Origin of the sequence: Pantoea septica, from assembly GCF_002095575.1 — a bacterium.
GTDB lineage: Bacteria > Pseudomonadota > Gammaproteobacteria > Enterobacterales > Enterobacteriaceae > Pantoea > Pantoea septica.
Map to the genome: position 1 here is coordinate 1 of NZ_MLJJ01000030.1, position 49028 is coordinate 49028.

Consider the following 49028-nt stretch of genomic DNA (forward strand, 5'->3'; position numbering starts at 1 on the left):
GTAATGGCCGCTTCGCGTCAACGCCTTTCCGGTAAAAAAGCGGGAAAACGTGACTGATTGCCTGATTTTCAGGCAAAAGCGGCAAAACCCTAGGCCAGCGCGCCGTTAGCGCGGCACAGCGCGATGCGCAACACATCTTCCGCCAGACGTTTGGCGGTCGCCACGTCCTGCACATTACGCTTCACCAGCAGCTTGCTGAGACAGCCTTCAAGAATCAACTCAAGCTGGTCCGCCACCATCGTCGGATTATCCAGCCCCAGCTCAACCAGAATGCTGTGCGTGAAGTGCCAGGAAGCCTGTTTTTGCTGTTCGGCAATCTGATGCACCGGCTGATCCGGCTGCGGATAAAAGCTGCAGGCGGCGATGAACAGGCAGCCGGGGAAGCGGCCTTTCTGCACCTGTTCGCTCAGCACATGATAGCGCGCCAGCAGCTTCTGCTCGCCGTCGAGCTGCTCGCTGAGCAACACCTGACGCCGCCAGCTGTCGATCTGCTGCCCGTGATAGCGCAGCGCATCGTAAAGCATGGCGTCGCTGTCGGGCCAGAGCGCCTCCAGCTGCGCCAGCGTCATGTCGCTGCTGGCAGCCAGCTGCGGTAGTAATGACGTCGTCGCCGCCAGTCCATTTTTTTCGAGCACATTCAACGCATGCTCGAGTACCTGTTCACGCTGCAAATGACGTCTCCTCTCTGTACGAGTCCGCCTGAGGCGGGGGATTCCAGTGTCGTTCAACGCGCCCGATTCTGCAAATGCGCGAGAAAATCCTCTGCATTAAGGAAACCCGTCACGCGCGAACCGGGGATCTCGCGGCCCTGCGCATCGAAAAACAGAATGGTGGGCAGGCCGAGCACCTGAAGATGCCGCAACAGGGCGTTATCCGAGGCGTTATTCGCGGTGACGTTAGCCTGCAATAGCTGGTAACGGCTTAGCGCCTCACGCACGCCCGGATCGCTAAAGGTATATTTTTCAAACTCTTTGCAGGCTACGCACCAGTCGGCATAAAGATCGACCATGGTGACGCGGTCGTTGGCCTGCCGCAGCGCCTCGTCCAGCTGCGGCGCGGAGGCGATACGCTGGAAGGGAAGCTGCGCCGCCGTCTGCGCCGTGGCGGGCGCGCCCCAGACCCATTCCTGCAAGGGACGTGCGCTAATAAGCGCCGCCGCCAGCATCGCTATCTGTATGAGTCGCCATTTGCCGCCCTGACCGCGCAGGCTGCTGCAAAAGGCCCAGGCGAAACAGGCGACGCCCAGCGCGCTCCAGAGCCGCATTCCCCACAGATCGCCCAGCACGCGCTCCAGCAAAAACACCGGCAGCGCAAGAATAACGAAGCCGAAACCCTGCTTGACCGTCTGCATCCACGGCCCGCTTTTCGGCAGCAGGCGGTTGCCGAACATCGTCACCACAATCAGCGGCAGGCCCATGCCCATGGCGTAGAGCCACAGCGTGCCCGCGCCAGCCCAGAGATTACCGCTCTGGGCGATGTAGAGCAGAATGGCGCTGAGCGGTGCGGTGGTGCAGGGCGAGCAGATTAACCCCGCCAGCGCGCCCATCAGGAAAACGCCGGGTAGCGATCCGCCCTGCTGGCGGTTGCTCCATAACGTCAGGCGCGTCTGGACGCTGGCGGGAAGCTGCAGCTGGAACAGGCCGAACATCGACAGCGCCAGCAGAGTGAAGATCAGCGACAGGCCGATCAGCACATAAGGATGCTGCAGCGCCGCCTGAAAGCGCAGGCCTGCCGCCGCGACCACGACGCCCAGCAGCGTATAGGTGAGCGCCATGCCCAGCACGTAGATCAAGGCGAGGCTAAACAGCCGCAGCAAAGCGCCGCTGCGCTGGCCGCCGAGGATAATCCCGGCAATCAGCGGATACATCGGCAGCACGCAGGGCGTAAAGGCGACGCCGATGCCGATCAGCAGCGCCCAGAGCGGCGAGAAGGGCAGCGGCGCGGCTGGCGCGGGCTGAACGCTGGCCGCTGGCGACGTCGCGCCAGCGGCCACCGGCGTTAGCGGAATGGTGCGCGTCTCGGGCGGATAGCAGAAGCCCGCCGCCGCGCAGCCCTGCCAGGTCACGATGAGGCTGGCGCCGCTGGCGGCCTGGCGCAGCTGCACCGGCACCTGAAGATCCTGCGAATAGATTTCGCTTTTGCCGTAGAACTCATCCTCATGCGGCTGCCCTGGCGGCAGCGCCACCGGCGCCATTTGCGCCTGCTGCGCGCTGACATGAATCTGCTGGCGGTAAAGGTAGTAGCCCTCTTTGACCTTCCAGCTGAGCGTCAGCTGCCGGCCCTGCTGGCTGAAATCGAAAGCAAACGCCTGGTCCACGGGGACAAAGCGGCTGGTGGCGTGAGGGGAGAAAATCGACGCCTGCGTCGGCAGCGTGATAAACAGCGCCAGCGCGAAGGCGATCAGGCAAGAGATGCGTGCAGCCATGACAAGTATTCACTGTCTCCATGTTGAACCGGTAGCGCCAGCAGTTCGGGCACCTCAAAAGGGTGTTCGCGCTTCAACAGATCCATTAGCGCCTGCTGGTGCGTCGTACTGCTTTTTAACAGCAGCTGAACTTCGCTGGCCTGCTCCAGCTTGCCCTGCCAGACGTAAAGCGACGTGGCGCCGGGCAGCAGCGTGACGCAGGCGGCGAGCTTCGCCTCCAGCGCCAGGGCGGCCAGCCTCTGCGCGCAGGCTTCATCCGGCGCGGTACAAAGAATCACAACGGCGTTCATCCTGTGGCTCCTGTTGCGGAAAGCGACGATGATAGCACGCTCGCCGCGCCTCAGGCTTTACCGGTTGTAACAGCCCTACAGCACCAGGCCGCCGATCAAAAAGCCGAACAGCACCGACAGCGCGATCGCCAGCACGCCCGGCACGATAAAGGCGTGGTTAAAGACATATTTGCCGATGCGCGTCGAGCCGGTGTCGTCCATTTCCACCGCCGCCAGCAGCGTCGGATAGGTCGGCAGCACGAACAGCGCGGAAACGGCGGCGAAGGAGGCGATGGCGGTATGCGGCGACACGCCCAGCAGCAGCGCGGCGGGCATTAGCGCCTTGGCGGTGGCCGCCTGCGAATAGAGCAGCATCGAGGCGAAAAAGAGCGCTACCGCCAGCAGCCAGGGCGCCTGCTGCAGCAAGTCGCCCGCCAGCTGCTGGATCTCGCCGATATGCGCTTTGACGAAGGTATCGCCGAGCCAGGCGACGCCCATCACGCAGACGCAGGCGCTCATGCCAGACTTGAAGGTGCTGGCGCTGAGGATGGCGCTGGTGTCGATTTTGCAGCTCAGCGAGATGAGCGTGGCGATGGTCAGCATAAACACCACAATCGCTTCGTTGCGCGGCAGCGGCGGGTCGGCAATCAGGCCTACGCCGTCGCTGATTGCGGTGGCGTAGAGCACCACGGCGGCGATGCCGATCAGAAACAGCAGCACCGACCGCCTGGCGCCGGGCTTCTCTTCATAGCGGCTTGCTCCGCGTAGCTTCACTTCGCCTTTGGCGAGGCGCGCCTGATAGACCTCGTCTTCATGCAGTTCCTTGCCGAGGAAGTTGGTGACCAGCGCGGCGAGAAACAGGCCGATCATCGTCGAAGGAATGGCGATCGCCAGCAGGGCGATATAGCCGACGCCGCGCGGCTCCAGCAGCGAAGCGAAGAAAACCACTGCGGCGGAGAGCGGCGAGGCGGTAATGGCAATTTGCGAGGCGACCACGGCGATAGAGAGCGGGCGCGACGGGCGCACGCCTTGCTCTTTCGCCACTTCGGCAATCACCGGTAGCGTCGAGAAGGCGGTATGGCCGGTGCCCGCCAGCAGCGTCATCATATAGGTTACCAGCGGCGCCAGCAGCGTGACGTAGCGCGGATGGCGGCGCAGTAGCCGTTCCGCCAGGCTGACCAGATAATCCATGCCGCCCGCGACCTGCATCGCAGCGATGGCGGCGATCACCGCCATAATAATTTCAATCACGTCAAAGGGGATGGCGCCGGGCTTCAGCCCGCAGATCAGCGTCAGCGCCAGCACGCCCAGCCCGCCCGCGAATCCGATACCGATACCGCCCAGACGCGCGCCCAACCAGATCGCCAGCAGGACGATCGCTAATTCAACGACGATCATTCGTCACCTCATGAGAGTGAGAAAAAGAGCCGGTTATGTACCAAATAAAAAGGCGCGCCGTGTTGATCGCGGCGCGCCTTTTTTATCATTGTGAAAATTGACCTACTGTTCGTTTTCGTCAGTGTAGCGACGCGCCTTGTAGACCGGGTACATCAGGTTCTGCACCGAGAAGATATCGTCCAGCTCGCTTTCGGTCAGCAGGCCGCGCTCCAGCACTACTTCACGCACGCTTTTACCGGTCTCCGCGCAAATTTTGCCGACGATATCGCCATTGTGATGGCCAATGTACGGGTTGAGGTAGGTCACGATGCCGATAGAGTTGAACACGTAGGCTTCGCACACCGCTTTGTTGGCGGTGATGCCGTTAACGCATTTTTCCAGCAGGTTGTAGCAGGCGTTGGTCAGGATGCTGATCGACTCGAACAGCGCCTGGCCGATCACCGGCTCCATCACGTTGAGCTGCAGCTGACCCGCCTCCGCCGCCATGGTTAAGGTGGTGTCGTTGCCGATCACCTTGAAGCAAACCTGGTTCACCACTTCCGGCACCACCGGGTTGACCTTGGCGGGCATAATCGAGGAGCCCGCCTGCAGTTCCGGCAGGTTGATCTCGTTTAGGCCCGCGCGCGGGCCGGAAGAGAGCAGGCGGAGGTCGTTGCAGATCTTCGACAGCTTCACTGCCAGTCGCTTCAGCGACGAGTGCACCATCACGTAGGCGCCGCAGTCAGAGGTCGCTTCGATCAGATCTTCCGCCGGCACCACCGGCAGATTGCTCACCTCGGCGAGACGCTGAACCGCCAGCTGCTGATAGCCGTCCGGCGTGTTGAGGCGCGTGCCGATCGCCGTGGCGCCCAGGTTCACCTCCAGCAGCAGCTCGGCGGTGCGCAGAATGCTGCGCGTCTCTTCGTTCAGCAGCACGTGGAAAGCGTGGAACTCCTGGCCGAGCGTCATCGGCACCGCGTCCTGCAGCTGGGTGCGCCCCATCTTGAGAATGGTCTCAAACTCCGCCGCCTTGCGCTCAAAGCCTTCGCCCAGCTCTTTGATCGCGTCCAGCAGCTTCAGAATCGAGCTGTAGACCGCGATGCGGAAGCCGGTGGGATAGGCGTCGTTGGTAGACTGGCATTTATTGACGTGATCGTTCGGGTTGAGGAACTGGTATTCGCCTTTCTGATGGCCCATCAGCTCCAGCCCGATATTGGCCAGCACTTCGTTGGTGTTCATGTTGACCGAGGTGCCTGCGCCGCCCTGATAGACGTCGACCGGAAACTGATCCATGCATTTGCCGTTGTTCAGCACCTCGTCGCAGGCCTGAATAATAGTGTTGGCGATATTGCGCGGAATGGTTTGCAGCTCTTTGTTGGCGAGCGCGGCGGCTTTTTTCACCATCACCATGCCGCGGACGAATTCGGGGATGTCGCTGATTTTACTGTTGCTGATACGGAAATTTTCAATCGCACGCAGAGTATGAACGCCGTAGTAGGCATCGGCGGGGACTTCACGCATGCCTAGCAGGTCTTCTTCGATACGAATGTTGTTCGCCATGATAACCTTCTTGTTATTGGCCGCTTGCGCTGGCGCCATCCATCACAGGTGATGTGTTGATTTGTCGTGGAAAGCCGGAGCCGACAGTGTATCCGCCTCGTCACCGGCGCGCACGATCATATGCTGCCGCCGGGCTAAAGCGCGAGCCTGGAGACGTATCCATGCATCAATTATCGCTGTAATAACCACGATATGTGAGATTGCGCACAAATTTAACCCTACTGTAAATATTTGAAAACAGCGGTTGAATTAGCGTTACGGCAGGCCCATCTCATAGCCAGGCCGTCTAAAACGGCGTTTACCGCTGCCTGCCTGACGCAGAGCAGCCCGACTAAAAGGAGAATACGGTGCGCTGGTTACCGTTAATCATTATTTTTGCGCTCGCCTGGATTGAGATCACCCTGTTTATTCAGGTGGCTCACGCGCTGGGCGTATTGCTGACCATGCTGCTGGTGATCTTCACCTCGGCGATCGGCGTGTCGCTGGTGAAAAACCAGGGCATGAAAAACTTTATGCTGATGCAGGAGAAGCTGGCGCGCAACGAGAGCCCGGCCGAAGAGATGATTAAAAGCGTATCGCTGATCATCGCGGGCTTTCTGCTGCTGCTGCCTGGCTTCTTTACCGACTTCCTCGGCCTGCTGCTGTTGCTGCCGCCGGTGCAAAAACATCTGACCCTGAAGCTGATGCCGCACCTGCGCGTCTGGCGCGGGCCAGGCGCCGGCCCGGACAGCGGATTTACCGTGGATGGGGAGTATGAACGCAAGGATAGCGATCGCATCGGCCATGACGACCGCCACGATCGCTAAGCGCGGGCAGAAGAGAAGCGTGACCTGAGCGTCGCGCTTTTTTATGGCCGAGGCAAAAGCGGCCTTTCGCGCAAAAAATGGGCAGTTGTCATAGGCAGGTAAAAAAATTGTCCTGCTGCCCCTTGAAAGCCATTTTGACCGACCCTATCTCTTGCACCACGAGGCCGGAAGCCCTGCAGCCCGGCGTTCAACCCAAAAACTGAATGATTGGACTTCTCAAAGGAGAGCTATCTAATGAAAATTCGTCCGTTGCACGATCGCGTTATCGTCAAGCGTAAAGAAGTTGAAGCTAAATCTGCTGGCGGCATCGTTCTGACCGGCTCTGCAGCAGGCAAATCAACCCGTGGCGAAGTTCTGGCCGTGGGCAATGGTCGCATCCTGGAAAATGGCGAAGTGAAGCCGCTGGACGTTAAAGTTGGCGATCTGGTGATCTTTAGCGAAGGCTACGGCGCGAAAACCGAAAAGATCGACAACGAAGAAGTGCTGATCATCTCTGAAAGCGACATTCTGGCGATTGTTGAAGCGTAATTACGCGGAACTCACTGAACGAAACGAATTTAAGGGACAATTGAAATGGCAGCTAAAGACGTAAAATTCGGTAATGACGCTCGCGTAAAAATGCTGCGCGGCGTGAACGTACTGGCAGATGCAGTAAAAGTTACCCTGGGCCCGAAAGGCCGTAACGTGGTTCTGGATAAATCTTTTGGTGCACCGACCATCACTAAAGATGGCGTGTCCGTAGCGCGTGAGATCGAACTGGAAGACAAGTTCGAAAACATGGGCGCGCAGATGGTGAAAGAAGTTGCCTCTAAAGCGAACGACGCAGCAGGCGACGGCACCACCACTGCAACCGTACTGGCTCAGTCAATCATCACCGAAGGCCTGAAAGCTGTGGCTGCGGGCATGAACCCGATGGATCTGAAGCGCGGTATCGACCAGGCCGTTATCGCGGCGGTTGAACAGCTGAAAGCGCTGTCCGTTCCTTGCTCAGACTCTAAAGCTATCGCGCAGGTCGGCACCATTTCCGCTAACTCCGATGAGAGCGTCGGCACCCTGATCGCCCAGGCGATGGAAAAAGTGGGTAAAGAAGGCGTGATCACCGTTGAAGAAGGCACCGGTCTGCAGGACGAGCTGGACGTGGTTGAAGGTATGCAGTTTGACCGCGGCTACCTCTCTCCGTACTTCATCAACAAGCCGGAAACCGGCGCGGTTGAGCTGGAATCGCCGTTCATCCTGCTGGCTGACAAGAAAATCTCCAACATCCGCGAAATGCTGCCGGTGCTGGAAGCCGTTGCTAAAGCGGGCAAACCGCTGCTGATCGTCGCTGAAGACGTTGAAGGCGAAGCGCTGGCAACGCTGGTGGTCAACACCATGCGCGGCATCGTGAAAGTCGCTGCGGTGAAAGCGCCGGGCTTCGGCGACCGTCGTAAAGCCATGCTGCAGGATATCGCTATCCTGACTGGCGGTACCGTTATCTCTGAAGAGATCGGTATGGAGCTGGAAAAAGCGGCGCTGGAAGATCTGGGCCAGGCAAAACGCGTTGTGATCAACAAAGACACCACCACCATCATCGACGGTGTGGGTGAAGAGGCGACGATTCAGGGCCGCGTAACCCAGATTCGTCAGCAGATCGAAGAAGCGACCTCTGACTACGACAAAGAAAAACTGCAGGAGCGCGTAGCGAAACTGGCAGGCGGCGTGGCCGTTCTGAAAGTGGGCGCAGCAACTGAAGTTGAAATGAAAGAGAAGAAAGCCCGCGTTGAAGATGCCCTGCACGCAACCCGTGCTGCGGTAGAAGAAGGCGTGGTAGCTGGCGGCGGCGTAGCGCTGGTTCGCGTTGCAGCACAGCTGGCTAATCTGCGTGGTCAGAACGAAGACCAGAACGTCGGTATCAAAGTTGCGCTGCGCGCAATGGAAGCGCCGCTGCGTCAGATCGTTTCTAACGCCGGCGAAGAGCCGTCTGTTGTCGCTAACAACGTGAAAGCGGGCGACGGCAACTACGGTTACAACGCGCAGACTGAAGAATACGGCAACATGATCGACTTCGGTATCCTGGACCCAACCAAAGTGACCCGTTCTGCGCTGCAGTACGCGGCCTCTGTTGCGGGTCTGATGATCACCACCGAGTGCATGGTGACCGACCTGCCGAAAGGCGACGCGCCTGATTTAGGTGCTGGCGCTGGCGGCATGGGCGGCATGGGCGGAATGGGCGGCATGATGTAATTGCCCTGACGCTTTTGCTATCTGAAAAACCCCCGATCGGAAACGGTCGGGGGTTTTTCTTTTGCAGATGAAAAGGGTATAAGTAAGGGCGCAATACTTCGGCTTTGCGGGTTCAGGGCAATGAATGTTCAGAAAAAAGAGATACTTTTCTGCTACGCTGCCGCCCGATACTGATGATAATAAATGGGGATTACAATGCGGATTAACCTCTTGCTCGGACTGGCGGTCGGTACCTTGTTGCTGGCGGGATGCAGCAGCTCTCATCAGCTGAGCGCTGGCGGCGAACGTGTCACCTTCACCGATCAACAACCGGGCAGCGACTGTCAGCTTCTGGGTAACGTCACGGGTTCACAGAGTAACTGGCTGAGCGGTTCGGGCGGCGAGGGCAGCTCGCTGCGCGGCGCGGCCAACGATCTGCGCAACCGCGCGGCGGAAATGGGCGGCAATGTGATTTACGGCGCGACCAGCCCGACGCAAAACCTGTGGTCCGCTTTCGCGCCTCTGGACAGCAAAATGAACGGGCAGGTCTATAAATGCCCGGCGAAAGCCTGATCGTCTTTGCCATTCTGTTGATAACGGCCGGTTTTTACCGGCCGTTAATTTTTGTGGGCGGGAGGTTGGCACGCTACTCCTGACGCAGCTGCAGGTCGAGCGGCGTTTTGCTCGGCTCGCCGCCAATCTCTCGCGCCAGCTTCGGCACCATATAGCCGGACACCTGCGTCAGCAGCGTGCGCACCAGCGCGCGGGCCTCTTCATCGGAGACGTAAAAGTGCGCTGCGCCCTGCACCTTATCCAGAACGTGCAGGTAGTAAGGAAGAATGCCCGCGTCGAACAGTGCGTTGCTGAGATCGGCGAGCGCCTGGGCGTCGTTATTGACGCCGCGCAGCAGCACGCTCTGGTTAAGCAAGGTAACCCCGGCGCGCTTCAGCTGCTGCATCGCGGCCGCCAGCGAGGCGTCGATCTCCTGCGCATGGTTGATATGGGTCACCATCAATACCTGCAGGCGCGTTTCCGCCAGCATCTGGCACAGTCCATCTGTAATGCGCGCCGGAATAACCACTGGCAGACGGCTGTGGATACGCAGTCGTTTCAGATGGGGAATCTGCGCCAGCGCGTCAATTAGCCACGTCAGTTCATGATCTTTCGCCATCAGCGGATCGCCGCCGGAGAAGATGATTTCGTCCAGTTCGGGATGGGCGGCGATATAGTCGATAGCCGTTTGCCAGCTGCGCTTGTTGCCGGGGTTATCCTGATAGGGAAAATGACGGCGGAAGCAGTAGCGGCAGTTGACCGCGCAGCCGCCTTTGACCAGCAGCAGCGCGCGGTTTCTGTACTTATGCAATAAGCCCGGCACCACGCTGCTCTGCTCGTCAAGCGGATCGGCGCTGTAGCCCGGCGCCTGGATAAACTCCTCGCGCTGGGTAAGCACCTGCAGCAGAAGGGGATCCTGCGCATCGCCCGGCTTCATGCGCGCGATAAAGGCGCGCGGCACGCGCAGCGCGAAAAGCTGACGGGCGTCACGGCCAGCGGCCAGTTCCGCATGGTTTTCAAGGCCTAAAAGTCGCAGTAATTCATCAGGTTCGGTGACAACATCAGCAAGTTGCTGCAACCAATCTTCTCTGGAAGGGGGTTTTAGGGTTACAATGTGTGCCATTTTTTTGGCTATTACCAGTTCAATATTTACAGAGGGCCTTTATGGCGACTTATCTTAGCAACGATTTTCGTTCCGGTCTTAAAATCATGTTCGAAGGCGAGCCTTACGCCATCGAATCCAGTGAATTCGTTAAGCCAGGTAAAGGCCAGGCATTCGCACGCGTAAAAATGCGTCGTCTGCTGACCGGTACGCGCGTTGAGAAAACCTTCAAGTCTACCGACTCAGCTGAAGGCGCAGACGTTATCGATATGACGCTGCAGTACTCCTATAACGACGGCGACTTCTTCTACTTTATGCACCCGGAAACCTTCGAGCAGTATCAGGTTGAGTCGAAAGTGCTGGAAGACGTGCAGAAATGGCTGCAGGACAGCGCAGAGTGTATCGTTACTCTGTGGAACAACAAAGCCATCGCCGTTCAGGCGCCGAACTTTATCGAAGCGGAAGTGATTGAAACCGATCCGGGCCTGAAAGGCGATACCGCTGGCACCGGCGGCAAGCCTGCTAAACTGGCGACCGGCGCCGTGGTTAAAGTGCCGCTGTTCGTTCAGATCGGCGAAGTGGTTAAAGTCGATACCCGCTCCGGCGAATACGTTTCACGCGTAAAATAAGTGCGAAGGCGCATCCAGGGATGCGCCTTTTTCATCTTCTCGCGCCTGCAATACTTTTCACGGCTGCGGCGAAGAGGCTTCCCACCCTGGCGGCGCCGTTCCACGCGCGGCAAAATAGTCCCGCTCGATAACCTTTTTTCTGTGCCTTTCAGTACGTTTGGCCATAAGCGGTCTATGCTTAAAGCGCTGTACTTGACTGCAACCACAAAAAGGATATTGCCATGTTAAAGAAAAGTATTGTTGCGATTTTCTCAGTGCTGGTGCTCTCTTCTCTGCTGTCCGCCTGTAACACCACGCGTGGTGTCGGCGAAGACGTAGAAGCGGGCGGCCAGGCTATTCAGCGTACTGCGCAGTAAACTCTTCAAGCCGGTACGATTCCGTCGTACCGGTTATTTCTGCTTAACCCAAATCAGATCCTCGACCGGGAAACCGGCCTGCCGCGCCTGTTCCACCAGCTTCTGCTTCACGCCTTCATCCAGCTGCGGCGTGCGCGATAATATCCACAGATAGTGACGATTCGGACCGCATACCAGCGCGTAGCGGTAATCCTTGTCCAGCGCGATAACGTTGTAGCCGCCGTAAAAGGGACCGAAGAAAGAGACTTTTAGCGCGGCGCGCTGCGGGTCGCCGGTGAAGTACGCCTTGCCTACGCTTTCCTGCCATTTCTGCTTCTGCGGCTTGTAGCCGCGGTTGATGACCTTGAGGCCGCCATCGTCGCGCGGGCTATAGGTCGCCGTGACCTGTTCCAGGCCGCGCTCGAAGCGGTGATCGAGGCGCGCGATTTCATACCAGGTGCCGAGATAGCGCTGGCTGTCGAACCCTTCGACGACGGTAACGTTTTTCGGCGGCGTGGTAGAGCAGGCTACTGAAAGCATTGAGCCCAGGCCTGCGATGAACGTTTTCCATGGGGACATAAGCGATTCCTTTTTGATTGAACAGATTCAGTATAGTTGCCGCTGCGATTTTTCTCTGGCTTAGGACGGCTGATTGTCTGCCGGAGGCAATGCAGGTAGACTTCCACCCCTTATTTGTATAAGGAGTCATCACCATGAGCGAAACGGCAAGCTGGCAGCCGAGCGCACCCATTGCCAATTTGTTGAAACGTGCCGCTATCCTCGCGGAAATTCGACGTTTCTTTGCCGATCGCGGCGTGCTTGAGGTCGATACGCCGGCGATGAGCCAGGCGACCGTCACCGATATCCATCTGGTGCCTTTTCAGACGCGCTTTGTCGGTCCCGGCGCAACGCAGGGACGCGATCTCTGGCTGATGACCAGCCCGGAATACCATATGAAGCGCCTGCTGGCGGCGGGCAGTGGACCTATCTATCAGATGAGCCGCTGTTTTCGCAACGAAGAGGCGGGGCGCCACCATAATCCTGAATTCACCATGCTGGAGTGGTATCGCCCGCACTACGATATGTATCGCCTGATGAACGAGGTAGACGATCTGCTGCAGCAGGTGCTGGAGTGCGACAGTGCGGAATCGCTATCCTACCAGCAGGCGTTTATTCGCCATCTCGATCTCGACCCGCTGTCAGCGGATAAAGCGCAGCTGCGCGAAGCGGCGGAGAAGCTAGGCGAGGGCGAACTGGCGAATCGCGAAGAGGATCGCGATACCCTGCTGATGCTGCTGTTTATGCTGGGCGTGGAACCGAAGATCGGCATCGATAAGCCGACCTTCGTTTACCATTTCCCTGCCAGCCAGGCGGCACTGGCCGAAATTAGCACGGAAGATCACCGCGTCGCGGAGCGCTTCGAGGTCTACTACAAAGGCGTAGAGCTGGCCAACGGCTTCCGCGAGCTGACCGACAGCCGCGAGCAGCGTCAGCGCTTCGAGCAGGATAACCGGCGGCGCGCGGCGCGCGGGTTGCCGCAGCATCCGGTCGATACCTATCTGCTGGATGCGCTGGCGCACGGCATGCCCGCCTGTTCCGGCGTGGCGCTGGGCGTGGATCGTTTGATTATGCTGGCGCTGAAGGCGGATTCGCTGAGCGAGGTTATCGCGTTTCCGGTGGATCGCAGCTAAACATCGGTTTTGCTCCAGGCAAACGGTCGCCAGAGCTAAAGAGCGGGTGGTATGGACCGAAGAGCAAAGCGTCCCGCGACAGGGAGGTCGCGGGCCGAGCTGGCAGGGATGCCGTCTTTTGCGTCTTTGCGATCGGGCCATGCCACCCGCGAGAGCACCGCTCGCCAACTCAGGACGGCTCCGCCGTCCTCAAAATCAGTTCCCGCTGTCGGGAAACTCCTGAATGGTCACCGGCAGCGTCAGCTTCTGATCGTTGCGCAGCACTTCCACTTTAATCACTGAGCCAGGGCGGATCTCCGCAACCTGATCCATCGTCTCCTGGGCGGAGATAGCCGGCTTGCCGTTCACGCTCAGCAGCACGTCGTTGACCTGCACGCCCGCTTTCTCTGCCGGACCGTCCGGCGTCACCACGCTGACGATAATGCCCTGCACGTGATCGATGCCGCTGCCCTGATTGTGCAGCGCCGGCAGCTCGCGTCCGGTGATGCCGATATAGCCGCGGATAACGCGGCCGTCGCGGATCAGCTTATCCATAATCTTGCTTGCCAGCGCGGTAGGGATAGCGAAGCCGATGCCCTCCGGCGTCTCGCCGTCGTTGCTTTTATCAAAGGTCAGGGTATTGATGCCCATCAGCTCGCCCAGCGAGTTAATCAGCGCGCCGCCGGAGTTGCCCTGGTTGATAGAGGCGTCGGTTTGCAGGAAGTTCTGGCGTCCGGATGAGCTCAGGCCGACGCGGCCCGTGGCGCTGATAATGCCCTGCGTCACGGTTTGCCCGAGGTTATAAGGGTTGCCGATCGCCATCACCACGTCGCCGATATGCGGTACGCGGTGCGGGTTAATCGGGATCACCGGCAGGCTGGAAGCGGTAATTTTCAACACCGCCAGATCGGTCATAGCGTCGGAGCCTACCAGATTGGCCTCAAAGAAGCGGCCGTCCTGCAGCGCGACGATAATCTGATCGGCGTTATTGATCACGTGCTTGTTGGTCAGGATGTAGCCTTTGGCGTTCATGATCACGCCGGAACCGAGCGTGGTGATGCCGCGATTGTTATTGCCGCCGTGGGCGCTGCGGTTGTAGACGTTGACCACCGCAGGCACGGCGCGACGGACGCCGGCGTTAAAGCTGAAAGGCGTCTGGTCTTCGCTGTCGTCACGGTTGAGAAGGGCGCTGGTGCCGCCCATACGCAGTGCGGGCAAGGCCGCAAGCAAAATGCCCGCGACAATCAGGCCCAACACCACTGAACGCAAAAGTTTAGGAAACATGGTGTTAACTTACGCCAGGGGGAGATCGCAGGGCAGAATAGCATGAGAAAGGCGAACAAACACGCGCTTGTGTTGTTCGCCCGTAGCCGGGATTAACGCAGCAGGAGGTAAATAGACTCGTCGCCGCGCACCACGTTCAGCGCCAGCACTGGCGGTTTGCCTTCCAGCACTTTGCGCATTTCGGCAAGGCTGGAGACGCGCGTGCGGTTAACGCCGACAATCACGTCATCTTTTTGCAGGCCGACCTGCTCAGCCGGGGTGCCTTTTTCAATGCTGTCGATCTTCACGCCCTTGTCGCCGGTTTTGGTCGCGCCGTCGCTCAGCATCGCGCCCTGCAGCGCCGGAGACATCAGCTGCGCGCTGGCCGTCGTCTGCGCGCTTTGCTCCAGCGTTACCTCTACCGAAAGCGGCTTGCCCTCGCGCAACAGGCCGAGCTTCACTTTTTCGCCCGGCGCGGTAGTGCCCACTTTCACGCGCAGTTCGGCAAAGCTGGTGATCGGCTTGTCGTTAATCGAGGTGATAATATCGCCTGACTTGATGCCCGCTTTCTGCGCCGCAGACTGCGGCAGCACTTCGGAGACGAACGCGCCGCGCTGCGCATCAACGTTAAACGCCTTGGCGATATCCGCCGTCATCTCGGTGCCTTTGATGCCGAGCTGACCGCGCTTCACTTCGCCATATTTAATCAGCTGCTGCGCCAGGTTCATCGCCATGTCGCTCGGGATCGCGAAGCCGATGCCGATATTGCCGCCGCTCGATGCCAGAATGGCGGTGTTGATGCCGATCAGTTCGCCGTTGAGATTGACCAGCGCGCCGCCGGAATTGCCGCGGTTAATCGCCGCGTCGGTCTGGATAAAGTTCTCCAGCCCTTCGAGGTTAAGTCCGCTGCGCCCCAGCGCCGAGATAATGCCGGAGGTAGCGGTCTGACCCAGCCCGAACGGATTGCCGATCGCTACGGCGAAGTCGCCCACTTTTAGCTGATCGGAGTCGGCGATTTTCACCTGCGTCAGGTTCTTCGCGCCTTCGACCTGAATCAGCGCGATGTCGGTCTGTTCGTCATGGCCGATCAGCTTCGCGTCATATTCGCTGCCGTCGCCAAGCTGCACGCTGATCTTGTCCGCGCCGTTGACCACGTGGTTATTGGTCAGGACGTAGCCCTTAGCGGCGTCGATAATCACGCCGGAGCCCAGGCCCTCGAACGGCTGCGCCTGATCGCCGCCAGGCCCCTGACCGAAGAAGCGTTTCAACGGCTCGGGAATATCCTGCGCCTGGCTGGCGGTTTCCGTGCCTTCAACATGGACGCTGACCACCGCCGGCAACACTTTTTCCAGCATCGGCGCCAGGCTGGGTAACGGCTGGCCCTGGATCTGCGCGGGCAAGGTCGCCATCGCCGCAGGCGTTGCGGCCAGGCTCATTCCGATACTCAAGGCTAATGCGCTTAACAGACGTGCTTGTTTTTTCATTGCTAGAACGCTCTCGCTGCGAAAAGTGGGGGAGTAAACGTATGTGACAGCTGATTCAGGGTCTGGGTTCGCAAAAATGCGGGGCGCAACCGGGTTACGCCCCAATAAGACTAGTCGCGCGCGGCGCGTTCGCCACGCAGCAGGCCGGAAGCGCCTTCGGAGTAGTCGCGCGGGATCTGGACCGGCGCCTGATCGTTATCCGCTTCCGCTTCAGTCAGCTGATAGGCAAAGGGGTTTTTCTCGCCCGGCAGGTTCGGCAGCAGATCGTTCGATCCTTTCGCCATGTGCTGATAGAGCTGGCGGTAGTCGCGCGCCATGTTGTCCAGCAGCTCAGCGCTCTGCGCGAAGTGGTTGGTCAGCTCTTCGCGGTAGTCCGCCAGCTCTGCTTTAGACTTCTCCAGCTCGTACTGCATGCTGCGCTGCTCGCGCAGTTTTTTGTTACCGAAACGCATGGCAACCGCGCCGACAATAATGCCAATTACTAAACCAATTAACCCGTATTCCCAGGTCATAATGACTCCCATGTAATTTCCGTTGTTTGTAGGGCATCCACCATTTCAATAGTAGTCACTATACCCGTTAATCTTATGGATGTGGAACTCTGAGGCGGCATGCCTTAGTGTAGAGCGGCCTTTTTTTCATCAACCGAACTGTGAATAAGACCTTTTCAGGGATTCAGAGAGAAACAATGCAAACCTCATCTCCGCTTGCGCGCTATGAGCAGGCGCTGTCGCAGGGCGACTTTAAACCCGATGATGTACAACGCGACGCCATCACCCGGCTGGACGCCGTTCAGCAGGCCTTGCTCGCGCGTCAGCCCGAACCGCCCGCCAGCGGCAAAGGATTATTCGGCCGCCTGTCCCGGCTGATGGGCAAAGAGAAAACCGACGCGCAGACGCCCGTGCGCGGCCTCTATATGTGGGGCGGCGTAGGACGCGGCAAAACCTGGGTCATGGATTTGTTTTTTCAGTCTATTCCTGGCAACCGCAAGCTGCGCCTGCACTTCCATCGCTTTATGCTGCGCGTGCATGAAGAGCTCACCCAGCTGCAGGGACAGAGCGATCCATTGCTGATCATCGCCGACCGCTTTAAAGCCGAAACGGACATTCTCTGCTTCGACGAGTTCTTCGTCTCCGACATTACCGACGCCATGCTGCTCGGCACCCTGATGGAGGCGCTGTTCGCGCGCGGCATTACGCTGGTGGCGACCTCGAACATTCCGCCAGACGATCTCTATCGCAACGGCCTGCAGCGCGCGCGTTTCCTGCCGGCGATTGAGCAAATTAAACAGCACTGCGACGTGATGAACGTCGATGCCGGCATCGACTACCGGCTGCGCACCCTGACCTCGGCGCATCTGTGGAACTCGCCGCTAAACGAGGCGACGCACGCCGAAATGGAGCGCATGTTCAAGGCGCTGGCGGGCAGCGCGCGCGACGACGCGCCGGTGCTGGAGATCAACCACCGGCAGATGGCGACGCTGGGCGTCAGCGAAGGGGTGCTGGCGATCGACTTCCTGACGCTGTGCGGAGAAGGGCGCAGCCAGCATGACTATATCGAGCTGTCGCGTCGTTTCCACAGCGTGCTGCTCTACGACGTGCCGGTAATGATTTATAAAACCGAAGATCAGGCGCGCCGCTTTCTCGCGCTGGTGGATGAGTTCTACGAGCGCCACGTCAAACTGGTGGTCGCGGCGGAAACGTCGCTGTTCGAAATCTACCAGGGCACGCGGCTGAAATTCGAGTATCAGCGCTGCCTGTCGCGCCTGCAGGAAATGCAGAGCGAGGAGTATCTGCGGCTGCCGCATCTGCCCTGAGCGCGCGCAATAAAAAGATCAAATAGAGTTCGATTTTTGCAATCGACTTCTCTATAATCTTGCGACCCCACGTTACAGCAACTGGATTTATTTCCCGAATCCGTTGTGCTCCGGTAACTCTATCCGAAGGGGTGGGCTTGCTGGTCAAAATGGTCGTGTGAGCCTCAACCGTTTACTTAAGCGTTTGGGTTTTCACCAACGTGTAACTTAATTTGGGTAAGCTTTTCGATGAAAACTTTTACAGCTAAACCAGAAACCGTACAGCGTGACTGGTATGTTGTTGACGCAACTGGCAAAACCTTGGGTCGCCTGGCGACTGAACTGGCGCGCCGTCTGCGTGGTAAGCATAAAGCGGAATACACTCCGCACGTTGATACTGGTGATTACATCATCGTTCTGAACGCTGACAAAGTCGCCGTTACCGGCAACAAGCGTACTGACAAGATTTACTATCACCACACTGGCCACATCGGTGGTATCAAACAGGCGACCTTTGAAGAGATGATTGCTCGCCGTCCTGAGCGTGTGATTGAAATCGCGGTTAAAGGCATGCTGCCGAAGGGCCCGCTGGGCCGTGCAATGTTCCGTAAGCTGAAAGTTTACGCGGGCAACGAGCACACCCATGCGGCACAGCAACCGCAAGTTCTTGACATTTAATCGGGATTACAGGCAATGGCTGAAACTCAAAACTACGGCACTGGTCGCCGCAAAAGCTCCACCGCTCGCGTATTTATTAAGCCGGGCAGTGGCAACATCGTTATCAACCAACGTTCTCTGGAACAGTATTTCGGTCGCGAAACTGCCCGCATGGTAGTTCGTCAGCCGCTGGAGCTGCTGGACCTGGTTGGTAAATTCGATCTGTACGTCACCGTTAAAGGTGGTGGTATTTCTGGTCAGGCAGGTGCGATCCGTCACGGCATCACCCGCGCTCTGATGGAGTACGACGAATCTCTGCGTGCTGAACTGCGTAAAGCGGGCTTCGTTACCCGTGACGCACGTCAGGTTGAACGTAAGAAAGTCGGTCTGCGTAAAGCACGCCGTCGTCCGCAGTTCTCCAAGCGTTAATTGTTTGCGGCTTCGGCTGCTGCGATTGGCACAAAAAACCCGCTTCGGCGGGTTTTTTATTTTCTACCCCGTCGCGTCAAAAAGCGCGTAAAACCCCCGCGCTGCTCGCAAATTCCCCGCAAATCTCGAATCCTCGCCCACAAGCTGCCCAAAATCTGGTAAACTCTGTGTCACTTTGCGCCCATAAGTCGGCGTGTGATGTCGGTCGACCCTCAGGATGTCGGAAAGACAGATCTAACGCGGGCTGTGAGCGAACGATTGAGCAGGTGAGTCGCCGTGTGGTTGGCTATTCGCAGTAACTTTTTGTGAACAAACTTGGAGGTTTTCATGGCTGTCGCTGCCAACAAACGTTCGGTAATGACGCTGTTTTCCGGTCCTACTGACATTTTCAGCCATCAGGTACGTATCGTCCTGGCTGAAAAAGGCGTTAGTGTAGAGATCGAGCAGGTCGAAATGGATAACCTGCCGCAGGATCTGATTGACCTCAACCCGTATCGCACTGTGCCGACGCTGGTAGATCGCGAACTGACGCTGTATGAATCCCGTATCATCATGGAATACCTGGACGAACGCTTCCCGCATCCGCCGCTGATGCCGGTCTATCCGGTTGCGCGCGGTGAAAGCCGCCTGATGATGCACCGCGTCGAGCAGGACTGGTATAGCCTGATGCACATCATTGAAAAAAGCAGCGGCCAGGAAGCGGAAGCCGCGCGCAAACAGCTGCGCGAAGAGCTGCTGGCGATTGCGCCGCTGTTCGCCCGCACGCCGTTCTTTATGAGCGAAGAGTTTAGCCTGGTGGACTGCTACCTGGCGCCGCTGCTGTGGCGTCTGCCGTCAATGGGCATCGATCTGGCCGGCGCCGGTTCGAAAGAGCTGAAAGGCTATATGAATCGCGTATTCGAGCGTGACTCTTTCCTCGCTTCACTGACGGAAGCGGAACGTGAAATGCGCCTGCAAGCCCGGGGCTAACCTATGGAAATGTCGCAACTCTCAGCCCGCCGTCCTTACCTGCTGCGCGCGTTCTATGACTGGCTGCTCGATAACCAGCTAACGCCGCATCTGGTGGTCGACATCAATCTGGAAGGGGTTCAGGTGCCGCTGGAATATGCGCGCGATGGACAGATTGTGCTGAACATTGCGCCGCGCGCGGTCGGCAATCTGGAACTCGGCAACGACGAAGTGCGCTTTAACGCGCGTTTCGGCGGCGTGCCGCGCCAGGTCTCCGTGCCGATGGCCGCTATTCTGGCGATCTACGCGCGTGAAAACGGCGCGGGCACGATGTTCGAGCCGGAACCCGCCTACGAGCTGGGCGCGCAGGATGTCGAAGAGACGCCGGTCGATCCTGTGATGTCAGTGATCGATGGCGACCGCCCGGACGACGCCGACCAAGACGATCCTTCGCCGGATGACGATCCGCCGCCGCGCGGCAATCGCCCGTCGCTGCGGGTAGTGAAATAGCACATAAAAAAGCCGGCTGCGATAGCCGGCTTTTTTGTCGCTGGGCGACTCTTACACTTCCAGATAGTCCATGATGCCTTCGGCGGCTTTACGGCCTTCAGCAATCGCCGTCACCACCAAATCCGAACCGCGCACCGCATCGCCGCCGGCGAAGATTTTCGGGTTGCTGGTCTGGAAGGCGCTTTCAGCCTGTTCCGGCGCGATAATGCGTCCCTGACCGTCCAGCTCTACGCTGAAGTCAGCCAGCCACTCCATTTTGTGCGGACGGAAGCCGAACGCCATGACTACCGCGTCTGCGGGCAGCACATGCTCGGAGCCGGGCACGATTTCCGCGCGGCGACGTCCTGCCGCATCCGGCTGGCCCATCTCGGTGCGCGCCACTTTGACGCCGCTGACGCGACCGCTGGCGTTGATTTCGACGCCCAGCGGCTGCACGTTGAACTGAAACTCCACGCCCTCTTCACGCGCGTTTTTCACCTCGCGTTTCGAGCCCGGCATGTTGGCTTCGTCGCGGCGGTAGGCGCAGGTAACGTGCGTCGCGCCCTGACGGATAGAGGTGCGTACGCAGTCCATCGCGGTATCGCCCCCGCCCAGCACCACGACGCGCTTGCCTTCCATGTTTATGTAGGGCTGATCGTCCTGCTGCGCAAAGCCCATGGTGTGTTTGGTATTGGCGATCAGGAACGGCAGCGCGTCATAGACGCCTGGCGCATCCTCGTTCTCCAGCCCGCCGCGCATCGACTGATAGGTGCCGACGCCCAGGAAGACCGCGTCATAGGCGTTCAGCAGGTCGCTCATCTGCACGTCGCGTCCCACTTCCGTATTCAGCTGGAACTCAATGCCCATACCGGTAAAGAGTTCGCGGCGCTTGATCATTACCTCTTTTTCCAGCTTGAACGACGGAATGCCGAAGGTCAGCAGGCCGCCGATTTCCGGATGGCGATCGTAAACCACCGCTTTGACGCCGTTGCGCGTCAGTACGTCCGCGCAGGCGAGGCCCGCCGGACCCGCGCCGATAATCGCCACGCGCTTGCCGGTCGGTTTAACGTGTGACATATCCGGCCGCCAGCCCATCTCCATCGCTTTATCGTTGATGTAGCGCTCGATATTGCCGATGGTGACTGCGCCGAACTCGTCGTTCAGAGTGCAGGAGCCTTCGCACAGACGATCCTGCGGGCAGACGCGTCCGCACACTTCCGGCAGGCTGTTGGTCTGATGCGACAGCTCCGCCGCTTCGATAATGCGGCCTTCGTTCGCCAGCTTCAGCCAGTTAGGAATGTAGTTGTGAACCGGACACTTCCACTCGCAGTAAGGGTTGCCGCACGAGAGACAGCGATCGGCCTGCGCCTTTACCTGGCTGTCAGAAAAGGGCTCATAAATTTCGACAAACTCAATTTTACGAATTTTCAGCGGCTTCTTTGGCGGGTCAACGCGCTGCAGGTCGATAAATTGATATACGTTTTGACTCATCGTAACCTCTTACGGCTATCCCGTCCGGCGCGCCGCGCTGGACGGGGCAAACTATTACTGTGCCTGCACGCGCAGCTCTGCTGCGGAACGACTGCGGTGACCCAGCAACGCTTTGACGTCGCTGGACTTGGGTTTAACCAGCGCGAAGCGCGACGACCAGAGCGGCCAGTTGGCGAGGATCTCTTCGCCGCGGCTAGAGCCGGTGTGCTGTACATGCTCGGTGATCAGACCGCGCAGGTGCTCTTCATGGATCGCCAGCTCGTCGACGTTGAGCACTTCCACCAGCTCCGGGTTGACGCGCTTGCGGAACTCGCCGTCTTCATCCAGCACGTAGGCGAAGCCGCCTGTCATGCCAGCGCCGAAGTTGACGCCGGTGCGGCCCAGCACGCAGACAATGCCGCCGGTCATATATTCGCATCCGTTGTCGCCGATCCCTTCTACCACCGTAATCGCGCCCGAGTTGCGCACGGCGAAACGCTCGCCTGCGCGGCCTGCGGCGAACAGCTTGCCGCCCGTCGCGCCGTAGAGGCAGGTGTTGCCCGCTATGGTCGCTTCGTGGCTGCGGAACGCGGAGCCGACCGGTGGACGGATTGCCAGCATGCCGCCCGCCATTCCCTTGCCGACGTAGTCGTTGGCGTCGCCGGTAAGCGTCAGCTCAACGCCGCCAGCGTTCCACACGCCGAAGCTCTGACCGGCGGTGCCGGAGAAGTGCGCGCGGATCGGATCCGCCGCCAGCCCCTGATCGCCGTGGATCGCCGCGATAGCGCCGGAGAGCGTCGCGCCGACGGAGCGGTCGGTGTTGCGAATATCGAAGAAGAAGGTCTTGCTCTGTCTCGCTTCTACAAACGGCATCGCCTGGTCGTGCAGCGCTTTATTCAGCTCGCCCTTGTCGAAAGGCGGGTTGCTGCCTTCGGTGCAGTGCAGCGCTTTACCCGGCATTGGCGTCGCGGTTTTCAGCAGCGACGAGAGATCCAGGTTCTGCTGCTTGGCGGTGAAGCCGTCCAGCTCTTTCAGCAGGTCGGTGCGGCCGATCAGGTCAGTCAGGCGCTTCACGCCCAGGCTGGCCATCAGCTCGCGGGTTTCACGCGCGATGAACTCAAAGTAGTTGGTTACCTTGAAGGGCAGGCCGTGATAGTGGTTCTTACGCAGCTTGTCGTCCTGGGTCGCCACGCCGGTCGCGCAGTTGTTCAGGTGACAGATACGCAGGTATTTACAGCCCAGCGCCACCATCGGACCGGTGCCGAAGCCGAAGCTTTCCGCGCCGAGGATCGCCGCTTTGATAATGTCGAGGCCGGTTTTCAGGCCGCCGTCGACCTGCAGACGGATCTTATGACGCAGACCGTTGGAGACCAGCGCCTGCTGGGTTTCCACCAGTCCGAGCTCCCATGGACAGCCCGCATATTTCACCGAGCTTAACGGGCTGGCGCCGGTGCCGCCGTCATAGCCGGCAATGGTGATCAGGTCGGCATAAGCTTTCGCCACGCCGGTCGCGATGGTGCCGACGCCTGGCTCGGAGACCAGTTTCACCGATATCATCGCTTTAGGATTCACCTGCTTCAGGTCGAAAATCAGCTGCGCCAGATCTTCGATCGAGTAAATGTCATGATGCGGTGGCGGGGAGATAAGCGTGACACCCGGCACGGAGTAGCGCAGCTTCGCGATATACGGCGTGACTTTGTCGCCCGGCAGCTGGCCGCCTTCGCCCGGCTTCGCGCCCTGCGCCACTTTAATCTGAATGACGTCGGCGTTGACCAGGTAGGCCGGCGTCACGCCGAAGCGGCCGGAAGCGACCTGCTTGATGCGCGAAACTTTGTTAGTGCCGTAGCGCGCCGGATCTTCGCCGCCTTCGCCGGAGTTGGAGCAGCCGCCGAGCGTGTTCATCGCTTCGGCCAGCGCCTCATGCGCCTCCGGACTGAGCGCGCCTATAGACATCGCCGCGGTGTCAAAACGCTTAAACAGCTCGCTGGCCGGCTCGACGTCGTCGATGTGGACCGATTCGGCGCCTGGCTGCAGCGCCAGCAGATCGCGCAGCGTCGCGACCGGGCGCTCGTTCACCAGCTTCGCATAGGCCTGATAGTCGCTGTATTCGCCGCTCTCGACGGCGCGTTGCAGCGTACCTACCACGTCCGGGTTATAGGCATGATACTCGCCGCCGTATACATACTTCAGCAGGCCGCCCTGGTCCAGCGGCTTGCGCTGCAGCCAGGCGCGTTTCGCCAGGTTGGTGAGATCCTGCTGGAAATCGGCGAAGCTGGCGCCGCTGATGCGGCTGACCACGCCCTGGAAGCAGAGACGCGATACATCGGCATGCAGGCCCACCGCTTCGAACAGTTTCGAGCAGCGATAGGAGGCGATGGTCGAGATGCCCATCTTGGACATGATCTTGTAAAGGCCTTTGTTGATGCCGTTACGGTAGTTCAGCATCACCGCGCGATAGTCTTTCTCGATCACGTTGCTGTCGACCATCTTCGCCAGCGATTCATAGGCCAGATAAGGATAGATAGCGGTCGCGCCGAAGCCGAGCAGTACGGCGAAGTGGTGCGGATCGCGCGCGCTGGCGGTTTCAACGATAATGTTGGCGTCGCAGCGCAGGTTTTTCTCAACCAGACGCGTCTGCACCGCGCCGACGATCATCGGCGCCGGAACCGGCAGGCGGTTTTCGCCGATGGCGCGATCGGAGAGCACCAGCAGCACGGTGCCGTCGCGCACCATACGCTCGGCCTCGTCGCACAGCGCGTGCATCGCCTGTTCCAGGGTTTGCGTCGCCGGATCGAAGGTGCAGTCGAGCGTGTCGGCGCGATAGTACTCGCCTTCCATGGTGGTCAGCTGATTAAAATCGGACCACAGCAGGATAGGGGACTTAAAGCTGACGCGATGCGCCTGGCCTTCCGCTTCGCAGAAGACGTTCATTTCACGGCCGATGCTGGTGGCCAGCGACATCACATGGTTTTCACGCAGCGGATCGATTGGCGGGTTGGTTACCTGCGCAAATTGCTGGCGGAAATAGTCATAAATAATGCGCGGGCGGCTGGAGAGTACGGCGAACGGCGTGTCGTCGCCCATTGAGCCGACCGCTTCCTGGCCGTTCTCGCCCAGCACGCGAATAATAGTGTCGAGCTCTTCGCTGCTGTAGCCGAACTGCTTCTGGTAGGTCGCCAGCAGCGGATCGTTCAGCTCGCGGCTGCCGACCTGGTCATCAGGCAGATCTTCGAACGGCACCAGACGCTTAACGTTTTTCTCCATCCACTCTTTATAGGGATGGCGGCTCTTCAGATCGTTATCGGTTTCCGCCGAATGGAGGATGCGCCCGATGCGGGTGTCGATCACCATCAGCTCGCCAGGACCGACGCGGCCTTTTTCCACCACTTCGTCCGGCTGGTAGTCCCAGATGCCGACTTCGGATGCGCAGGTAATCAGCTTGTCCTTGGTGATCACATAGCGCGCCGGGCGCAGGCCGTTACGGTCAAGGTTACAGGCGGCGTAGCGGCCGTCGGACATGACGATGCCTGCCGGGCCGTCCCACGGCTCCATATGCATGGAGTTGAAGTCGAAGAAGGCGCGCAGTTCCGGATCCATATCCGGGTTGTTCTGCCAGGCGGGCGGCACCAGCAGGCGCATCGCACGCACCAGGTCCATACCGCCGTTCAGGAACAGCTCCAGCATGTTGTCCATCGAACTGGAGTCGGAGCCGGTTTCATTGACGAACGGCCCGGCATTCTGCAGATCGGGGATCAGCGGCGTATTGAATTTGTAGGCGCGCGCGCGCGCCCACTGCCGGTTACCGGCGATGGTGTTGATTTCGCCGTTGTGCGCCATATAGCGGAACGGCTGCGCCAGCGGCCAGCGCGGCACGGTGTTGGTAGAGAAGCGCTGGTGGAACAGGCAGATAGCCGATTCCAGACGCAGGTCCGCCAGGTCGAGATAGAAGCGCGGCAGGTCGGCCGGCATACACAGGCCTTTATAGATATTGACCTGGTTTGAGAAGCTGCAGATATAAAATGCTTTATCGTCGGTCTGCTCGATGCGCTTTTCCGCGCGGCGGCGCGCCATATAAAGGCGACGCTCCATATCGCGCGGACGCCAGCCGGCCGGGGCGTTGATAAAGAGTTGCTGAATGCGCGGCATAGAGGAGAGGGCGATCTCTCCCAATACGTCCTGATTGACGGGCACGTCGCGCCAGCCGACCACAGAGAGGGTTTCACGGACCACTTCCTCTTCCACAATGCGGCGGCTCGCCTGAGCCTCTTCCTCATCATGGCTGAGGAACAGCATGCCTACGGCGTAATTTTTCGCCAGGCGCCAGCCTTTTTCTTCCGCAACGACGCGGAAGAAACGGTCAGGTTTTTGTAATAACAGACCACAGCCGTCGCCGGTCTTGCCGTCGGCAAGGATCGCGCCACGGTGTTGCATACGGGCCAGCGCGTGGATAGCGGTACGCACCACCTTGTGGCTAGGTTCGCCTTCTATATGGGCGATGAGGCCGAAACCACAGTTATCCTTTTCAAGGGATTTGTCATACAACATTTCAGTGAACCTCCCCAGGCTCTGTGGATTCCCTTTGGTCGGGCTACGGGCGCAGAAAGTGCTAAGCGACAGGCTGGCGCGCATCGTGCGCTGCACTCCTGTGTCGCCCCATCTGTCTGGCCTTTGGCGTCGTTGTCACAAGCGTCGTGGTCTTGTTACAGGGGGAATCTCTGTTACTGCATAAATATGACGAGTTGAGCACTCGTCCAGAAAGCTTCCAGCGGATTTCCAACTTATCGGGAAAGCGGAATAAGGTCAAATAGCGTTCCTGGTCGTCTTTTTAACGGGGATTTGTTAATTAAGTTACTGAATTTTATCCATTTAACTATAAAAAAAGAGGCGATCGGCCATTGCGCCTGCCCGGCCGAAATGTGAACTGTCTCACTGTCATGCAGCCGTCATATCCCTTCGCCGTGCTGGTTTGATACGCTTTAACAGCAGAATGTGCTGCATAGCAGATTACCCGCACATCATGTATCTGTTTTTCTTATAACAGCCTCTTTGCTGCAAATGAGCTGGCGTCATAAGTAAAATTAATCACGGCAAGCGCGATTATTCACGCAATTAAAATGAATTTATATGCAAATAGAAAAAGGGGTGCCGGGACAACGGAAAGCTGTCGACAAAGAAAAGAGAGGTTTGGATCACAGTCGCCGAGAAGCAGGCGGCCCTCCAGATTATTCGGTTGGCGCAATTAGTCAAGTGATTTAGCGCCAGCGCAGGCATCGTCGGCGATCGTGGCGTCAGATGCACCATAACGGGGCGTAACGCGCGCTTTCCGGCGCTTCGTCGCGCCATCGACGGCTTAATTACGCTATGATGAGCCTGTTCTTTTCCAGGGAGTTCGTATGAAACAGATTCGCCTGCTGGCGCAGTATTATGTTGATTTGATGGTTAAGCTGGGACTGGTGCGTTTTTCGCTGCTGCTGGCGTCGGCGCTGGTGGTGCTGGCGATGGTGGTGCAGATGGCGGTGACCATGGTGCTGCGCGGCCATGTCGAAAGCATCGACGTGGTACGTTCGGTGTTCTTCGGGCTGCTGATTACGCCCTGGGCGGTCTACTTTCTCTCGGTGGTGGTCGATCAGCTGGAGGAGTCGCGTCAGCGTCTGTCGCGACTGGTGGATAAGCTGGAAGAGATGCGCACCCGCGATTTAGAACTCAATCAGCAGATGAAAGAGACCATCACCCAGCTCAATCAGGAAATTAACGACCGTATCAAGGCGGAGCAGGCGCGCGAGCAGGTGATGGATAAGCTGCGCGAGGAGATGGCCCGCCGCGAACAGGCGCAGATCGAACTGGAACAGCAATCCTCGTTTCTGCGATCTTTCCTCGACGCTTCGCCCGATCTGGTGTTCTACCGCAATATCGACAAGCAGTTCTCCGGCTGTAACCGCGCCATGGAGTTGCTGACCGGCAAAAGCGAAAAGCAGCTGATCGGCCTGACGCCGCGCGATATCTATGACGATGACGCCGCGACCAAAGTGCTGGAGACGGATGAAAAGGTTTTCCGTCATAACGTATCGCTCACTTACGAACAGTGGCTGCAATATCCGGACGGGCGCAAAGCCTGTTTCGAAATCCGTAAAGTGCCTTACTACGACCGCGTTGGCAAACGCAGCGGGCTGATGGGCTTCGGCCGCGATATTACCGAACGTAAGCGCTACCAGGACGCGCTGGAGAACGCCAGCCGGGAGAAAACCACCTTTATCTCTACTATCAGCCACGAGCTGCGTACGCCGCTTAACGGCATTGTGGGCCTGAGCCGCATTTTGCTCGACACCGATCTCAATCAGGAACAGCTGAAATACCTGAAAACCATTCACGTTTCAGCGATTACGCTCGGCAATATCTTCAACGACGTTATTGAAGTCGACAAGATCGAGCGCCGCAAGGTGCAGCTGGATAACCAGCCGCTCGACTTCACCGGCTTCCTGGCGGATCTGGAGAACCTTTCCGGACTGCTGGCGCAGCCGAAAGGGCTCAGGTTCGTGATGGCGCCCGCTTTACCGCTGCCACACAAGATTTGCGCCGACGGCACGCGCCTGCGTCAGATCCTGTGGAACCTGATCGGCAACGCGGTGAAATTCACCCAGCAGGGCGAAATCGTGGTGCGCGTCGCCTATGAGCCGAATGAGACTCTGCGCTTCGAGGTAGAGGACTCCGGCCAGGGCATTCCGCAAGAAGAGCAGGACAAGATCTTCGCCATGTATTATCAGGTGAAAGATCAGCACGGCGGCAAGCCGGCGACCGGCACCGGCATCGGGCTGGCGGTGTCGCGTCGTCTGGCGCAGGCGATGGGCGGCGATATTACCGTACGCAGCGCGCCAGGCCAGGGCTCCTGCTTTACCGTGCTGATCAAGGCGCCGCGCGTGGCCGAAGAGGTGGAGGATGACAGCAGAGACAGCAGCATGCCGCTGCCGGCGCTACACGTTTTACTGGTGGAAGATATTGAGCTGAACGTCATCGTGGCGCGCTCGGTGCTGGAGAAGCTTGGCTGCAGCGTCGAGGTCGCCATGACCGGCCAGGCCGCGCTGGAAATGTTCGATCCGCTGGAGTTCGATCTCGCCCTGCTGGATATCCAGCTGCCGGATATGACCGGACTCGACGTCTCGCGCGCCATCCATCAGCGCTATCCAGACGCCAGCCTGCCGCCGCTGGTGGCGCTGACCGCCAACGTGCTCAAAGATAAAAAAGAGTATCTGGAAGCCGGTATGGACGACGTGCTGAGCAAACCGCTTTCCGTTCCGGCGCTTACCGCCATGATCAAGAAGTTCTGGGATCATCAAAATGAAGAGGCTGGCGCCGACCACCCGGAAAGCGATGACAAGACGCGCGCGCTGCTGGATGTGCCGATGCTGGAGCAATATATCGAACTGGTGGGCCCCAGCCTGATTACGCAGAGCCTGACGATGTTTGAACAGATGATGCCTGGCTATCTGGAGGTGCTTGATTCGAACCTTATGGCGCGCGACCAGAAAGGCATTGCGGAAGAGGGGCACAAAATCAAAGGCGCGGCGGGATCGGTTGGGCTACAGCATCTGCAGCAGGTAGCTAAACAGATTCAAAGCCCGGAGCTGCCTGCATGGTGGGATAACGTAGGCGAATGGGTTGAAGAGCTCAAGCGCGAGTGGCGTCATGACGTTCAGGTATTGCGCGACTGGGTAGCGGAAAGAGAAAACCAGGGGGCCTGAAAAAAAATGACCCCAGTCGAAGACCGGGGTGCGCGAATACTGCGCCAACACCAGGGAAAAAGTCGCTGTTGCTATACTTGGAGGAGTTTAAGCGCAGCAGCGTGGTATCGGTTAACGTCTGTCATCACCTTAGCAAATTCATCAATGACCAGGTAAAGATTCATTAAAATGTGTGATGTTGAGCAGCGTTTAAATACAGAAAACATTAATTTGCCAACACAGTCAAGTAAGGAATTAATTTCTGCGTTGCATTGCGCTTATTTTGACCAATTGTTGCATTTTTTGTGCGGTTTTCGGTTGCCATGACGTTAGGAGCATGGCCTTAAACCCGGAAAAAGGGCGCACAGCGGTTTATCGCGGCTTGAGTTATGATAACGCAATGAAATTTAAAGTATAAAGGGCTATTTCCGCGCTATTATCCAAAACGTTTTGGAAAGCGCGTCTTTAAAGTTCCAGATTTAAATTAAGTCCTGTCATTTTGCAGGGCGCCACGCATAAAATTGAGTGGTGCAGACAGCGCTATGAAGAGCAAATTAGCAGCCTGAAGTTGCCTGTTGTGTAACCATTCGCTTCATTTGGTGAAAAGCACAACAGTGCTCTCTTGCCCATAGTTTAGAAAAGTAAATCATTTGAAGTGGCGCTTATTACCAATCATTAAGTATATGGCGTGAAAAGCGATAAGCGGGCAACAAGTATGGAACCGATTCCTTTTTTACGGAAGTGCTTGATGTCATTCGATCTGTTTTACTATTTTACGGATAAAACTGCGCGGTAACGGTTAAGCGACGCGCAACTTTTGGCGCTTCTTCAGCGCTTTTGAACAAAATGCGGCTTTCATCACGCCGGGAATTGATTAATGCAGGGAACAGGTAAGAGAACATTGCATGAGCAAGAATAAAGGTAACCGCTGGCAACGCATTAAGCGGCTTGCTATCGGCGCAGTGGTCGCTGTCGCGGGTATCTGGGTCGCGGGAATTATTGTGTTTTCCTTTCTGCCGGTGCCATTTTCAGCGGTGATGGCGGAACGGCAAATCGGTGCCTGGCTGCGCGGCGACGTTCATTACGTCGCGCACGCCGACTGGGTGGGTCACGATGAGATATCGCCCTGGATGGCGCTGGCGGTGATCGCCGCAGAAGATCAAAAATTTCCCGAGCACTGGGGATTTGACGTCGACGCGATTGAAACGGCGCTGGGCAGCGAAGGCGAGCGCATGCGCGGCGCTTCGACGCTTTCGCAGCAAACGGCGAAAAATCTTTTTCTCTGGGATGGGCGCAGCTGGGTGAGGAAAGGGCTGGAGGCGGGCTTGACGGTTGGCATCGAAACCGTCTGGACCAAACGTCGCATCCTGACGGTCTATCTCAATATCGCCGAGTTCGGGCAGGGCACCTTTGGCGTAGAGGCGGCGGCGCAGCGCTATTTTCACAAGCCGGCCAGCCGTTTGACGATAGCGGAAGCGGCGCTGCTGGCGGCGGTGCTGCCGAACCCCATCCGTTTTCGCGCCGACGCGCCCTCTGGCTATGTGCGGCAGCGTCAGCAGTGGATTATGCGCCAGATGCGCCAGCTAGGCGGAGAAGGCTTTCTGCAGCGTCATCATCTCAACTAGCGTTTATTCTTCGTCGAAGCCAGCCTCGAAAAGTTCGATGACGGCAGCCAGCGCCTGACGCTCTTCCGGGCCGCTGGCTTCAATCTCGATATGGCCGCCTTTCGCCGAGTCGAGCATCAACAGGGCGATAACGCTGCTGGCCTCCGCCTCCGTGCCGGATTCGTTACGCAGCAACACTTCGGCATCGAAGCTCTGCACCAGCTCAAACAGCTTCATGGCCGGACGGGCGTGCATGCCCAGCTTATTTTTGATTTCCACGGTTTGCTTGACGGTCATGATTTGCGTTTTTCCAGCGTACGATGGCGCGACTGCACATTTTTGCCGCGTGAGCGGAAGTAGTCCGCCAGCTGCTCGGCGATATAGACCGAACGGTGTTTACCGCCGGTACAGCCGATGGCGACGGTCAGATAGCTGCGGTTGTTGGTTTCCAGCATCGGCAGCCATAGTTCAAGGTAGCTGCGTGTCTGATAGATAAAGTTGTGCACTTCGGTATGACGATCGAGAAACGCCGCCACTGGGCGATCGAGGCCGGTCATTGGCCGCAGCTTGGGATCCCAGTGCGGGTTAGGCAGAAAGCGCACGTCGAAAACGTAGTCGGCGTCGATGGGGATGCCGTGCTTGAAGCCAAAAGACTCGAAGACCATGGTTAGTTCGCGTTCGCGCTTGCCCAGCAGACGCGTGCGCAGCATCTCCGCCAGTTCGTGAACCGACATTTCCGAAGTATCGATAATTAAATCGGCGCGTGAGCGCAGCGGCTCCAGCAGATCGTTCTCTTCATCAATGGCGCTTTCCAGCGAGAGATTTTTGCTGGAGAGCGGATGCAGGCGGCGCGTGTCGCTGTAGCGGCGGATCAGCGTATTGCGATCGGCGTCCAGAAACAGCAGCTGCGGCGAAAAGGCGTCCGGCAGATTATTCAGCGCGTGTTCGAACACCTCAGGCGACTCCGGCATATTGCGCACGTCGATGCTGACGGCGGCCGAAATATTGCGCTCCACCAGCGAGTTCGCCAGCTCGGGCAACAGCACCACGGGGAGGTTATCGACGCAGTAGAACCCCATATCTTCCAGCGCGCGTAGCGCCACCGACTTTCCTGAGCCTGACCGACCGCTAACGATCATCAGCACCATGACCTTCTCTCCCGTTTTAAACCGGCGCGCACGCCGGTAAAAGCGCAGCGCGCGTTACTGCTCCTCTGGAGCTTCTGTAATAATGGCGTAGAGTTCTTCATCGCTCTGCGCCGCGCGCAGGCGGCGACACACGGTCTTATCCGCCAGGCGTTTTGCGACCAGAGACAGCGTGTGCAGGTGGGTTTTGCACTGATCCGCCGGCACCAGCAGCGCAAACAGCAGATCGACCGGCTGGTTGTCCACCGCATCGAATGCAATAGGCTGGTCGAGGCTGATAAAGACGCCGACGGCGCGCAGCGTATCCTCTTCCAGCTTGCCGTGCGGAATGGCGATACCGTTGCCGATACCGGTGCTGCCCATGCGTTCACGGGTCAGGATCGCTTCAAACAGCGTTTGATGCGGCAGATTAAGCTGCTTCGCTGCCAGCTCGCTGATAATTTCCAGCGCGCGCTTTTTACTCTGGCAGTGTACGCCGCTGCGCGTACAGTCCGGCGTCAGCACGGTGCTCAGTTCCAGTGTCAGATCGTTGTTCATTGTCGTTTCACTTGCGAGTTCACAGAGCCGCGGGCCTGCCGCGCTAAACAGCCGCGCGGTATCCCGTGGCGCTTGCACAGATGGCAAAACGGGGCGGTAAATCCGCCCCATCCTGGCCGCCTCGAGCGCGCGGCAAGCGCGCTGCAAGCGTGAAGGTTAGTGTTTTTTCAGTTTGTCTTTGTGCCGGGTGAGCTGACGGGCGAGTTTATCCACCAGTCCGTCGAGCGCCGCGTACATATCTTCCGCTTCCGCCGTGGCGTGCAGCTCGCCGCCGTTGACGTGTAAAGTCGCTTCCGCAACCTGAGTGACCTTCTCCACTTTCAGAACAATATAAACCTGATTGATACGATCGAAGTAGTGTTCCAGTTTGGCGAATTTCGTGTTGATGAATTCACGCAGTGGTTCGGTGATTTCAACGTTTTGCCCAGTGAGGTTTAGCTGCATAGGTCTTCCTTCTCATTTCGGTCAAACCAGCTGTTTACGCTGGTTGGAGGGCGGGATAGATAAAGACTCGCGATATTTAGCGACGGTCCGGCGCGCCACCATGATGCCCTGTTCAGATAACATGGTGGTGAGCTTGCTGTCACTCAAGGGTTTAGCGGGATTCTCCGCCGAGATTAATTTTTTCACCAGCGCGCGGATTGCCGTAGAAGAGGCTTCGCCGCCGCCTTCGGTATTTACGTGGCTGGAGAAAAAATATTTAAGTTCGAAGATGCCGCGCGGGCTGTGCAGATATTTCTGCGTGGTCACGCGAGAGATGGTGGATTCATGCATATCTACCGCCTGGGCGATATCTGCCAGCACCATCGGACGCATAAACTCTTCGCCCTGCTCGAAAAAGGCCTGCTGCTGCTCGACGATGCAGCGCGTGACTTTCAGCAGCGTATCGTTGCGGCTTTCCAGACTTTTGATCAGCCAGCGCGCTTCCTGCAGATTGCTGCGGATAAACTGGCTGTCGCTGTCGTTCCGCGCCGCGCCGCCCATAGCGGCGTACTGCTGATTGATTTTGAGACGCGGCACGCTATCGGCGTTGAGCTCCACCGTCCAGCGCTTGCCGACCTTGCGCACCAGCACATCGGGAATGACATATTCCGGCTCGCCGGTCTGCACCGACTGGCCAGGACGTGGATCCAGCGACTGAATCAGCAGCATCGCCTCTTTCAGCACATCTTCTTTGAAACGGGTTACGCGCATCAGGCTGCGGAAATCGTGGTTGGCCAGCAGGTCGAGATGGTCGCTGACGATCAGCCGCGCTTCGGCCAGCATCGGCGTGGTCGGCGCGAACTGAGAGAGCTGCACCAGCAGGCAGTCGCGCAGGTCGCGCGCGCCGACCCCGACCGGATCGAAGCGCTGAATGCGCTTCAGCACCGCCTCGACCTCATCCAGCGCCAGCTCTTCATCGCCCATGCTGTCGAGGATCTCGTCAAGCGAAACGGTGAGGTAGCCGGTATCATCGATGGCGTCGACGATCGAGGTGGCGATAGCGCGATCGGTATCGGTAAAGGGCGTTAAATCCACCTGCCACATCAGGTAGTCCTGCAGCGACTGGGTGGTTTCGCCCTGATAGACCGGCAGTTCGTCGTCCTGATAGTCGGTGCCGGTGCCGGAAGGGGTGCCTGCGGTGTACATCTCGTCCCAGGTGGCGTCGAGCGGCAAATCGTCCGGCATCTCTTTCTGTTCAAGCGCCTCGCGCGTGTCCAGCACCTCATCTTCCTGATAGTCGCGGCTGTCGATCTCTTCATGCACTTCAGCCTGTTCCAGCAGCGGATTGCTCTCCAGCGCCAGCTGCAGCTCTTGCTGCAGTTCAAGCGTAGAGAGTTGCAGCAGCCGAATGGCCTGCTGCAACTGCGGAGTCATCGCCAGCTGTTGGCTGAACCTGAGTTGCAAACCTTGCTTCATATTCAGGACGGGATTTCCTAAGCAAACATCGTATTAACGACACCTTATCAGAGTCTGAACTCTTCGCCCAAATAAACCCGTTTAACCTGCTCATCTTCAAGAATTTCATTCGGCGTGCCGTGAGCGATAAGACGCCCCTGGCTGACGATATAGGCGCGTTCGCAAACCGCCAGGGTTTCACGTACGTTATGGTCGGTAATCAGCACGCCGAGCCCGCTGTCGCGCAGGTGCTCGATGATTTTTTTAATATCGATAACCGAGATGGGGTCGACGCCGGCGAAAGGCTCATCCAGCAGAATAAATTTGGGATTAGCGGCCAGCGCGCGCGCAATCTCGACGCGGCGGCGCTCGCCGCCCGACAGCGCCTGACCCATGCTGTCGCGCAGATGGGCGATATGGAACTCGTCCATCAGCTCATTAGCGCGATCCTGACGCTGCTCTTCGGTGAGATCGTCGCGAATTTGCAGCACCGCCATCAGATTGTCATAAACGCTGAGACGGCGGAAAATCGACGCCTCCTGCGGCAAGTAGCCGATGCCGCGACGCGCGCGGGCGTGCAGCGGCAGAATGCTGATATCATCCTCATCGATCACGATGCGGCCCGCGTCGCGCGGCACGATGCCGACGACCATGTAGAAGGTAGTGGTCTTGCCCGCGCCGTTAGGGCCGAGCAGGCCGACGATCTCGCCCGATTTCACCTGCAGGCTGACATCTTCCACCACGCGACGGCCTTTATAGGCCTTCGCCAGATTTTCTGCGATTAAAGTGGCCATAGCGATCAGTTACTCTTTTTCGGGCTGTTAGCGTTTTTATCCTGCAGCTGCGACGGCACCAGCACAGTGGTGACGCGCTTGCTCTGACCCTGGCTGTAGGCCTGCATTTTCTGCTCTTTGACCAGATAGGTAATTCGGTCGCCTTTGATATTGCTGTCCTGCTGCTCGATATAAGCGTTGCCGGTCAGCTCGACGAAATCTTTCGCCAGCTCATAGTGCAGCTTAGCGGCGTGGCCCTGGACCGGCTTGCCGCTGTCCTGCATCTGGTAGAAGGTGGCGGGATTGCCGTAGGCGTCCACGATGTTTTTATTACTGTCGCCGCCAGGGCGCGTCACCACCACTTTATCGGCGGTGATTTTGATCGTTCCCTGGGTCACGATGACGTTGCCGGTAAAGGTCGCCACATTGCCTTGCAGGTCCAGCGCCTGGTTTTCGGAGTCGATGTTGACGGGTTTGTCCGAGTCGCCGGTCACCGCCAGCGCGGGCAAGCTGGCCGCCAGCAGAGCGCCGACCAGGAAAAACTTAAGGCTGTTGTTGTGCATTTTGAATTTCATAATAAGTTTTGACCTTTTCAATCAACTCGGCGTTTTTGGTCCGTAAATTCCCGCGCATCTTCATGCCGGTAGAGTTAAAACCGCGCCCGAACAAAGTAACCTGATCGTCGGAGGTCACGTCCTGCGAGACGAGGTTGACCTGCGCGTTGTCAGTTTTGATGCGCTGCAGCTGCGAATCCTGCGTCAGGGTATTCACCTCGACGTGACCATACAGATAAAGCATACGATCTTTGGTTAATTTGGCTTTATCGGCGCGGACTGACCATGTCGGCACTTTATTTTCGTCGTAGGTGGTCATTACCGGCTTGTCGAACCAGCTAACTTCATCCGTCGCGAAATAGGTCACTTTATCGGACACCAGTTTGTAAGCCAGCGCCCCTTGCGGGTTGTAGACCACGGTGTTCGAATTCGCGCTGGTATAGGTCGGCTCCTGATCGTTGGCGGCGACCGGCGCGCTGCTTTCATCCTGACTGGTCAGGTTCCAGCCGATTAGCACCAGCGCAATTAAGGCCAGAATCAGCGTTATCCAACGCCTGCTTTTACTCATACTGATTGCCCTTTGGCATCCTCAAATTTGTTCTGCGCCATTAAAATCAGGTCGCACAGTTCGCGTACTGCGCCGCGCCCGCCTGCGATTCGCGTAACGTAATGGGCGCGCGGCAGCAACACCGGATGCGCATCCGCCACCGCCACGCTCAGCCCTACCCGGGCCATCACCGGCCAGTCGATAAGGTCATCGCCGATATAGGCGACCTGCTCATCGGAAAGCGACAGTTTATCCAGAAGTTCACGATAGGCCAAAAGCTTATCGGACTGTCCCTGGTAAAGATGACGAATGCCTAAGGTTTTGCAGCGATCCTCCATCAGGCGCGCGTTGCGTCCGGTAATAATCGCCACCTCTATGTCAGAGGTTAGCAAACAGCGGATGCCGTAGCCGTCGCGCACGTTAAAAGCTTTCAGCTCTTCGCCGTTATTGCCCATATAGATCACGCCGTCAGACATCACGCCGTCGACGTCGCAAATCAGCAGACGGATCTGGCCGGCGCGCGCCATCACCTCTGCGCTGACCGGGCCGTAGCAGGTTTCTACCAGGGAAGTATTTACCGACATTCTCATTTCCTGTTCAGACTACGCCGGCGCGCAGCATGTCATGCATATGTACCACACCGAGCAGACGATCGTCATCGGCCACCAGCACAGCGGTAATGTTTTTGTTTTGCATCAGGTTCAGCGCCTCGACCGCCAGCATATTGGGGCGAACCCGAATGCCGCCGCGCGTCATCACTTCCGAAATGGTGGCCTTCTGAAAGTCGATGCCCATATCGAAGATGCGGCGCAGGTCGCCGTCGGTAAAAATGCCTTCGATCTTCATCAGATCGTCGACGATAACCGTCAGCCCTAAATTTTTACGCGTAATCTCCAGCAGCGCGTCGCGCAGCGAGGCGTCGCGCGTCACGTGCGGAATTTCGTCGCCGCTGTGCATGATGTCGCTCACGTGCAGCAGCAGCTTGCGGCCCAGCGCGCCGCCCGGATGCGACAGCGCGAAATCTTCCGCGGTAAAGCCGCGCGCTTCCAGCAGCGCCACCGCCAGCGCATCGCCCATTACCAGCGTCGCCGTGGTGCTGCTGGTCGGAGCGAGCCCGAGCGGGCAGGCTTCCTGCGGCACTTTTACGCACAGATGCACGTCGGCGGCGCGGCCCATGGCGCTGTCGGGGCGGCTGGTAAGGCAGATAAGCGGCACATGCTGGCGCTTCAGCACCGGGATCAGCGCCAGAATTTCGTTGGACTCGCCGCTGTTAGAGATGGCGAGCACCACATCGTTGCGGCCGACCATTCCCAGGTCGCCGTGGCTGGCTTCGCCCGGATGCACGAAAAAGGCGGGCGTGCCGGTACTGGCGAAGGTGGCGGCCATCTTCTTGCCGATATGGCCCGACTTGCCCATGCCCATGACGACGACTTTGCCCTGGCAGCGATAGATCATCTCGCAGGCGCGGGTAAAATCGTCGTTAATATACTGGTCCAGCTGTTCCAGACCTTCACGCTCGATGCGCAGTACCGCTTTTCCCGCCGTCTGAAAGTCGAAATTCGCGTTTGAAAGCTGAGTTGACATGGCAAATCGGTCCTTTGTTAGCCGTCGAGGAAAGCGGGCTCAATCCACAAAAGCGCGCCCCAGACGATGAAACCACAGAGTAAGAAAGCGCCTGCGACGCGGCCGATGCGGCGGCGGCGCTGCAGGCAGAGCAGGGCAAACAGCGCGCTGACGGCCAGCATTACCCAGTAATCGCGCGCGAAGGCATGTTCGTCCACGCTACCGGGGTTGATCAGCGCCGGTAAGCCCAGCACGATGGCGATATTATAAATGTTGGCGCCGATAAGATTGCCGATGGCGATATCGTCTTCGCCTTTCAGCGCGCCCGCCAGTACCGTCGCCAGCTCCGGCAGGCTGGTGCCTACCGCGATCAGCGTGGCGCCCATCACCAGCTCGCTGACGCCGAAATAATCGGCAAAGGTGGTGGCGTTGTCGATCACCATGCGCGTCGCCATGGGCAAGATGATCAGCGCGACCGCCAGCCAGAGAAAGGCTACCGTGTTGCCGCTCTCTTCGCGCGGCAGCTCCGCAAGCTGTTCGCGAGTCAGGGTATCGCTATTGTCCCGCTCGGCGCGGCGCGCGAAGCGGATCGCCACCAGCAGATAGGCGAGGGCGATGGCGATCAGGCCGAGGCCGTCAAGGCGGCTCAGGTAGTTATCGAACAGCATCAGGCCGCTGAGCAGCGAGACCAGCAGCATCAGCGGCAGTTCGCGCCGGATCAGATTGGAGTATATGTTCAGAGGGTGCAGCAGCGCCGCGCCGCCGAGGATCAGTAAAATATTGGTGATATTGGAGCCCAGCGCGGTGCCGACGGCGAGATCCATCTGACCGTGCTGCGCTGCTGAAAAAGAGAGGATCATCTCGGGTAGCGAAGTGCCGATGCTGACGACCGTCATGCCGATAATCAGCGGCGGGATACCAAAGGATCGACACAGTATCGCGGCGCTAAACACCAGGCGATCGGCGCCATAAGCCAGTAAAATCAAACCAACGATCAGCAGGGCAGCGGCTACGAACATGAAAAATCCTTGGATGAAATGCGTTGCCGACACGTCTTGTGCGGCAGGTTTCAGGTTCTGTCATCAGAAACAGGCGCTGATTTTGACCGTCTGAGCGGCAAAAGTAAATTTTATGCCCGCTTTCGCCAAATGAAGGCAGTAAGTTTCTGTAATGCTATCGTGAACTGGCGCGTTACAGGCTACCATCGTAGGCTTTATAACGCCCGATCCACAGAAGAGGTAATAATGGACCAACAGGAAACGAACCTGGTTGAGGTTCGTGGCGTCAGTTTTACACGCGGCGATCGTCCGATTTTCGACGATATTTCGCTGACGGTGCCAAAGGGAAAAGTTACGGCCATTATGGGGCCGTCGGGCATAGGCAAAACCACGCTGCTGCGCCTGATTGGCGGCCAGCTGCAGCCCGATCGGGGCGAGATCTGGTTTCGCGGCGAAAATATTCCCAGCTTGTCCCGCGCGAAGCTTTATGAAACCCGAAAAAAGATGAGCATGCTGTTTCAGTCCGGCGCGCTGTTCACCGATCTGACGGTATATGAAAACGTGGCCTGGCCGCTGCGCGAGCATACGCAGCTGCCTGCGGCGCTGCTGCACAGCACGGTGATGATGAAGCTGGAAGCGGTGGGACTGCGCGGCGCGGCGCAGCTGAAGCCGGCAGAGCTCTCCGGCGGGATGGCGCGGCGTGCCGCGCTGGCGCGCGCTATCGCGCTTGAGCCGGAGCTCATCATGTTCGACGAACCTTTTGTCGGCCAGGATCCCATTACTATGGGCGTGCTGGTCAAGCTGATCGACGAGCTCAACCATTCGCTGGGCCTCACCTGCATTGTGGTATCGCACGATGTGCCGGAGGTGCTCAGCATCGCCGACAGGGCCTATATCGTGGCCGGCCAGAAAATCATTGCGCAGGGCAGCACGCCGGAGCTGCGGCAAAACCCCGACCCGCGCGTGCGTCAGTTTCTGGATGGGATTGCGGACGGACCTGTCCCGTTCCGGTTTGCCGCCGGAGACTATCTTGCCGACTTAACCGGCTCAGGGAGAGTGTAAGCCAATGTTGTTAAAGGCGCTGGCGTCATTGGGACGCCGGGGAATCAATACCTGCTCCACCTTTGGTCGGGCAGGCTTAATGCTGTTTCACGCGCTGGTAGGGAAACCCGCCTTTCGTAAACACGCGCCGCTGCTGATCAAACAGCTTTACAGCGTCGGCGTCTTATCGCTGTTGATTATCGTCGTCTCCGGGCTGTTTATCGGCATGGTGCTGGGGCTGCAAGGCTATCTGGTGCTGACCACCTACAGCGCGGAAACCAGTCTCGGCATGCTGGTGGCGCTCTCTTTGTTGCGCGAGCTGGGGCCGGTCGTGACCGCGCTACTGTTCGCCGGGCGCGCCGGATCGGCGCTGACGGCAGAGATTGGCCTGATGAAGGCGACCGAGCAGCTCTCCAGCATGGAGATGATGGCGGTCGATCCGCTGCGCCGCGTCGTCTCGCCGCGCTTCTGGGCGGGCTTTATCAGCATGCCGCTGCTGACGCTGATTTTTACCGCCGTCGGCATCGCTGGCGGCGCGCTGGTTGGCGTGAGCTGGAAGGGCATCGATCCCGGCTTTTTCTGGTCGGCGATGCAAAACGCGGTCGATTTTCGCACTGACGTAATCAACTGCATTATTAAAAGCGCCGTTTTTGCCGTGACGGTCACCTGGATCGCGCTGTTTAACGGTTACGACGCGATTCCGACCTCTGAAGGGATTAGCCGCGCGACGACGCGCACCGTGGTGCACGCCTCGCTGGCGGTGCTCGGTCTGGATTTTGTGCTGACAGCACTGATGTTTGGGAACTAATGCAATGCAAAGCAAAAAAAGCGAAATTTGGGTTGGCGTGTTTATGCTTCTGGCGCTGGTGGCGATGCTGTTTCTCTGCCTGCGCGTGGCGGATCTTAAGTCGCTCGGCACGCAGCCGACCTGGCAGCTTTACGCCACCTTCGATAATATCGGCGGCCTGAAAGTCAGCTCGCCGGTTAAAATCGGCGGCGTGGTCATCGGCCGCGTCACTGACATCTCCCTTGAACCTAAAACGCTGCTGCCGCGCGTCACTATGGCGATCAGCGAGGAGTACGCCGACAAGATTCCCGATACCAGCTCGCTGGCGATCCGCACGCAAGGCTTACTCGGCGAGCAGTTTTTAGCGTTGAATCTAGGCTTTGACGATCCCGAACTGGGTTCGGCGATGTTGAAAGACGGCGACACGCTGCGCGATACCAAATCGGCCATGGTGCTAGAGGATCTGATAGGCCAGTTCCTGTACAAGAGCGGCGACAAGAAAAACGATACGGATAACAAGGGTACGCAGGGCGACGAGAGCGCGCCTGCTGCCCCGGCTCAACCCTGAGAGGTAAAACACGATGTTCAAACGTTTCCTGATGATTGCCATGCTGGTCGTTGCGCCGCTGGCCGCGGCGAATGCCGCCGACCAAAGCAATCCTTACAAGCTGATGAATGAAGCGGCGGCTAAGACGTTTACGCGTCTTAAAAATGAGCAGCCCAAAATCAAGCAGAACCCTAACTACCTGCGCGATATCGTTCGTCAGGAACTGCTGCCCTATGTGCAAATCAAGTACGCCGGCGCGCTGGTGCTGGGCCGCTACTATCGTGAGGCGACGCCAGCGCAGCGCGATGCCTATTTCGCCGCATTTGGCGATTATCTGGCGCAGGCTTACGGCCAGGCGCTGGCGCTCTATCATGGCCAGACTTACCAGATTCAGCCGGAGCAGTCGCTCGATGGCAAGAATATCGTCGCCATTCGCGTCACCATAGTGGATCCCAACGGTCGTCCGCCGGTTCGCCTGGATTTTCAGTGGCGTAAAAACAGCCAGAGCGGCAACTGGCAGGCCTATGACATGGTTGCCGAAGGCGTCAGCATGATCACCACCAAACAGAACGAGTGGGGCGATTTGCTGCGTACCAAAGGCATTGATGGCCTGACCGCGCAGCTGAAAAGCTCTGCGGCACAGCCGATTACGCTGGATAAACAGTAACGATGCATGAGTCATTACGCTGGCAGCGTGACGCCAGCACGCTGTCGCTGTACGGCGAACTGAACCGAGATACGCTGCTGGCGCTGTGGCAGCAGCGCGATACGCTGATCGACAAAGCAGAGATTATCGACGTTTCCGGACTGGCGCGCGTCGACTCGGCCGGTCTGGCGCTGCTGGTGCACCTGCGTGAAATCGCCCGCGCTCAGGGCGTCACGCCGCGTTTTAGCGGCATCAGCGAGAAATTGCAGTCGCTAATCACTCTCTACAATCTTCAGCAGATTATTGTTTCTGCGGAAAAAAGCAGCTGACCGCTTTCTTAATCTCTTAAGCCCCTGTTTCTGGCAGGGGCTTTTGCATGTTTAAGAGTCCGCCGCTTTCCTCTAAGATGTCACCCTTTATTCTTTACAACTTAAGTAATGAGCAATGGAAAACAGTGAAATTCAGGCCGTGCTGATGAAAGCGCTGCCGCTGGACGAAGTCCACGTGATGAGCAACGACGGCAGCCATTTTCAGGTAATTGCCGTAGGTGAAATGTTTGGCGAGCTGAGCCGCGTGAAAAAACAGCAGGCCGTTTATGCGCCGCTGATGGAATATATCGCCGACAACCGCATTCATGCCGTCTCCATTAAAACTTATACCCCTGCTGAATGGGCGCGCGACCGTAAAATCAACGGTTTTTAAGCCTTCATCATGGGCGCTCGCCGCTGGCGAGTTCTTCCCGTCTTTAGTTAATTGAGAGCCGTGTTAATGGACAAATTTCGTGTGCAAGGCCCCACCCGTCTGAGTGGTGAAGTAACCATTTCCGGGGCGAAAAATGCCGCGCTGCCGATTCTGTTTGCTGCGCTGCTGGCTGAAGAGCCGGTCGAGATCCAGAACGTGCCGAAGCTGCGCGATATCGATACCACAATGAAGCTGCTGAGCCAGCTGGGTGCGAAGGTTGAGCGCAACGGCTCCGTCCACGTCGACGCCAGCAAGGTCGATATTTACTGCGCGCCGTACGATTTAGTGAAAACGATGCGCGCTTCTATCTGGGCGCTCGGTCCGCTGGTGGCGCGCTTTGGCCAGGGCCAGGTCTCTCTGCCGGGCGGCTGCGCCATCGGCGCGCGTCCGGTCGATCTGCATATTACGGGCCTGGAGCAGCTGGGCGCCGAAATCAAGCTGGAAGAGGGCTACGTTAAGGCCTCTGTCGACGGCCGCCTGAAAGGCGCGCATATCGTGATGGATAAAGTGAGCGTAGGCGCGACCGTGACTATCATGAGCGCGGCGACGCTGGCTACCGGCGTCACCATTATCGAAAACGCGGCGCGCGAACCGGAAATTGTCGATACGGCTAACTTCCTGATTACACTGGGCGCGAAGATCAGCGGCGCAGGCACCGACAAGATCACCATCGAAGGCGTTGAGCGTCTGGGCGGCGGCGTCTATCGCGTCCTGCCGGACCGCATCGAAACCGGCACCTTCCTGGTGGCGGCGGCGATTTCAGGCGGCAAAGTGCTGTGTCACAACACCCAGCCGGACACGCTGGACGCTGTACTGGCGAAGCTGCGCGACGCGGGCGCCGACATCGAAACCGGCGACGACTGGATTAGCCTGGACATGCACGGCAAACGCCCTAAGGCGGTCAATGTGCGTACGGCGCCGCACCCGGGCTTCCCAACAGATATGCAGGCGCAGTTCACCCTGCTTAACCTGGTAGCGGAAGGCACGGGCGTCATCACTGAAACCATTTTCGAAAATCGCTTTATGCACATTCCCGAGCTGATCCGTATGGGCGCGCACGCGGAAATCGAGAGCAACACTGCCATCTGCCACGGCGTGGAAAAACTCTCTGGCGCGCAGGTGATGGCGACCGATCTACGGGCATCGGCGAGCCTGGTACTGGCGGGCTGCATCGCCGAAGGCACGACGCTGGTGGATCGCATCTACCATATCGATCGCGGCTATGAACACATCGAAGATAAGCTGAAGGCGATGGGCGCGCAGATTGAACGCGTAAGCGCTGAATAAACCCGGCGCGAATAAGAAACCAGCCACGGCAGCGCGGCTGGTTTTTTTTTGCCTGTTTGATCCTCAGGCGCTGGCGGGATCCTACTTGTGCTTCTCGTCTCCTGCGGGGGATCGAATACGCTTTTTGCGATCCAGCAGCAGGTGGGTCTGCGGATCGTAGTAGCGGCTTGGCCAGATCTCGGCGGGATGGACCTCAATCGCCTCCGCAATTAGCCACTCTCCTTTCGGCCATGGACGCGAAAGGGCATTAGCCAGCGTGGATGAACTCAAGCCCGCCTGGCGCGACAACGCCGCCAGCGTCGTGCCGCGTCTGCGCAGCGCGGCAATCACATCGGCGGGATGCCAGTCTTCACTCCTTTTTTGCATATCGCATTCTCCTTGTTCCTTGCGTGAATATTCCCAGTGCAGCGAGGGCCTTGCTCTTTTCTCTTATCTGGAAATTTGTGGAATTTTTATATCAGAAAGCTTCTTGTTCTTTCCAGTAATTTTTGGTCCGGTCGCGATAAGTGAGTGGCTCGACGCAAAAGCGCGGCAACAACAGAGAGGCGTTTCTGAAAAAGTGAAGCGGGGAGGGGAAAATAGCGGAGCTACGTCGGCAGCTCCGAGGGAAATCAGAAATCGCGCTGGACAGACATATGCGCCAGCGCTTCGAGCGCGCTGCGCCAGGGCGATTCAGGCAGTGCGCTGAGCGCCGCAATAGCTTTATCCGCTTCCTGCTCGGCGCGCTTGCGTGTCCATTCCAGCGAGCCGCACTGCTGCATGGCGGCGAGCACCGGTTCGAGCAGGTGACGGCCGTTGCCCTGTTCGATCGCCTCGCGGATCATCTTCGTCTGTTCCGGCGTGCCGTTATGCATCGCATGCAGCAGCGGCAGCGTCGGCTTGCCTTCGCTCAAATCGTCGCCGGTATTTTTGCCCAGCGTAGCGCCGTCGGCACTGTAGTCGAGCAGATCGTCGATTAACTGGAAAGCGGTGCCGAGAAAGCGTCCGTAATCCTGCATCGCTTTCTCCTGCGCCGGCGTGGCGTCGGCGAGAATAGCGGAGGCCTGCGAAGCAGCCTCAAACAAACGCGCGGTTTTGCTGTAAATCACGCGCATATAGCTCTCTTCGGTGATGTCTGGATCGTTGACGTTCATCAGCTGCAGCACTTCGCCTTCGGCTATCACGTTCACCGCTTCGGACATCAGCGCCAGAATGCGCAGCGAACCCATGCTGGTCATCATCTGGAAGGCGCGCGTATAGATAAAGTCGCCGACCAGCACGCTGGCCGCATTGCCGAACGCCGCGTTGGCGGTGGCTTTGCCGCGACGCATATCGGATTCATCCACCACGTCATCATGCAGCAGCGTCGCGGTGTGGATAAATTCGATCAGCGCCGCGTTAATGACGTGCAGCTCGCCCTGGTAGCCGAGCGCGCGTGCCGAAAGCACGGCGATCATCGGACGGATGCGCTTGCCGCCGCCGCTGATGATGTAATAGCCAAGCTGATTAATCAGCGAGACCTCGGAATTCAGCTGGTCGAGGATGGTCTGGTTGACGGCCGCCATATCCTGCGCGGTTAATTCATTAATTTGTTCTAAGTTCATTCGTCTGTTCAGCTTTGACTCGTTTCAACGGCTCATGGTACGTGCTTTAACCAGCCTGAGTTCAGGTAATCTGTTACTGATTGTACTTGAATTTTCCGGATGAGAAACGTTTGCGATCGGCCTGTGTTTTTTTCTGCAAGAGAGTGCAAAGTGCTCTTGTCTTCTGCTGGAGATTTGCGTAGAATTCGCGCCCTATTGTGAATATTTATCGCGCCGCCTGATGAACGAAAGGCATGCGCAGAAGCGGAGTTTTATATGTACGCGGTTTTCCAAAGTGGTGGTAAACAACACCGAGTAAGCGAAGGTCAGACCGTTCGCCTGGAAAAGCTGGACATCGCAACCGGTGAAACCATTGAGTTTGACCAGGTGCTGATGATCGCAAATGGCGAAGACGTGAAAATCGGCGCGCCACTGGTTTCAGGCGGCGTTATCAAAGCTGAAATCGTTGCTCACGGTCGTGGCGAGAAAGTTAAAATCGTTAAGTTTCGTCGTCGTAAGCACTACCGTAAGCAGGCTGGCCACCGTCAGTGGTTCACTGATGTGAAAATTACTGGCATCAGCGCTTAAGAGGAGATCTGACAAATGGCACATAAAAAGGCTGGTGGCTCGACTCGTAACGGTCGTGACTCCAATGCAAAACGTCTGGGTGTAAAACGTTTCGGTGGCGAATCTGTTCTGGCAGGTAGCATCATCGTTCGTCAGCGTGGCACTAAATTCCACGCCGGTAACAACGTAGGTTGTGGTCGTGACCACACCCTGTTCGCTACCGCAGACGGCAAAGTTAAATTCGAAGTGAAAGGTCCGAACAACCGTAAATACATCAGCATCGTTGCTGAGTAAGGTTGTCGTGACGCAGACAGCGACTGTCTGAACGCACGAATAAAAGCCCCGCAGCCATTGCGGGGCTTTTTACATTCTGCGACCTGTCGTTCTGTATTGCTGTACACTTTATGTACGCCTGATGCAAATCAGTCCTGATTTATCCGCCGCCGGTCAGCGCAGACAGACCCTGGCGGACCCGTTCGCAGCCCTGAAGGGCGCGCGGACGATTGTGTGACGGAGAAAGAAAATGAAGTTTGTTGATGAAGCGACAATCCTGGTGGTTGCCGGCGATGGCGGCAATGGCTGCGTCAGCTTCCGCCGTGAAAAATATATTCCGAAAGGCGGTCCGGACGGCGGCGACGGCGGCGACGGCGGCGATGTCTATCTGGTTGCCGACGAGAACCTGAATACCCTGATTGACTACCGCTTTGAGAAATCCTTCCGCGCCGAGCGCGGTCAGAACGGTCAGAGCCGCGACTGTACCGGCAAACGCGGGCAGGACATTATCGTTAAGGTGCCGGTCGGCACGCGCGTGATCGACCAGGGCACTGGCGAAACGCTGGGCGATATGACGCGTCACGAGCAGAAGCTGATGGTCGCCAAAGGCGGCTGGCACGGCCTGGGCAACACGCGTTTTAAATCCTCGGTAAACCGTACTCCGCGTCAGAAAACCATGGGAACGCCGGGCGAGAAGCGCGATTTGCAGCTGGAGCTGATGCTGCTGGCTGACGTCGGCATGCTGGGCCTGCCGAACGCCGGCAAATCGACCTTTATCCGCGCCGTCTCTGCGGCCAAGCCGAAAGTGGCGGATTATCCGTTTACCACGCTGGTGCCGAGTCTGGGCGTGGTGCGCATGGACAGCGAGCAGAGCTTTGTGGTCGCCGATATTCCGGGCCTGATTGAAGGTGCCGCCGACGGCGCTGGCCTCGGCATCCGCTTCCTGAAGCACCTCGAGCGCTGCCGCGTGCTGCTGCATCTGATCGACATCGCGCCGATCGACGAGTCCGATCCGGCGGAAAACGCCCGCATCATCCTCGGCGAGCTGGAGAAGTACAGCGACAAGCTGTTCAACAAGCCGCGCTGGCTGGTGTTTAATAAAATCGACGTGATTGGCGAAGAAGAAGCGCAGACGCGCGCCAAAGCGATTGCCGAAGCGCTGGGCTGGGAAGAGAAGTACTATCTTATTTCCGCTGCAAGCCGTCAGGGCGTGCAGGATCTCTGCTGGGACGTGATGAGCTTTATCAACGCCAACCCGAAAGAAGCGGAAGAAGAAGAGAAGAAACCCGAGAAAGTCGAGTTCATGTGGGATGACTACCACCGTGAAGCGATGGAAACCGTGGTTGAAGAAGAAGATGAAGAGTGGGATGACGACTGGGACGAAGATGACGACGAAGGCGTCGAAATCATCTACCAGCGGTAATGCCGGAGAAAAGGGACAGCGAAAGCTGTCCCTTTTTCGTTACCCCAGCACCGCCACCGTCAGGCGCGACGAGCAGCAGAGCTGACCGCGCGCGTTGCGGATTTCAATCTGCCACACCTGATTGCGCGAGCCGATATGCAGCGGGCGGCAGGTGCCGCGCACTTCGCCGCTGGAGACCGGGCGGTGATGGCTGGCGTTCACCTCGATGCCCACCACGCTTTTGCCCTCTTCGGTGCAGAGATAGCCGGCGATCGAGCCCATCGACTCCGCCAGCACCACCGACGCGCCGCCGTGCAGCAGGCCGAAGGGCTGATGGGTGCGCGCATCGACCGGCATGACCGCCTCCAGGTAATCGTCGCCGATGGCGGTAAAGCGGATGCCGATATGCGCCACCAGCGAGTTCTCGCCGATAGCGTTCAGCGCGTCGAGATCGGTCGCGCGTTTCCAGATCGCCATCGGTCAGGCTCCCAGCGTCGCGCCGCCGTCCACCACGATATCCTGCAGCGCCACGTGGCTGGCGAGATCCGAGGCGAGGAACAGCACGTTATGGGCGATCTCCTGCGGCGTGGCGATCTTCCGCAGCGGGATCCCCAGCTTATATTGATCCGGGAAGCCGTCGATCATCTCCTGCTCGGCGGTCGGGGTATGCCACAGGCTGCGCTGCATCTCGGTATCGGTCGAGCCGGGCGAAACGATATTGCAGCGCACGCCATACGGCGCCATCTCCAGGCCGACCGTCAGGGTAAGGCTGCGCAGCGCGGCTTTGGAGGCGCCGTAAGCAGACATGCCGATACGCGGCGCGTGCGCCGAGTTAGAGGCGATAGAGACGATGGCGCCTGCACGCTGCTGGCGAAACACCGGCAGCGTCTGCTGAAACATATTGAAGGCGCCGCCCACGTTGACCGCCAGACAGGCATGGAAATCCGCGGCGGAAATCTCGTCGGTTGCGCCGATACGCAGGATGCCCGCGCCGTTCACCAGCACGTCGAGGCGCGGCTGCTGCGCCAGCAGACGCTGGCACAGGGTTTTCACCTGTCCGGCATCGGCCACGTCGAGCGTATGGCAGGCGAAGGGGTAGTCGACGTCGTGAAAGCGCAGATCGAAGCCCTGAACCTGAGCGCCCGCGGCGTGAAACGCGAGAGCGGTATAGTAGCCGATACCCTGGCCTGCGCCCGTCACCCAGACCTGTTTACCGCTGAAGTCGAAGCGCTGGCTCATTACGCAGGCTCCCGTGACAGCAGCGCCCACCAGCCGTCGATAGTGGGATTTTTCGCCAGGCTGACGAAATCGATATCGCCGTGCGCCTGACGCCAGCGCGCCGCCAGCGCCATCATGCGCACGGAATCGAGACCGTAGTCGATCAGGTTCTCATCATCTT

52 protein-coding genes are annotated in these 49028 nt (G+C 58.3%); 24 read left to right on the forward strand and 28 right to left on the reverse strand.

Translation table 11 applies throughout. The features are described from left to right. Positions 1-89: 89 nt before the first annotated feature. From dicD to aspA, 5 genes are all read right to left on the reverse strand, one after another. Positions 90-671: a division control transcriptional repressor DicD gene (gene dicD, locus HA46_RS15360; RefSeq protein ID WP_084885242.1), complete on the reverse strand. Its 582-nt coding sequence runs from the start codon at positions 669-671 to the stop codon at positions 90-92. Between the two features lie 53 nt (positions 672-724). Next, complete coding sequence (locus HA46_RS15365) at positions 725-2425, reverse strand: protein-disulfide reductase DsbD (protein WP_084885244.1); 1701 nt, start codon at positions 2423-2425, stop codon at positions 725-727. Beyond that, positions 2401-2715, reverse strand: coding sequence for a divalent cation tolerance protein CutA (cutA, locus tag HA46_RS15370; RefSeq protein ID WP_033793276.1), 315 nt, complete (start codon positions 2713-2715; stop codon positions 2401-2403). The genes HA46_RS15365 and cutA overlap by 25 nt, the downstream gene beginning before the upstream one ends. A 75-nt stretch (positions 2716-2790) precedes the next feature. Then, complete coding sequence (locus HA46_RS15375) at positions 2791-4092, reverse strand: anaerobic C4-dicarboxylate transporter (protein ID WP_084885246.1); 1302 nt, start codon at positions 4090-4092, stop codon at positions 2791-2793. Between the two features lie 102 nt (positions 4093-4194). Beyond that, positions 4195-5631: an aspartate ammonia-lyase gene (gene aspA, locus HA46_RS15380; RefSeq protein WP_033793295.1), complete on the reverse strand. Its 1437-nt coding sequence runs from the start codon at positions 5629-5631 to the stop codon at positions 4195-4197. 347 nt (positions 5632-5978) lie between these two features. Here aspA and HA46_RS15385 point away from each other — a divergent pair, with 347 nt between their 5' ends. The 4 genes from HA46_RS15385 to HA46_RS15400 all read left to right on the forward strand — a co-directional run bounded on the left by HA46_RS15385 (position 5979) and on the right by HA46_RS15400 (position 9212). Then, the gene (locus HA46_RS15385; protein WP_033749241.1) at positions 5979-6437 is read left to right on the forward strand and encodes an FxsA family protein; all 459 of its coding nucleotides are present in this window, start codon (positions 5979-5981) and stop codon (positions 6435-6437) included. A gap of 234 nt (positions 6438-6671) precedes the next feature. Further along, positions 6672-6965 (forward strand): co-chaperone GroES, encoded by a 294-nt coding sequence (locus tag HA46_RS15390; protein ID WP_033749242.1) that lies wholly within the window; start codon positions 6672-6674, stop codon positions 6963-6965. 45 nt (positions 6966-7010) lie between these two features. After that, positions 7011-8660, forward strand: coding sequence for a chaperonin GroEL (gene groL / locus HA46_RS15395; protein WP_033793278.1), 1650 nt, complete (start codon positions 7011-7013; stop codon positions 8658-8660). Between the two features lie 195 nt (positions 8661-8855). Further along, complete coding sequence (locus HA46_RS15400) at positions 8856-9212, forward strand: DUF4156 domain-containing protein (RefSeq protein ID WP_033749244.1); 357 nt, start codon at positions 8856-8858, stop codon at positions 9210-9212. Between the two features lie 73 nt (positions 9213-9285). Here the strand turns inward: HA46_RS15400 and epmB are convergent, their stop codons facing one another. Then, a complete protein-coding gene (epmB, locus tag HA46_RS15405) occupies positions 9286-10314 on the reverse strand; it encodes an EF-P beta-lysylation protein EpmB (protein ID WP_084885249.1) in 1029 nt (342 codons plus the stop codon). Positions 10315-10355: 41 nt separating this feature from the next. Between epmB and efp the strand changes: the two genes are divergently transcribed. Both efp and HA46_RS15415 read left to right on the forward strand, forming a co-directional pair. Beyond that, entirely contained in the window at positions 10356-10922 is a 567-nt protein-coding gene (gene efp, locus HA46_RS15410) for an elongation factor P (protein WP_084885251.1), read from the forward strand. 221 nt (positions 10923-11143) lie between these two features. Then, on the forward strand, positions 11144-11278 hold the full coding sequence (locus tag HA46_RS15415) for an entericidin A/B family lipoprotein (protein ID WP_033749247.1): 135 nt from the start codon (positions 11144-11146) through the stop codon (positions 11276-11278). 33 nt (positions 11279-11311) lie between these two features. Here HA46_RS15415 and HA46_RS15420 read toward each other — a convergent pair whose 3' ends face one another. Further along, positions 11312-11836: a lipocalin family protein gene (locus tag HA46_RS15420; RefSeq protein ID WP_033749248.1), complete on the reverse strand. Its 525-nt coding sequence runs from the start codon at positions 11834-11836 to the stop codon at positions 11312-11314. A 134-nt stretch (positions 11837-11970) separates the two neighbouring features. Between HA46_RS15420 and epmA the strand changes: the two genes are divergently transcribed. Next, on the forward strand, positions 11971-12948 hold the full coding sequence (gene epmA, locus HA46_RS15425; protein ID WP_033749249.1) for an elongation factor P--(R)-beta-lysine ligase: 978 nt from the start codon (positions 11971-11973) through the stop codon (positions 12946-12948). Positions 12949-13143: 195 nt separating this feature from the next. Here the strand turns inward: epmA and degS are convergent, their stop codons facing one another. From degS to zapG, 3 genes are all read right to left on the reverse strand, one after another. Then, positions 13144-14211 (reverse strand): outer membrane-stress sensor serine endopeptidase DegS, encoded by a 1068-nt coding sequence (degS, locus tag HA46_RS15430; protein ID WP_033793281.1) that lies wholly within the window; start codon positions 14209-14211, stop codon positions 13144-13146. 92 nt (positions 14212-14303) lie between these two features. Further along, positions 14304-15674 (reverse strand): serine endoprotease DegQ, encoded by a 1371-nt coding sequence (gene degQ, locus HA46_RS15435; RefSeq protein ID WP_033793282.1) that lies wholly within the window; start codon positions 15672-15674, stop codon positions 14304-14306. A 110-nt stretch (positions 15675-15784) separates the two neighbouring features. After that, positions 15785-16186, reverse strand: a complete 402-nt coding sequence (zapG, locus tag HA46_RS15440; RefSeq protein ID WP_033749631.1) for a Z-ring associated protein ZapG — start codon at positions 16184-16186, stop codon at positions 15785-15787. A 176-nt stretch (positions 16187-16362) separates the two neighbouring features. On the opposite strand from zapG, the gene zapE reads away from it, so the two are divergent. The 5 genes from zapE (at position 16363) to sspB (ending at position 20013) form a co-directional block, all read left to right on the forward strand. Then, positions 16363-17490: a cell division protein ZapE gene (zapE, locus tag HA46_RS15445; RefSeq protein ID WP_033793284.1), complete on the forward strand. Its 1128-nt coding sequence runs from the start codon at positions 16363-16365 to the stop codon at positions 17488-17490. A gap of 228 nt (positions 17491-17718) precedes the next feature. After that, positions 17719-18147 carry a 50S ribosomal protein L13 gene (gene rplM, locus HA46_RS15450; RefSeq protein ID WP_033793286.1) on the forward strand — a complete coding sequence of 143 codons (429 nt, stop codon included), beginning with the start codon at positions 17719-17721 and terminating at the stop codon, positions 18145-18147. A 15-nt stretch (positions 18148-18162) separates the two neighbouring features. After that, entirely contained in the window at positions 18163-18555 is a 393-nt protein-coding gene (gene rpsI / locus HA46_RS15455) for a 30S ribosomal protein S9 (RefSeq protein WP_031375459.1), read from the forward strand. 327 nt (positions 18556-18882) lie between these two features. Continuing rightward, positions 18883-19524, forward strand: coding sequence for a stringent starvation protein SspA (sspA, locus tag HA46_RS15460; protein WP_033793297.1), 642 nt, complete (start codon positions 18883-18885; stop codon positions 19522-19524). Positions 19525-19527: 3 nt separating this feature from the next. Next, positions 19528-20013, forward strand: a complete 486-nt coding sequence (gene sspB, locus HA46_RS15465) for a ClpXP protease specificity-enhancing factor (protein WP_084885253.1) — start codon at positions 19528-19530, stop codon at positions 20011-20013. A 51-nt stretch (positions 20014-20064) separates the two neighbouring features. On the opposite strand, the gene HA46_RS15470 is transcribed toward sspB, so the two are convergent. Together HA46_RS15470 and gltB are read right to left on the reverse strand one after the other, a co-directional pair. Then, on the reverse strand, positions 20065-21483 hold the full coding sequence (locus HA46_RS15470; RefSeq protein WP_084885256.1) for a glutamate synthase small subunit: 1419 nt from the start codon (positions 21481-21483) through the stop codon (positions 20065-20067). A 54-nt stretch (positions 21484-21537) separates the two neighbouring features. Next, entirely contained in the window at positions 21538-26007 is a 4470-nt protein-coding gene (gene gltB, locus HA46_RS15475; protein WP_084885259.1) for a glutamate synthase large subunit, read from the reverse strand. An 848-nt stretch (positions 26008-26855) separates the two neighbouring features. Here gltB and arcB point away from each other — a divergent pair. Beyond that, positions 26856-29198 carry an aerobic respiration two-component sensor histidine kinase ArcB gene (gene arcB / locus HA46_RS15480; RefSeq protein WP_084885261.1) on the forward strand — a complete coding sequence of 781 codons (2343 nt, stop codon included), beginning with the start codon at positions 26856-26858 and terminating at the stop codon, positions 29196-29198. An 884-nt stretch (positions 29199-30082) separates the two neighbouring features. After that, entirely contained in the window at positions 30083-30802 is a 720-nt protein-coding gene (mtgA, locus tag HA46_RS15485; RefSeq protein WP_084885263.1) for a monofunctional biosynthetic peptidoglycan transglycosylase, read from the forward strand. Positions 30803-30805: 3 nt separating this feature from the next. Here the strand turns inward: mtgA and npr are convergent, their stop codons facing one another. The 11 genes from npr to HA46_RS15540 all read right to left on the reverse strand — a co-directional run bounded on the left by npr (position 30806) and on the right by HA46_RS15540 (position 38797). Beyond that, on the reverse strand, positions 30806-31078 hold the full coding sequence (gene npr / locus HA46_RS15490) for a PTS phosphocarrier protein NPr (protein WP_033793304.1): 273 nt from the start codon (positions 31076-31078) through the stop codon (positions 30806-30808). Then, the gene (gene rapZ / locus HA46_RS15495) at positions 31075-31929 is read right to left on the reverse strand and encodes an RNase adapter RapZ (protein ID WP_033749261.1); all 855 of its coding nucleotides are present in this window, start codon (positions 31927-31929) and stop codon (positions 31075-31077) included. Before rapZ ends, npr begins: the two co-directional genes overlap by 4 nt. Before the next feature lie 54 nt (positions 31930-31983). Further along, positions 31984-32463, reverse strand: a complete 480-nt coding sequence (gene ptsN / locus HA46_RS15500) for a PTS IIA-like nitrogen regulatory protein PtsN (RefSeq protein WP_033749262.1) — start codon at positions 32461-32463, stop codon at positions 31984-31986. A 156-nt stretch (positions 32464-32619) separates the two neighbouring features. Beyond that, positions 32620-32907 carry a ribosome hibernation promoting factor gene (hpf, locus tag HA46_RS15505; protein WP_033793305.1) on the reverse strand — a complete coding sequence of 96 codons (288 nt, stop codon included), beginning with the start codon at positions 32905-32907 and terminating at the stop codon, positions 32620-32622. Positions 32908-32928: 21 nt separating this feature from the next. Next, the gene (gene rpoN, locus HA46_RS15510; protein ID WP_033793306.1) at positions 32929-34362 is read right to left on the reverse strand and encodes an RNA polymerase factor sigma-54; all 1434 of its coding nucleotides are present in this window, start codon (positions 34360-34362) and stop codon (positions 32929-32931) included. A gap of 47 nt (positions 34363-34409) precedes the next feature. Further along, the gene (lptB, locus tag HA46_RS15515) at positions 34410-35135 is read right to left on the reverse strand and encodes an LPS export ABC transporter ATP-binding protein (protein WP_033749265.1); all 726 of its coding nucleotides are present in this window, start codon (positions 35133-35135) and stop codon (positions 34410-34412) included. A gap of 5 nt (positions 35136-35140) precedes the next feature. Continuing rightward, positions 35141-35689 carry a lipopolysaccharide ABC transporter substrate-binding protein LptA gene (lptA, locus tag HA46_RS15520; RefSeq protein ID WP_084885264.1) on the reverse strand — a complete coding sequence of 183 codons (549 nt, stop codon included), beginning with the start codon at positions 35687-35689 and terminating at the stop codon, positions 35141-35143. Further along, the gene (gene lptC / locus HA46_RS15525; RefSeq protein ID WP_033793307.1) at positions 35658-36236 is read right to left on the reverse strand and encodes an LPS export ABC transporter periplasmic protein LptC; all 579 of its coding nucleotides are present in this window, start codon (positions 36234-36236) and stop codon (positions 35658-35660) included. The genes lptA and lptC overlap by 32 nt, the downstream gene beginning before the upstream one ends. Then, the gene (kdsC, locus tag HA46_RS15530; protein ID WP_048784680.1) at positions 36233-36799 is read right to left on the reverse strand and encodes a 3-deoxy-manno-octulosonate-8-phosphatase KdsC; all 567 of its coding nucleotides are present in this window, start codon (positions 36797-36799) and stop codon (positions 36233-36235) included. The genes lptC and kdsC overlap by 4 nt, the downstream gene beginning before the upstream one ends. Before the next feature lie 13 nt (positions 36800-36812). Beyond that, positions 36813-37799, reverse strand: coding sequence for an arabinose-5-phosphate isomerase KdsD (gene kdsD, locus HA46_RS15535; protein WP_084885265.1), 987 nt, complete (start codon positions 37797-37799; stop codon positions 36813-36815). A gap of 17 nt (positions 37800-37816) precedes the next feature. Beyond that, entirely contained in the window at positions 37817-38797 is a 981-nt protein-coding gene (locus tag HA46_RS15540; protein ID WP_033793313.1) for a calcium/sodium antiporter, read from the reverse strand. Between the two features lie 225 nt (positions 38798-39022). On the opposite strand from HA46_RS15540, the gene mlaF reads away from it, so the two are divergent. The 7 genes from mlaF to murA all read left to right on the forward strand — a co-directional run bounded on the left by mlaF (position 39023) and on the right by murA (position 43825). Beyond that, the gene (mlaF, locus tag HA46_RS15545; protein ID WP_033749271.1) at positions 39023-39838 is read left to right on the forward strand and encodes a phospholipid ABC transporter ATP-binding protein MlaF; all 816 of its coding nucleotides are present in this window, start codon (positions 39023-39025) and stop codon (positions 39836-39838) included. A 4-nt stretch (positions 39839-39842) separates the two neighbouring features. Then, a complete protein-coding gene (mlaE, locus tag HA46_RS15550) occupies positions 39843-40625 on the forward strand; it encodes a lipid asymmetry maintenance ABC transporter permease subunit MlaE (RefSeq protein WP_033793314.1) in 783 nt (260 codons plus the stop codon). Between the two features lie 4 nt (positions 40626-40629). Further along, positions 40630-41172 (forward strand): outer membrane lipid asymmetry maintenance protein MlaD, encoded by a 543-nt coding sequence (gene mlaD / locus HA46_RS15555; protein ID WP_084885267.1) that lies wholly within the window; start codon positions 40630-40632, stop codon positions 41170-41172. A 13-nt stretch (positions 41173-41185) separates the two neighbouring features. Continuing rightward, the gene (gene mlaC / locus HA46_RS15560) at positions 41186-41818 is read left to right on the forward strand and encodes a phospholipid-binding protein MlaC (protein WP_033793316.1); all 633 of its coding nucleotides are present in this window, start codon (positions 41186-41188) and stop codon (positions 41816-41818) included. Positions 41819-41820: 2 nt separating this feature from the next. After that, entirely contained in the window at positions 41821-42126 is a 306-nt protein-coding gene (gene mlaB, locus HA46_RS15565; RefSeq protein ID WP_033749276.1) for a lipid asymmetry maintenance protein MlaB, read from the forward strand. A gap of 115 nt (positions 42127-42241) precedes the next feature. Further along, complete coding sequence (gene ibaG, locus HA46_RS15570; RefSeq protein WP_084885270.1) at positions 42242-42499, forward strand: BolA family iron metabolism protein IbaG; 258 nt, start codon at positions 42242-42244, stop codon at positions 42497-42499. A gap of 66 nt (positions 42500-42565) precedes the next feature. Beyond that, entirely contained in the window at positions 42566-43825 is a 1260-nt protein-coding gene (gene murA, locus HA46_RS15575; protein WP_033749278.1) for a UDP-N-acetylglucosamine 1-carboxyvinyltransferase, read from the forward strand. Positions 43826-43906: 81 nt separating this feature from the next. On the opposite strand, the gene HA46_RS15580 is transcribed toward murA, so the two are convergent. Continuing rightward, complete coding sequence (locus HA46_RS15580) at positions 43907-44191, reverse strand: helix-turn-helix domain-containing protein (RefSeq protein ID WP_084885273.1); 285 nt, start codon at positions 44189-44191, stop codon at positions 43907-43909. Between the two features lie 245 nt (positions 44192-44436). Then, a complete protein-coding gene (ispB, locus tag HA46_RS15585; RefSeq protein WP_033749280.1) occupies positions 44437-45408 on the reverse strand; it encodes an octaprenyl diphosphate synthase in 972 nt (323 codons plus the stop codon). 255 nt (positions 45409-45663) lie between these two features. Here ispB and rplU point away from each other — a divergent pair, with 255 nt between their 5' ends. The 3 genes from rplU to cgtA all read left to right on the forward strand — a co-directional run bounded on the left by rplU (position 45664) and on the right by cgtA (position 47650). Continuing rightward, positions 45664-45975, forward strand: a complete 312-nt coding sequence (rplU, locus tag HA46_RS15590; protein WP_033749281.1) for a 50S ribosomal protein L21 — start codon at positions 45664-45666, stop codon at positions 45973-45975. A 15-nt stretch (positions 45976-45990) separates the two neighbouring features. Then, positions 45991-46248 (forward strand): 50S ribosomal protein L27, encoded by a 258-nt coding sequence (rpmA, locus tag HA46_RS15595; protein WP_006121751.1) that lies wholly within the window; start codon positions 45991-45993, stop codon positions 46246-46248. A gap of 229 nt (positions 46249-46477) precedes the next feature. Then, positions 46478-47650, forward strand: coding sequence for an Obg family GTPase CgtA (cgtA, locus tag HA46_RS15600; protein WP_084885275.1), 1173 nt, complete (start codon positions 46478-46480; stop codon positions 47648-47650). A 39-nt stretch (positions 47651-47689) separates the two neighbouring features. On the opposite strand, the gene HA46_RS15605 is transcribed toward cgtA, so the two are convergent. The 3 genes from HA46_RS15605 to HA46_RS15615 form a co-directional block, all read right to left on the reverse strand. Then, complete coding sequence (locus HA46_RS15605) at positions 47690-48106, reverse strand: hotdog fold thioesterase (RefSeq protein ID WP_084885277.1); 417 nt, start codon at positions 48104-48106, stop codon at positions 47690-47692. Positions 48107-48109: 3 nt separating this feature from the next. Then, positions 48110-48868, reverse strand: coding sequence for a 2,3-dihydro-2,3-dihydroxybenzoate dehydrogenase (gene dhbA / locus HA46_RS15610; RefSeq protein ID WP_084885279.1), 759 nt, complete (start codon positions 48866-48868; stop codon positions 48110-48112). After that, the coding region (locus HA46_RS15615) for a phosphopantetheine-binding protein (protein ID WP_244277529.1) at positions 48868-49028 on the reverse strand (161 nt) is incomplete at its 5' end. The genes HA46_RS15615 and dhbA, both read right to left, overlap by 1 nt.

Coding starts and splice junctions, on each gene's coding strand:
- HA46_RS15415 (WP_033749247.1), top strand. CDS start 11,144: ATGTTAAAGAAAAGTATTGTTGCGATTTTCTCAGTGCTGGTGCTCTCT.
- rpoN (WP_033793306.1), bottom strand. CDS start 34,362: ATGAAGCAAGGTTTGCAACTCAGGTTCAGCCAACAGCTGGCGATGACT.
- kdsD (WP_084885265.1), bottom strand. CDS start 37,799: ATGTCAACTCAGCTTTCAAACGCGAATTTCGACTTTCAGACGGCGGGA.
- mlaE (WP_033793314.1), top strand. CDS start 39,843: ATGTTGTTAAAGGCGCTGGCGTCATTGGGACGCCGGGGAATCAATACC.
- lptA (WP_084885264.1), bottom strand. CDS start 35,689: ATGAAATTCAAAATGCACAACAACAGCCTTAAGTTTTTCCTGGTCGGC.
- rpmA (WP_006121751.1), top strand. CDS start 45,991: ATGGCACATAAAAAGGCTGGTGGCTCGACTCGTAACGGTCGTGACTCC.
- epmB (WP_084885249.1), bottom strand. CDS start 10,314: ATGGCACACATTGTAACCCTAAAACCCCCTTCCAGAGAAGATTGGTTG.
- mlaC (WP_033793316.1), top strand. CDS start 41,186: ATGTTCAAACGTTTCCTGATGATTGCCATGCTGGTCGTTGCGCCGCTG.
- ptsN (WP_033749262.1), bottom strand. CDS start 32,463: ATGAACAACGATCTGACACTGGAACTGAGCACCGTGCTGACGCCGGAC.
- mlaF (WP_033749271.1), top strand. CDS start 39,023: ATGGACCAACAGGAAACGAACCTGGTTGAGGTTCGTGGCGTCAGTTTT.
- rapZ (WP_033749261.1), bottom strand. CDS start 31,929: ATGGTGCTGATGATCGTTAGCGGTCGGTCAGGCTCAGGAAAGTCGGTG.
- ispB (WP_033749280.1), bottom strand. CDS start 45,408: ATGAACTTAGAACAAATTAATGAATTAACCGCGCAGGATATGGCGGCC.
- murA (WP_033749278.1), top strand. CDS start 42,566: ATGGACAAATTTCGTGTGCAAGGCCCCACCCGTCTGAGTGGTGAAGTA.
- gltB (WP_084885259.1), bottom strand. CDS start 26,007: ATGTTGTATGACAAATCCCTTGAAAAGGATAACTGTGGTTTCGGCCTC.
- aspA (WP_033793295.1), bottom strand. CDS start 5,631: ATGGCGAACAACATTCGTATCGAAGAAGACCTGCTAGGCATGCGTGAA.
- cgtA (WP_084885275.1), top strand. CDS start 46,478: ATGAAGTTTGTTGATGAAGCGACAATCCTGGTGGTTGCCGGCGATGGC.
- hpf (WP_033793305.1), bottom strand. CDS start 32,907: ATGCAGCTAAACCTCACTGGGCAAAACGTTGAAATCACCGAACCACTG.
- HA46_RS15390 (WP_033749242.1), top strand. CDS start 6,672: ATGAAAATTCGTCCGTTGCACGATCGCGTTATCGTCAAGCGTAAAGAA.
- npr (WP_033793304.1), bottom strand. CDS start 31,078: ATGACCGTCAAGCAAACCGTGGAAATCAAAAATAAGCTGGGCATGCAC.
- mlaB (WP_033749276.1), top strand. CDS start 41,821: ATGCATGAGTCATTACGCTGGCAGCGTGACGCCAGCACGCTGTCGCTG.
- ibaG (WP_084885270.1), top strand. CDS start 42,242: ATGGAAAACAGTGAAATTCAGGCCGTGCTGATGAAAGCGCTGCCGCTG.
- degS (WP_033793281.1), bottom strand. CDS start 14,211: ATGTTTCCTAAACTTTTGCGTTCAGTGGTGTTGGGCCTGATTGTCGCG.
- efp (WP_084885251.1), top strand. CDS start 10,356: ATGGCGACTTATCTTAGCAACGATTTTCGTTCCGGTCTTAAAATCATG.
- cutA (WP_033793276.1), bottom strand. CDS start 2,715: ATGAACGCCGTTGTGATTCTTTGTACCGCGCCGGATGAAGCCTGCGCG.
- lptB (WP_033749265.1), bottom strand. CDS start 35,135: ATGGCCACTTTAATCGCAGAAAATCTGGCGAAGGCCTATAAAGGCCGT.
- HA46_RS15540 (WP_033793313.1), bottom strand. CDS start 38,797: ATGTTCGTAGCCGCTGCCCTGCTGATCGTTGGTTTGATTTTACTGGCT.
- mlaD (WP_084885267.1), top strand. CDS start 40,630: ATGCAAAGCAAAAAAAGCGAAATTTGGGTTGGCGTGTTTATGCTTCTG.
- epmA (WP_033749249.1), top strand. CDS start 11,971: ATGAGCGAAACGGCAAGCTGGCAGCCGAGCGCACCCATTGCCAATTTG.
- degQ (WP_033793282.1), bottom strand. CDS start 15,674: ATGAAAAAACAAGCACGTCTGTTAAGCGCATTAGCCTTGAGTATCGGA.
- mtgA (WP_084885263.1), top strand. CDS start 30,083: ATGAGCAAGAATAAAGGTAACCGCTGGCAACGCATTAAGCGGCTTGCT.
- zapE (WP_033793284.1), top strand. CDS start 16,363: ATGCAAACCTCATCTCCGCTTGCGCGCTATGAGCAGGCGCTGTCGCAG.
- sspB (WP_084885253.1), top strand. CDS start 19,528: ATGGAAATGTCGCAACTCTCAGCCCGCCGTCCTTACCTGCTGCGCGCG.
- sspA (WP_033793297.1), top strand. CDS start 18,883: ATGGCTGTCGCTGCCAACAAACGTTCGGTAATGACGCTGTTTTCCGGT.
- HA46_RS15420 (WP_033749248.1), bottom strand. CDS start 11,836: ATGTCCCCATGGAAAACGTTCATCGCAGGCCTGGGCTCAATGCTTTCA.
- groL (WP_033793278.1), top strand. CDS start 7,011: ATGGCAGCTAAAGACGTAAAATTCGGTAATGACGCTCGCGTAAAAATG.
- HA46_RS15605 (WP_084885277.1), bottom strand. CDS start 48,106: ATGGCGATCTGGAAACGCGCGACCGATCTCGACGCGCTGAACGCTATC.
- dhbA (WP_084885279.1), bottom strand. CDS start 48,868: ATGAGCCAGCGCTTCGACTTCAGCGGTAAACAGGTCTGGGTGACGGGC.
- HA46_RS15365 (WP_084885244.1), bottom strand. CDS start 2,425: ATGGCTGCACGCATCTCTTGCCTGATCGCCTTCGCGCTGGCGCTGTTT.
- HA46_RS15470 (WP_084885256.1), bottom strand. CDS start 21,483: ATGAGTCAAAACGTATATCAATTTATCGACCTGCAGCGCGTTGACCCG.
- HA46_RS15580 (WP_084885273.1), bottom strand. CDS start 44,191: ATGCAAAAAAGGAGTGAAGACTGGCATCCCGCCGATGTGATTGCCGCG.
- rpsI (WP_031375459.1), top strand. CDS start 18,163: ATGGCTGAAACTCAAAACTACGGCACTGGTCGCCGCAAAAGCTCCACC.
- kdsC (WP_048784680.1), bottom strand. CDS start 36,799: ATGTCGGTAAATACTTCCCTGGTAGAAACCTGCTACGGCCCGGTCAGC.
- lptC (WP_033793307.1), bottom strand. CDS start 36,236: ATGAGTAAAAGCAGGCGTTGGATAACGCTGATTCTGGCCTTAATTGCG.
- HA46_RS15375 (WP_084885246.1), bottom strand. CDS start 4,092: ATGATCGTCGTTGAATTAGCGATCGTCCTGCTGGCGATCTGGTTGGGC.
- rplM (WP_033793286.1), top strand. CDS start 17,719: ATGAAAACTTTTACAGCTAAACCAGAAACCGTACAGCGTGACTGGTAT.
- arcB (WP_084885261.1), top strand. CDS start 26,856: ATGAAACAGATTCGCCTGCTGGCGCAGTATTATGTTGATTTGATGGTT.
- HA46_RS15400 (WP_033749244.1), top strand. CDS start 8,856: ATGCGGATTAACCTCTTGCTCGGACTGGCGGTCGGTACCTTGTTGCTG.
- rplU (WP_033749281.1), top strand. CDS start 45,664: ATGTACGCGGTTTTCCAAAGTGGTGGTAAACAACACCGAGTAAGCGAA.
- zapG (WP_033749631.1), bottom strand. CDS start 16,186: ATGACCTGGGAATACGGGTTAATTGGTTTAGTAATTGGCATTATTGTC.